This window comes from Desulfotomaculum sp. 1211_IL3151, assembly GCF_036763075.1.
Classification (GTDB): domain Bacteria; phylum Bacillota; class Desulfotomaculia; order Desulfotomaculales; family Desulfotomaculaceae; genus Desulfotomaculum.
The window spans coordinates 1-57671 of the sequence record NZ_JBAIYV010000051.1; the positions used below are offsets into that span (position 1 = coordinate 1).

At 45.2% G+C, this 57671-nt stretch carries 55 protein-coding genes, 4 tRNA genes and 1 rRNA gene (1 of these 60 running past the window's edge); 9 read left to right on the forward strand and 51 right to left on the reverse strand.

What is annotated here, in order from left to right:
- Together V6C11_RS14240 and V6C11_RS14245 are read right to left on the reverse strand one after the other, a co-directional pair.
- Positions 1–123, reverse strand: a 16S ribosomal RNA gene (locus V6C11_RS14240); the annotation flags it as partial.
- A gap of 479 nt (positions 124–602) precedes the next feature.
- Positions 603–2426, reverse strand: coding sequence for a methyl-accepting chemotaxis protein (locus V6C11_RS14245; RefSeq protein WP_333531865.1), 1824 nt, complete (start codon positions 2424–2426; stop codon positions 603–605).
- A 117-nt stretch (positions 2427–2543) separates the two neighbouring features.
- Here V6C11_RS14245 and V6C11_RS14250 point away from each other — a divergent pair, with 117 nt between their 5' ends.
- On the forward strand, positions 2544–3434 hold the full coding sequence (locus V6C11_RS14250; protein WP_333531866.1) for a radical SAM protein: 891 nt from the start codon (positions 2544–2546) through the stop codon (positions 3432–3434).
- Between the two features lie 49 nt (positions 3435–3483).
- Here the strand turns inward: V6C11_RS14250 and V6C11_RS14255 are convergent, their stop codons facing one another.
- The 26 genes from V6C11_RS14255 to V6C11_RS14380 all read right to left on the reverse strand — a co-directional run bounded on the left by V6C11_RS14255 (position 3484) and on the right by V6C11_RS14380 (position 28741).
- On the reverse strand, positions 3484–3993 hold the full coding sequence (locus tag V6C11_RS14255; RefSeq protein ID WP_333531867.1) for a flavin reductase family protein: 510 nt from the start codon (positions 3991–3993) through the stop codon (positions 3484–3486).
- Positions 3994–4017: 24 nt separating this feature from the next.
- Positions 4018–4737, reverse strand: coding sequence for a DNA/RNA nuclease SfsA (gene sfsA / locus V6C11_RS14260; protein ID WP_333531868.1), 720 nt, complete (start codon positions 4735–4737; stop codon positions 4018–4020).
- Positions 4721–5992 (reverse strand): GTPase ObgE, encoded by a 1272-nt coding sequence (gene obgE, locus V6C11_RS14265; protein WP_333531869.1) that lies wholly within the window; start codon positions 5990–5992, stop codon positions 4721–4723. The genes sfsA and obgE overlap by 17 nt, the downstream gene beginning before the upstream one ends.
- 43 nt (positions 5993–6035) lie before the next feature.
- A complete protein-coding gene (locus V6C11_RS14270; RefSeq protein ID WP_333531870.1) occupies positions 6036–6599 on the reverse strand; it encodes a Spo0B domain-containing protein in 564 nt (187 codons plus the stop codon).
- A 295-nt stretch (positions 6600–6894) separates the two neighbouring features.
- Positions 6895–7164: a 50S ribosomal protein L27 gene (rpmA, locus tag V6C11_RS14275; protein WP_333531871.1), complete on the reverse strand. Its 270-nt coding sequence runs from the start codon at positions 7162–7164 to the stop codon at positions 6895–6897.
- Between the two features lie 38 nt (positions 7165–7202).
- Positions 7203–7514: a 50S ribosomal protein L21 gene (gene rplU / locus V6C11_RS14280; RefSeq protein WP_333531872.1), complete on the reverse strand. Its 312-nt coding sequence runs from the start codon at positions 7512–7514 to the stop codon at positions 7203–7205.
- 181 nt (positions 7515–7695) lie between these two features.
- On the reverse strand, positions 7696–9375 hold the full coding sequence (locus V6C11_RS14285) for an Rne/Rng family ribonuclease (RefSeq protein WP_333531873.1): 1680 nt from the start codon (positions 9373–9375) through the stop codon (positions 7696–7698).
- A 28-nt stretch (positions 9376–9403) separates the two neighbouring features.
- The gene (locus V6C11_RS14290; protein ID WP_442886077.1) at positions 9404–10096 is read right to left on the reverse strand and encodes a TIGR03936 family radical SAM-associated protein; all 693 of its coding nucleotides are present in this window, start codon (positions 10094–10096) and stop codon (positions 9404–9406) included.
- On the reverse strand, positions 10071–11945 hold the full coding sequence (locus V6C11_RS14295; protein ID WP_333531875.1) for a TIGR03960 family B12-binding radical SAM protein: 1875 nt from the start codon (positions 11943–11945) through the stop codon (positions 10071–10073). Before V6C11_RS14295 ends, V6C11_RS14290 begins: the two co-directional genes overlap by 26 nt.
- 166 nt (positions 11946–12111) lie before the next feature.
- On the reverse strand, positions 12112–12996 hold the full coding sequence (locus tag V6C11_RS14300; protein WP_333531876.1) for a M50 family metallopeptidase: 885 nt from the start codon (positions 12994–12996) through the stop codon (positions 12112–12114).
- A complete protein-coding gene (locus tag V6C11_RS14305; protein WP_333531877.1) occupies positions 12993–14099 on the reverse strand; it encodes a murein hydrolase activator EnvC family protein in 1107 nt (368 codons plus the stop codon). The genes V6C11_RS14300 and V6C11_RS14305 overlap by 4 nt, the downstream gene beginning before the upstream one ends.
- A gap of 35 nt (positions 14100–14134) precedes the next feature.
- Entirely contained in the window at positions 14135–15373 is a 1239-nt protein-coding gene (rodA, locus tag V6C11_RS14310; protein WP_333531878.1) for a rod shape-determining protein RodA, read from the reverse strand.
- 143 nt (positions 15374–15516) lie between these two features.
- Positions 15517–15789: a cell division topological specificity factor MinE gene (minE, locus tag V6C11_RS14315; protein WP_333531879.1), complete on the reverse strand. Its 273-nt coding sequence runs from the start codon at positions 15787–15789 to the stop codon at positions 15517–15519.
- A 16-nt stretch (positions 15790–15805) separates the two neighbouring features.
- Positions 15806–16600, reverse strand: coding sequence for a septum site-determining protein MinD (gene minD, locus V6C11_RS14320; protein ID WP_333531880.1), 795 nt, complete (start codon positions 16598–16600; stop codon positions 15806–15808).
- A gap of 61 nt (positions 16601–16661) precedes the next feature.
- Positions 16662–17075: a septum site-determining protein MinC gene (gene minC, locus V6C11_RS14325; RefSeq protein WP_333531881.1), complete on the reverse strand. Its 414-nt coding sequence runs from the start codon at positions 17073–17075 to the stop codon at positions 16662–16664.
- A gap of 122 nt (positions 17076–17197) precedes the next feature.
- Entirely contained in the window at positions 17198–19177 is a 1980-nt protein-coding gene (mrdA, locus tag V6C11_RS14330) for a penicillin-binding protein 2 (protein ID WP_333531882.1), read from the reverse strand.
- Positions 19178–19278: 101 nt separating this feature from the next.
- Positions 19279–19779, reverse strand: coding sequence for a rod shape-determining protein MreD (mreD, locus tag V6C11_RS14335; RefSeq protein WP_333531883.1), 501 nt, complete (start codon positions 19777–19779; stop codon positions 19279–19281).
- Positions 19780–20640, reverse strand: a complete 861-nt coding sequence (gene mreC / locus V6C11_RS14340) for a rod shape-determining protein MreC (RefSeq protein ID WP_333531884.1) — start codon at positions 20638–20640, stop codon at positions 19780–19782. It lies immediately after the preceding gene.
- A gap of 16 nt (positions 20641–20656) precedes the next feature.
- Positions 20657–21688, reverse strand: coding sequence for a rod shape-determining protein (locus V6C11_RS14345; RefSeq protein WP_333531885.1), 1032 nt, complete (start codon positions 21686–21688; stop codon positions 20657–20659).
- Positions 21689–21721: 33 nt separating this feature from the next.
- The gene (radC, locus tag V6C11_RS14350; RefSeq protein ID WP_333531886.1) at positions 21722–22405 is read right to left on the reverse strand and encodes a RadC family protein; all 684 of its coding nucleotides are present in this window, start codon (positions 22403–22405) and stop codon (positions 21722–21724) included.
- The gene (locus V6C11_RS14355; RefSeq protein ID WP_333531887.1) at positions 22402–22977 is read right to left on the reverse strand and encodes a Maf family protein; all 576 of its coding nucleotides are present in this window, start codon (positions 22975–22977) and stop codon (positions 22402–22404) included. Before V6C11_RS14355 ends, radC begins: the two co-directional genes overlap by 4 nt.
- Before the next feature lie 21 nt (positions 22978–22998).
- A complete protein-coding gene (locus V6C11_RS14360) occupies positions 22999–23244 on the reverse strand; it encodes a DUF4321 domain-containing protein (protein ID WP_333531888.1) in 246 nt (81 codons plus the stop codon).
- A 158-nt stretch (positions 23245–23402) separates the two neighbouring features.
- On the reverse strand, positions 23403–24035 hold the full coding sequence (locus V6C11_RS14365) for a redox-sensing transcriptional repressor Rex (protein WP_333531889.1): 633 nt from the start codon (positions 24033–24035) through the stop codon (positions 23403–23405).
- Between the two features lie 280 nt (positions 24036–24315).
- Positions 24316–25623, reverse strand: a complete 1308-nt coding sequence (locus tag V6C11_RS14370) for a bifunctional folylpolyglutamate synthase/dihydrofolate synthase (protein WP_333531890.1) — start codon at positions 25621–25623, stop codon at positions 24316–24318.
- A 112-nt stretch (positions 25624–25735) separates the two neighbouring features.
- Positions 25736–25963 carry a type II toxin-antitoxin system HicB family antitoxin gene (locus V6C11_RS14375; RefSeq protein WP_333531891.1) on the reverse strand — a complete coding sequence of 76 codons (228 nt, stop codon included), beginning with the start codon at positions 25961–25963 and terminating at the stop codon, positions 25736–25738.
- 138 nt (positions 25964–26101) lie between these two features.
- Positions 26102–28741: a valine--tRNA ligase gene (locus V6C11_RS14380; RefSeq protein WP_333531892.1), complete on the reverse strand. Its 2640-nt coding sequence runs from the start codon at positions 28739–28741 to the stop codon at positions 26102–26104.
- A 521-nt stretch (positions 28742–29262) separates the two neighbouring features.
- On the opposite strand from V6C11_RS14380, the gene V6C11_RS14385 reads away from it, so the two are divergent.
- Positions 29263–29427 carry a hypothetical protein gene (locus V6C11_RS14385; protein WP_333531893.1) on the forward strand — a complete coding sequence of 55 codons (165 nt, stop codon included), beginning with the start codon at positions 29263–29265 and terminating at the stop codon, positions 29425–29427.
- A gap of 139 nt (positions 29428–29566) precedes the next feature.
- Here V6C11_RS14385 and V6C11_RS14390 read toward each other — a convergent pair whose 3' ends face one another.
- On the reverse strand, positions 29567–30025 hold the full coding sequence (locus tag V6C11_RS14390; RefSeq protein WP_333531894.1) for a TIGR04086 family membrane protein: 459 nt from the start codon (positions 30023–30025) through the stop codon (positions 29567–29569).
- A gap of 156 nt (positions 30026–30181) precedes the next feature.
- On the opposite strand from V6C11_RS14390, the gene V6C11_RS14395 reads away from it, so the two are divergent.
- Positions 30182–31276, forward strand: a complete 1095-nt coding sequence (locus V6C11_RS14395; RefSeq protein WP_333531895.1) for an ABC transporter substrate-binding protein — start codon at positions 30182–30184, stop codon at positions 31274–31276.
- A 195-nt stretch (positions 31277–31471) separates the two neighbouring features.
- Positions 31472–32575 carry an NAD(P)/FAD-dependent oxidoreductase gene (locus V6C11_RS14400; RefSeq protein ID WP_333531896.1) on the forward strand — a complete coding sequence of 368 codons (1104 nt, stop codon included), beginning with the start codon at positions 31472–31474 and terminating at the stop codon, positions 32573–32575.
- Positions 32576–32592: 17 nt separating this feature from the next.
- Here the strand turns inward: V6C11_RS14400 and V6C11_RS14405 are convergent, their stop codons facing one another.
- The 11 genes from V6C11_RS14405 to tig all read right to left on the reverse strand — a co-directional run bounded on the left by V6C11_RS14405 (position 32593) and on the right by tig (position 47197).
- Complete coding sequence (locus tag V6C11_RS14405; protein WP_333531897.1) at positions 32593–33684, reverse strand: GerAB/ArcD/ProY family transporter; 1092 nt, start codon at positions 33682–33684, stop codon at positions 32593–32595.
- Positions 33677–34861: a Ger(x)C family spore germination protein gene (locus tag V6C11_RS14410; protein ID WP_333531898.1), complete on the reverse strand. Its 1185-nt coding sequence runs from the start codon at positions 34859–34861 to the stop codon at positions 33677–33679. Before V6C11_RS14410 ends, V6C11_RS14405 begins: the two co-directional genes overlap by 8 nt.
- A complete protein-coding gene (locus V6C11_RS14415) occupies positions 34858–36417 on the reverse strand; it encodes a spore germination protein (protein WP_333531899.1) in 1560 nt (519 codons plus the stop codon). Before V6C11_RS14415 ends, V6C11_RS14410 begins: the two co-directional genes overlap by 4 nt.
- A 125-nt stretch (positions 36418–36542) precedes the next feature.
- Positions 36543–37520, reverse strand: a complete 978-nt coding sequence (locus V6C11_RS14420; RefSeq protein ID WP_333531900.1) for an alpha-ketoacid dehydrogenase subunit beta — start codon at positions 37518–37520, stop codon at positions 36543–36545.
- Between the two features lie 24 nt (positions 37521–37544).
- Positions 37545–38501, reverse strand: coding sequence for a thiamine pyrophosphate-dependent dehydrogenase E1 component subunit alpha (locus V6C11_RS14425; RefSeq protein WP_333531901.1), 957 nt, complete (start codon positions 38499–38501; stop codon positions 37545–37547).
- Positions 38502–38695: 194 nt separating this feature from the next.
- Positions 38696–39295, reverse strand: coding sequence for a ribosome biogenesis GTP-binding protein YihA/YsxC (yihA, locus tag V6C11_RS14430; RefSeq protein ID WP_333531902.1), 600 nt, complete (start codon positions 39293–39295; stop codon positions 38696–38698).
- Complete coding sequence (gene lon, locus V6C11_RS14435; RefSeq protein ID WP_333531903.1) at positions 39292–41721, reverse strand: endopeptidase La; 2430 nt, start codon at positions 41719–41721, stop codon at positions 39292–39294. The genes yihA and lon overlap by 4 nt, the downstream gene beginning before the upstream one ends.
- Positions 41722–41936: 215 nt before the next feature.
- A complete protein-coding gene (lonB, locus tag V6C11_RS14440; RefSeq protein ID WP_333531904.1) occupies positions 41937–43652 on the reverse strand; it encodes an ATP-dependent protease LonB in 1716 nt (571 codons plus the stop codon).
- A 306-nt stretch (positions 43653–43958) separates the two neighbouring features.
- Positions 43959–45209: an ATP-dependent Clp protease ATP-binding subunit ClpX gene (gene clpX / locus V6C11_RS14445; RefSeq protein ID WP_333531905.1), complete on the reverse strand. Its 1251-nt coding sequence runs from the start codon at positions 45207–45209 to the stop codon at positions 43959–43961.
- Positions 45210–45228: 19 nt separating this feature from the next.
- Complete coding sequence (clpP, locus tag V6C11_RS14450; RefSeq protein ID WP_333531906.1) at positions 45229–45816, reverse strand: ATP-dependent Clp endopeptidase proteolytic subunit ClpP; 588 nt, start codon at positions 45814–45816, stop codon at positions 45229–45231.
- A gap of 73 nt (positions 45817–45889) precedes the next feature.
- Entirely contained in the window at positions 45890–47197 is a 1308-nt protein-coding gene (gene tig / locus V6C11_RS14455) for a trigger factor (RefSeq protein WP_333531907.1), read from the reverse strand.
- Positions 47198–47660: 463 nt separating this feature from the next.
- Here tig and V6C11_RS14460 point away from each other — a divergent pair, with 463 nt between their 5' ends.
- Positions 47661–47891, forward strand: coding sequence for a hypothetical protein (locus tag V6C11_RS14460; protein ID WP_333531908.1), 231 nt, complete (start codon positions 47661–47663; stop codon positions 47889–47891).
- Positions 47892–47956: 65 nt separating this feature from the next.
- Here the strand turns inward: V6C11_RS14460 and V6C11_RS14465 are convergent.
- The 4 genes from V6C11_RS14465 to V6C11_RS14480 form a co-directional block, all read right to left on the reverse strand.
- Positions 47957–48041, reverse strand: a tRNA-Leu gene (locus tag V6C11_RS14465).
- Positions 48042–48053: 12 nt separating this feature from the next.
- Positions 48054–48129, reverse strand: a tRNA-Lys gene (locus tag V6C11_RS14470).
- Between the two features lie 7 nt (positions 48130–48136).
- Positions 48137–48211, reverse strand: a tRNA-Gln gene (locus V6C11_RS14475).
- 13 nt (positions 48212–48224) lie between these two features.
- Positions 48225–48301: transfer RNA gene (locus V6C11_RS14480), tRNA-His, on the reverse strand.
- 287 nt (positions 48302–48588) lie between these two features.
- Between V6C11_RS14480 and V6C11_RS14485 the strand changes: the two genes are divergently transcribed.
- Positions 48589–49293 carry an AzlC family ABC transporter permease gene (locus V6C11_RS14485; protein WP_333531909.1) on the forward strand — a complete coding sequence of 235 codons (705 nt, stop codon included), beginning with the start codon at positions 48589–48591 and terminating at the stop codon, positions 49291–49293.
- A complete protein-coding gene (locus V6C11_RS14490; protein WP_333531910.1) occupies positions 49257–49577 on the forward strand; it encodes an AzlD domain-containing protein in 321 nt (106 codons plus the stop codon). Before V6C11_RS14485 ends, V6C11_RS14490 begins: the two co-directional genes overlap by 37 nt.
- A gap of 66 nt (positions 49578–49643) precedes the next feature.
- Here the strand turns inward: V6C11_RS14490 and V6C11_RS14495 are convergent, their stop codons facing one another.
- Together V6C11_RS14495 and V6C11_RS14500 are read right to left on the reverse strand one after the other, a co-directional pair.
- Complete coding sequence (locus V6C11_RS14495) at positions 49644–52601, reverse strand: SMC family ATPase (protein WP_333531911.1); 2958 nt, start codon at positions 52599–52601, stop codon at positions 49644–49646.
- Entirely contained in the window at positions 52602–53963 is a 1362-nt protein-coding gene (locus V6C11_RS14500) for a metallophosphoesterase family protein (protein WP_333531912.1), read from the reverse strand. It lies immediately after the preceding gene.
- A gap of 132 nt (positions 53964–54095) precedes the next feature.
- Here V6C11_RS14500 and V6C11_RS14505 point away from each other — a divergent pair, with 132 nt between their 5' ends.
- Entirely contained in the window at positions 54096–54377 is a 282-nt protein-coding gene (locus V6C11_RS14505; RefSeq protein ID WP_333531913.1) for a MarR family transcriptional regulator, read from the forward strand.
- A 48-nt stretch (positions 54378–54425) separates the two neighbouring features.
- Here the strand turns inward: V6C11_RS14505 and V6C11_RS14510 are convergent, their stop codons facing one another.
- The 3 genes from V6C11_RS14510 to V6C11_RS14520 form a co-directional block, all read right to left on the reverse strand.
- The gene (locus tag V6C11_RS14510) at positions 54426–54647 is read right to left on the reverse strand and encodes a DUF378 domain-containing protein (RefSeq protein WP_333531914.1); all 222 of its coding nucleotides are present in this window, start codon (positions 54645–54647) and stop codon (positions 54426–54428) included.
- A 77-nt stretch (positions 54648–54724) separates the two neighbouring features.
- Positions 54725–54910, reverse strand: coding sequence for a DUF3006 domain-containing protein (locus tag V6C11_RS14515; protein ID WP_333531915.1), 186 nt, complete (start codon positions 54908–54910; stop codon positions 54725–54727).
- Complete coding sequence (locus V6C11_RS14520; protein ID WP_333531916.1) at positions 54907–55989, reverse strand: ComEC/Rec2 family competence protein; 1083 nt, start codon at positions 55987–55989, stop codon at positions 54907–54909. The genes V6C11_RS14515 and V6C11_RS14520 overlap by 4 nt, the downstream gene beginning before the upstream one ends.
- Before the next feature lie 151 nt (positions 55990–56140).
- Here V6C11_RS14520 and V6C11_RS14525 point away from each other — a divergent pair, with 151 nt between their 5' ends.
- Positions 56141–56488, forward strand: a complete 348-nt coding sequence (locus V6C11_RS14525) for a DUF2680 domain-containing protein (RefSeq protein WP_333531917.1) — start codon at positions 56141–56143, stop codon at positions 56486–56488.
- A 47-nt stretch (positions 56489–56535) separates the two neighbouring features.
- Here V6C11_RS14525 and V6C11_RS14530 read toward each other — a convergent pair whose 3' ends face one another.
- Together V6C11_RS14530 and V6C11_RS14535 are read right to left on the reverse strand one after the other, a co-directional pair.
- Positions 56536–57255, reverse strand: coding sequence for an N-acetylmuramoyl-L-alanine amidase family protein (locus tag V6C11_RS14530; protein WP_333531918.1), 720 nt, complete (start codon positions 57253–57255; stop codon positions 56536–56538).
- A 370-nt stretch (positions 57256–57625) separates the two neighbouring features.
- Positions 57626–57671 carry the end of a histidinol-phosphatase gene (locus tag V6C11_RS14535; RefSeq protein WP_333531919.1) on the reverse strand. The gene runs 767 nt beyond the window's last position, so only the last 46 of its 813 coding nucleotides appear in the window; its start codon lies beyond the right edge, outside the window; it ends in the stop codon at positions 57626–57628.

Here is a 57671-nt window from a genome sequence, read left to right on the forward strand (position 1 = left end):
CGTTACTCACCCGTCCGCCACTAAGTATAAAATTCGCAAGCTTCCTTTTATACTCCGTTCGACTTGCATGTGTTAGGCACGCCGCCAGCGTTCGTCCTGAGCCAGGATCAAACTCTCCGTAAAATATCTTGCAATATCTTAAAGAGTTTTTGGCTCTTTTTATCCTAGATTTACTCGCTAGCGTCTTCTTGCCCCCTTTAGGGGGTTATAACGCTTGACGAGGATGTTTTTTGTGGTCGTCTTAGTTTCATCTTAACGATGACTTTTGACTTGACCTGTTTTTCATCCATCATCTGCTGTTTAGTTTTCAAAGACCGGTTTGTCGCCCTTGCGACGTTTTTAATATTACCACTTTTGTCTACTTTTATCAAGTGGTATTTTTTTTAATCACCTTGCGGCGACATTTGTTATGTTATCATATGTGTATACTGAATGCAAGTACCTTTTGTTGTTTTTTTATAAAATAAAACAAGAAATATTAGTAATTTTTATGACTTATTCAACAACAACTCCTGGCAACATTCTTGAATAAGTTGGGCTAAGCCCTTCGGGCAACCAAAAAAGAAAGTGTCGCTTGCTATACGACACTTTTCTAATCTCAATTATCTTCGCAAAATGTTATCGTTATACACAACAATCGGTTCGTTGTTGCCATATCGTTGATATACTTCACATTCTTTGCATCTTCGTACATCGTTACCTTTTTCGCCCTTACAATAGGTTCCTTTAATATTCCAACAGGGGTAGTTCGGGTATTTGCTTACATTACACTGATCTGGGTCCCTTCCTTCCTCCCGGCAATGCATAAGATCGGAACAGTGGTCTTTTTCTTCCCAGTAATTAATCTGTCTCTCCTTGTTAATCTTAAAGTGTGAAACAAGTTCGTTAAATTCTTGAGCCATTTTGGATAGGCTAATGGAAGATTGAGCAATTTGCTCCACCGCAGAATTGACTTGATCCGTTGATTGTGCCAATTCCTGGGTGGCATCGCTGGTTTGTTCAGTGGCCACAGATATTTCTGAAATGTACTGACTGCTGTTAACTACCTTTTCTACAATTTCTTGAAGGGAATGACCGGCCTTTTCCACCACTATAACACCCTCATTCACTTCCTTTGCTCCAATACCCATGGAACTCACTGCCTGTTCTATATCCCGACGAATTTCTCCAACAATATATGAAATCTCTTTGGCTGCTGTGGCAGATTTTTCAGCCAGCTTGCGTACTTCTTCGGCCACCACAGCAAAACCTCTGCCATGTTCACCTGCCCTGGCCGCTTCAATAGCTGCATTCAGGGCTAATAAATTGGTTTGATCTGCTATTCCTGTAATTGCCTCAATAATCTGCCCAATGCGTTTCGATTGTTCGGAAAGCTTACTCATCACAAGGGTACTTTCATTGACAGTAGAACTGATGCTTTGCATCTTATGAACAACCTCTTGTACCGAGCGTCCACCCTCCCGAGCTACCAGTTCCGCTTCTTTAGAGACAGCGGATGCTCCGGTAGCATTGGCTGCTTGATTCTCGGCAGTGGCCGCCAATTCTGTGGTAAGACCAGCTATGCCATTAACATTGGCACTGACCTCTTGGCTGGCTGCTGACATTTCCTGACTATGGGCCGCCAGTGTCATACTGTCAGTGATAATTTGCCCAAGAACTTGCTGCAGTTTTTGTTCCATTTTAGCAAAGGCCCTGGCTAAATTACCTATTTCGTCTGCACGATTCAGGTTGTCTATCTCTTGGGTTAAATCCCCATCAGCCAATCCATTAGCACTTGTTATCAATTTTTGCAAGGTTATCGTAATATTACGACTAACCAACCAACTGATTAAGAGTCCTAAAACAACGGCTAGAATGGTAAAAATGATCCCATATTGGGTGGCTTTTTTTCCAGCCAAAAGTACCACTGCTTGTTGTTCGCTGACTTCCCTCTGTCTATCCTCTACAAATTTACTTATGTCTGCTTCAATTTTTTCACTTAGGGGGACTATTTTTTCAAGAAAAATCTGTTTTGCTAACTCGCTATTTCCTTCTTCAACAGAAGAAAATATCTCCTTTTTGACAGTGTCTGTCAAGGCTATTTGGTTATTTTGTACGGTTAATAAAAAATCTTTGATCTCTTGCCTCTTTGTATTTTCAATAAATGCCTCTAATCTTGCCGTGGTCTCACTATTCATCTCATTAAAATGATTAGCCTGCTCTGGTTGACCGAACAATAGGTACTCTTTCAATGCTGAATTCTGACGTTCAGCCGATTCCTTAAGCTGCAATCCTTGAATGGCCCGAGTTGTCCACCACTGCTCTTGTTCCACACTTTTATTTAACTCCGCCAATTTTTGATATACCAAGACCTGTGAAACAAAACCTAAAAAGACCACCGCCAAAACTGCTGCTAAAATCTTTTGGCCTATTTTTATGGTAACCACACCCTTCTTATATGAAACATTTTACATAACAAGTATACAATAGTCCTATAAAAAGTAAAACTATGGTACTATTAAAATAGTATTAAATTTTAATTTCGTTTTTTGGAGGTGCTATCCATGTCTTCGGAAGATCGAGATGTAATCTACCGCCCTCCCAGTGAGGCAAAGAGTTTTATACTCCGTATTACAAGGGGTTGTTCCCATAATAAATGTACCTTTTGTGCCATGTACCGCAATGTTCCTTTTCAAATCCGGTCAATGGAGAAGATTGAAAGGGAAATTACACAAATGGCTAAATTCTACCCCGAGTTACGGCGAGTTTTTTTAGCAGATGGTAATGCCCTGGTTTTAGGCACAGATAAGTTACTTGCGATTATGGAAAGGCTGCATGCTGCATTTCCAATGCTCACACGCATTACCTGTTATGGTGCACCAAAGGATATATTACGTAAAACCCCGGCTGAATTGGCAGCACTTCAAAGTGCTGGCTTAAAAATAGTCTACCTTGGTATAGAAAGCGGTGATGACGGGGTACTGACTGAAATTAACAAGGGTGTTACTGCCAATGAGATGATTACAGCGGGGCAAAAGGTGCTGGCTGCTGGCATCAAGCTCTCCGCCATGGTAATCCTGGGATTAGGCGGGATGCAGTATACCCATAGCCATGCGGTAAATACGGCCCGGGTGATTAATGCCATCAGCCCGACCATGCTGGGAGTACTGTCATTAGCCATTTTTGATGGAACCCCTCTTAAAGAAGCAGTGGATCAGGGAAAATTTGTGCCCCTTAGCACCAGGGAAGGCATGCTGGAACTTAAGGAAATGCTGGAACATATTGATGTGCAACAGCCTTGCATTTTTCGCTGCAACCATGTTTCAAACTTCTTGCCCTTAAAGGGAATTCTAAATCGAGATAAGCCCCAGCTTTTAGCCGATGTTCAGGAGGTATTGGAATATCTCAAAGATTCAAGATATAATCAGCAAATCTTTAATCCCAAGAGTTTTTAAAGAAACAAAAACACCTGACAACCACTTTGCGTTGCCAGGTGTTTTTAGCTTATTCTTTTACATAGCAAGCGACAATTTCACCATAATACATAACATGATAATCGTTTTTAAGATAGGCTAGTTTTTTTATGCCGGGGTCCACCAGGGCTGGTTCCATTACCTGGCGATAAACAAGCTTGCACTCATAATGCAGGTCACAGTCCCCGATGATCGGTGTACGCACAATTTTTCCAGGTTCCAGGGTCAGGTTGCTCTCTTTAATTTTATCCATATCCCGGCCAGATTTCGTACCGCAAAGGGCTAAAGCCTTTTTCAGGTCTTTATTTATAGGTATGCTTACGGTAAACTCTTTGGCATGTTCAATCAATTGATAGGTATATCGTGAGGGACGAACCATGACAATAAAGACCGGCTTCTGCCACATAAATCCGATCGAACCCCAACCGATGGTCATGGTATTAACCCTATCTTGGTCGTCTTTTACCGTCAAAAAAGCACCCTTTGGCAGCTGCTCCAGCAGCTCTTTTAAATAGTCGTTATACTTTACATCCTCTTTCATTAAAAGACCTCCCTTTTGCATTTCTTAAATCTGAACGGGTATGTACCCCTTTAACCTAACGGAGTTTAGGGTTGCCTCACAGTCTAAAGCGTACACCTCAACTCCTTTTGCCGCTGCTTGACAAAGGGATTGGCTAAAAACCGGGTCTGTGACTTCATTCGGTTTAAATATAGTAGCATCATTTCTTTGTATGACAAAAATAACAGCAGCTCTGTATCCATCCGCCACTGCTTTAATCAATTCAAGAAGGTGTTTTGAACCTCTCTCTGAAGGAGCATCTGGGAATTTTGCCACCCCATGATCCACCAGTGTTACTGATTTAATTTCGATAAAGCAACGATTAACTCCTCTTTTTAAATAAAGATCAAAGCGACTTTCTCCGTAGCCTACTTCTTTTTTTATTTCCTCATACTGAAAAAGTTCTTGCAACGCCCCTTCAGACAGTGCTTTGTACATGAGTCTATTGGGCAGCAAAGAATCCACCGAAACCAATGTCTTATTGTACCTTGCCAGGTGAATCCTATATTGTGTTTTTCTGCCTGCCGGCATGGGGGCTACATAAACAGAATTGCCCGGAAAAAGAAGCTCCCTCATTCTGCCGGAACTAGGTACATGGGCCGGGCTGATTTGCCCCGCCACTTGTACCATCCCTACGAAACGATTCTTTCTCTCCACGAAGACTGACTCTACCAGCTCGGGTAAGTCAATAAACGGTGCCTCAGCATGGTTACTCAGACCATTCAAATTCCCAATCCCCAATACGAACGATATCGCCTTCCTTGACCCCGGCATCTACAAGTCCTTGCTCCAAACCCATTACTTTCATGATTCTTTGCAGGCGCTCTAAGGACTGATCCTCTTCCAGATAGGTCATCGACACGTGGCGTTCGATTTCTTTACCGGTAACACGCCAATTGCCATCCATGTCCCGCTTGATCTGAAAGCGATCCTCCGGCTCAAACAGGGCCGGGTCTTCATCTGGTTGCTCCGGCTCAATTTTGGGTAGTTCAGCTAATAGCTGGGCCACTCGCTGGACAACTTTATCCAGACCCTGATTGGTGGCAGCAGAAATTGGGTAAATTTCATATTGCTGGCCATAGGCTTCCTGTAAACGAACGAGGTTTTCCTCTGCCTCAGGAGTTATATCCATTTTATTGGCTGCAATAATCTGTGGTCTAGTAATTAAACGAGAATCATAGTGCTCTAATTCACTGTTAATTATCCGAATATCTTCAACGGGGTCCCTGCCTTCGGTCCCGGCAGTATCCACCACATGGATCAATAGGCGGGTCCTCTCTGTGTGACGTAAAAATTCATGACCTAAACCGACTCCCTGAGAAGCCCCCTCAATTAAACCCGGTATATCTGCCACCACAAAACTTCCTGCTTCCCCAGCAGAAACAACACCAAGGTTAGGGACCAGGGTTGTAAAGGGATAATCAGCAATTTTAGGTTTAGCCGCTGATACCATCGAAATAAAAGTAGATTTGCCGGCATTGGGAAAACCAATGAGTCCAACGTCAGCAATTAATTTAAGTTCGAGTTCCAACCACAATTCTGTTCCTGGTTCACCTTTTTCAGCAATACGTGGTGCCTTGTTGGTGCCAGAGGAAAAATGAACATTGCCGCGACCTCCACGTCCACCTTTGGCTATCACAACTTGCTCACCGTTTTCCACCAGGTCTGCCAGTAACCTGCCCGTATCTGCATCACGGACCACCGTGCCAGTAGGTACCCTAACAAGTAAAGTCTCCCCACTGGAGCCATTCATATTTTTCCCCATACCATGGCTGCCACGTTCAGCCTTAAAGTGCCTCTTGTAGCGGAAATCCTGTAATGTATTAAGCCCCTCATCGGCTATAAAAATTATATCTCCACCACGGCCGCCATCGCCGCCCCAGGGACCGCCAAAGGGCACATATTTTTCACGACGCATGGCTATACAGCCATTACCGCCGTCCCCACCTTTGACATAAATTTTCGCTCTGTCAAAAAACATTATTGTTCATCACCCAATACTATTATTTACCGCTGTGGCCTTCCTAAGCCAATTTTTTGGGAAATATCATATATATTTCTACTTCTTTCTCTGTTACAGCCAATTTGGAACTGCTTTTGTAAGCCGCTAAGGCTTCAGCAAGAGCCATTTGTTCCTGGGCATCCTTCACAACCTCAGCGGGAACACCTGAAAAACCAAGTTTTATGGTAATCTTTTTTTCTCCCTCACTGATGGTTAGCTTCATTTTTCGATCATTAACTTCTGGTGGTGCCAGAAACTTTAAAGCCTGCTTTATACAACGATTCAGGGCAGATGCTACCACTTCTCCTGGAACATTTAGAGTTGCAAGATTTGTTTGTATATCATACTGAATATCGATTTGGCTTTTGTTGGCTTCATTGCTGCCGACCAATAAAACCGCTAGTATTTCAGGGGATTTAATTCGGGTAATTTTGCTATAGTTTTCATACTGTTGGCAAACCTGGTTGATATAATCCCGGACCCTGTCCCCCTTATTTAATTGAAGCAGGCCTGATATAACCTGTAAATGATTTAAAAAATCATGCCTTTGTACTTGAATAATTTCCAACAGGTTTTTTATTTCCACTCTCATACTTCCTTTCGGACTTATATCCGAGAAGCACTTCGACAAAATGGATTTATTTTCCTGCCAAACATTATATTAAAAAACTTGGCTTGCTTGCCTGTGCCCTTTAGGTTATGCCCTTAAGGGTGCGCCATAACCCTAAAGGACATAACCTAAAGGGCACGAGAGTCTTTAGACGCGGCGAAAACCTTCGTTTTTCTTGTACGATCATCATTATAAATTTTAATAAATTTTATACTTTATGATAGTGAAAAAAACCAGCCTGCTGATCAGGCTGGTTTTAGCGCAGTTAAACCTATTGAGCTACTTCTTCTGGAACAACAATGCTTACTTGTTTCTTGTCCCGACCTTTACGCTCAAATCTAACAATACCATCAACTTTAGCGAAAAGGGTATCGTCGCCACCACGTCCTACGTTATCACCGGGATAAATCTTGGTACCACGCTGTCTTACCAGAATGCTACCAGCAGGGACAAACTTACCGTCGCCTTCCTTTACCCCAAGCCGTTTAGATTCGGAGTCACGACCGTTCCGTGAACTACCCACACCTTTCTTATGAGCCATGCAGTCCCACCTCCTATCGGGGTTCAAATAAAAAATAATTAAGCTTCAATTTTTTCAACAACCACCTGAGTGAAAGGTTGACGATGACCTTTCTTACGGCGGTAATTTTTCTTGGGCTTATACTTAAAGATAATAATCTTTTGGCCTTTGCCATGACGAACAACGTTAAGAACTACCTTTGCACCTTCCACCTTGGGAGCACCAACAGTCAATTGACCATCTTTCTCCACCAGCAGAACATCGGTTAATTCAACCTTTTCGCCAGCCTCAGCATTTAGTTTCTCAATGTACAGGGTGTCACCTTCCTGAACCTTGTACTGCTTGCCGCCAGTAACCACTACTGCGTACATACCTACACCTCCCCATCCTTAGGACTCGCCATGAAGGTACCAGATGCTCTGGTTTGAAAACCTCTGCTGTGCGGTATTGTGCAGGCAATCTAGCCTACATTTAGTTATTTTATCAGATTCGTGGAAAATGTCAATGCGAATTAGCCTTCAGCCGTCAGCTTAATGGCCTTGGGCCATGTCTTTACACCAATATCGCCTTAGCATAGGTTCGATAGACTTTTACTACTTCCACCGATACTAGCTCCCCTACCATCGCCCCGCCACCTTCTACATCAATGATAAAGCCATCTAAACGTGCGATCCCATCAGCGGGGTTGGAAATGTGGAGTTCTTCCACCTTGACCTCAATAATTTCACCATTCTTCACGGGAACTGTTCGGGAGAAAATTTCATCTTGATCGGAAATTGCCTTAACCGTAACCTGTTCCAGGTGGTGAGTTGCAGAGCCTCTAATATAAAGATTTTTACCGATTTTCTGTTCCAGTTCCCGGAGAGTTGCTCCACCTGCCCCAATGAGTCGAGCAGCCACCACAGGATTTGCTTCAACCAAGATGGTATCTGCTATTGTTTGCCTTGCCAATTGATAAATTTGAGCTTTTAGTTTAATGCTAACGGTCTCTTCAGAAAGCACCTTCCCCCGACCTTCACAGTAGGGACAAAGTTTTTGAACTACCTCTGCCAGGGATGGACGTACCTTTTTTCGGGTCATTTCCACCAACCCCAGTTGGGTAATCCCTAAGATATTGGTCTTGGTTTTGTCCTTTTTGATTTGCTCTTCCAGTACGGCTAGCACTTGATTACGATGATCCTCTGCGATCATGTCAATAAAATCAACGATTATTATACCGCCAATATTTCTTAACCGAAGTTGACGGGCAATTTCCACCGCAGCATCTAAATTTGTTTTTAATACGGTATCCTCAAGGGTTGTACTGCCCACAAATTTCCCTGTGTTAACATCAATTGCTGTTAGGGCTTCGGCCTGATCGATAACCAAATAGGCACCACATTTCAACCAAACTTTCTTTTTTAGGGCTTTTTCCAGTTCAACCGTAATGCCATAATCCTCGAATATATTTTCACGTTCGTCCAAACATACCTTTAATTTTAATTTAGGATCAATCATATCTAAAATTTCTAAGGTCTTTTCATATTCACTGCGGGAATCCACCGTTAGCCGATCTACATCCTCACTAAAGATATCCCGCAGCATCCGTTGGACCAGTTCCACATCACGATGCAGTGAATTAGGAGCAGCACAATTTGTTGCCCGACTCTGAATTTTTCGCCAAAGTTTTGACAGAAGAACAATATCCTGCCGGAATTCCTCCTCTTCCACTCCTTCGGCCACAGTACGCACAATAACTCCCATTCCATCGGGTTTTACCCGACTGGCCAACTCCTTTAAACGCTCCCGCTCCTTTTCCGATTCAATACGTCGAGATATACCGACATAGTCAACGGTAGGCATAAGAACCAAATAGCGACCCGGTAATGTGATATGGGTCGTTACTCTCGGTCCCTTGGTGCCAATTGGCTCTTTAACAATTTGCACAATAATTTCTTGTCCCTGCTTTAAAACGTCACCTATATTTACGTGATAGCCAGTCTGATGGTTGACTTCCGGATTTCTGGTCGGCTGAGCATCCTCCACATAAAGAAAGGCATTTTTCTCTAAGCCTATATCTACAAAGGCCGCCTGCATACCAGGCAATACGTTTTCTACCTTACCCTTGAATATATTACCAACCAGGCGTTGGTTATGGGAACGCTCGATGTATACTTCCATGAGGACTCGGTCTTCCAACACCGCAACCCTCGTCTCTTCTTCCTGAACATTAATGATAATTTCTTTTAACATATTGAACTTCCTCTCCTACTGCTGGCCATTAGACCTCCCAGAGAGAAATCGGGCCAGTGACGCCTTCGGCGTACAGGGCCGTGCGACGAACCTGGAAATCTTCCGGGTCTACTGGAACCCCGTATTGATGCAACTTTTGCAATATTTCTTCGGGGCGAACATTTCCCGTACTGCCAATCAGCAGTTCCATATTTATTTCTAAGGTTTGCCCCTTTACATCGCCGGACAACCTGTATATTCCAGGCCTTATATCCACTTCTTTTACTTTCCCCTTAGCGGTACGGGTTACGAATATTTCCTGCTGTTTAAGTAATTCATTCATAGCAGTTCCTAATTCCACGATGGAATAACCAGCAGGAAGATGTGTTGTGGCCCGGTAGTCGGCCCGGGATACCCGTGACATCAGGGATTGTGCTCGATCTTCAATTTGTTTTATATCAAGTATTCTATACCCTTCCGGCAGGTTAGGTGCCAATTTTAGGGCAATTTCACCAGGCTCCATGTATTCTTTTAGATCCATATCCAGATATTCTTCCAAACCGGCAACCCCCACTGGCAGCGGCGAAGCAAAACTAAATTTAGGATGGGGGTTGAAACCCTCCGAAAAGGCCACAGGAAGTTTGGCCCTTCGAGTCGAACGGTCAAAAAACCTTACCATATCCAGGTGGGAGCTATAACGAGCTGGGCCTTCTTTACTATATTTCACCCTGAATCGGGGCAATATCCACACCTCCCAGAATTGTTGGCGTAATTTCAAGGGTTGGACAGAGGCCACAGCCGGTACACATACCAGCACGGCAATCCACGGTAGGTTCACTACCCAGTGCCTTTTTATGTTCACGCAATAAAAAACGCTTACTTACACCAGCTTCTATATGATCCCAGGGTAATACCTCTTCCTTGGCAATTTCCCTATAGGCATACCATTTCGGGACAATATTTTCATATTCAAAGGCCTCAAGCCAAAGATTATAATTAAAATGTTCTGACCAGCCATCAAAGCGAGCCCCTTTGGACCAGGCCGTCTCCAGCACAGCAGCTAACCGGCGATCCCCTTTGGCAAAGACAGCTTCCAGAAAACTGGTCTCTGGATCGTGCCAATTATAGGTGATTCGCTTATCCCTCAGTTTTTCTTTGAGGTATTTTTGTTTGTCGCGCAATTCCTGTAAGGTATTCTGGGGCTCCCACTGAAAGGCTGTGTGTGACTTGGGTACAAAGGATGAAGTACTAACCGTTACCTTTAAACGACCTCTCGGTACGCCACACGCATAACCAATTTGCACTACTTTTTTAGCCATTTGCGCAATGCCATCAAGGTCTTCATAGGTTTCGGTGGGTAAACCGATCATAAAATAGAGTTTAACCGAAGACCAGCCATTTTTAAAAGCGGATGTTACTGCGTCCACCAAGTTCTGCTCTGTGACGTTTTTGTTTATTACATCACGCAGACGCTGGGTACCAGCTTCTGGAGCAAAGGTTAAGCCACTCTTGCGGACCTTTTGAACTTCTTTGGCCAAGTCAATGGAAAAGGCATCCAACCGTAAAGAAGGCAGTGATACGTTGACGCCCCTCTCCCCAAAAATATCCAACAGATTTTTTACCAGAGGTGCCACCCCTGTGTAATCTGCTGTACTTAATGAAGTAAGAGAAATTTCATCATGACCCGTATTGTCTATCATTTCTTCCACTTGACGAATCAAGGTTTCTGGCTTCTTCTCTCGCACGGGCCGATACAGCACCCCTGCCTGACAAAAGCGGCACCCCCTGGTGCAACCCCTCAGTACTTCCACCATCACCCGATCATGAACAACACTCATTGACGGCACAATGGGGTTGCTAGGGAAATCTACATTGTCAAAATCCCGCACAATTCTCTTGCCAATCTTACTGGGGATTCCCTCCTTGGTGGGAAGAACACTCTTAACGGTTTGGTCATCGTTGTAGCTAACTTCATAGAAAGATGGTACATAGACACCGGAAATGTGTTTGGCAAAGTGCAGCAGCATTTCCTGACGGTTTACCCCTTTTTCTTTAAGTTCCTTATAGGTATCAATCAGCTCATGCATGACCTCTTCACCTTCACCAATGACGAATAGGTCAATAAAATCTGCGATTGGTTCCGGGTTAAACGCGCAGGGGCCACCGGCAATTACCAGCGGCATACTGGCATCCCGATGAGCCGATCGTACTGGTAGGCCGGCCAAATCCAGCATATTTAAGATGTTGCTAAAGCTCATTTCATACTGTAAAGTAAATCCCAGCAGGTCAAAATCTGCCAGTGGCCGTTGGGATTCCAAACTAAACAACAGTACCTTTTCTTGGCGCAGCTGCTCCTCCATATCGGTCCAAGGAGCAAAAACCCTTTCCATGAGAGCATCCTCTCGCTTATTCACCACATGGTAAAGAATTTGTAAACCCAGGTGGGACATACCTACTTCATAGACATCGGGAAAGGCAAAGGCCATTTTTACATCCGCCTGGTCCCAGTCTTTTTTTACTGCATTCCATTCGCCGCCAACATAGCGGGAAGGTTTTTGGACCCGAGCAAGTATCTTATCTAATCTACTCATTATTGATTGCCTCCATTAATAGCACGTACAGTTGCAGTAGAAATACTCTTATCTATATATTGCCCAATTTGGCTTTGAAAAATATTCCTTTTTGATCTTTCTACATCTTGCTTTCTAATTCCTTGTGCATCCAATAAAAAATAGCCATCAGCATATGGGCTGACGGCTATTGGTTTTTCGGCTTAATCAGCGAACCAACCGGAACATCCATACCCTGCTGAAACAGAGCATCCACCACCTGGGCTTCGCTAACTTGACCTTGTAGCTCCATTTGTCTATTTAATAAAAGAATAAGATGAAATTTTTGAGGTACAAACAACTTAACGATTTCCTTTAGGGGAACATCCTCCAGAGCAACCAACTTCTCCACTGGTAAAATCCCTGTCTGGATTAGTTCTTCCTTTTTATGTGCCAAATGACGGACAAAGAGGTAGGGTGCCAGGTTCTTTTCTTTGCTGGCAGCATAAAGAACGAATAAAGCAATGATGATCACATCCAGACCGACTATACGCTGGAAAAAACCAATAACCCCCAGGCTAATAACAGCCACTGCTGTTATTTGACCGATTCTGGCAGCAGTAAGAGTGGCCTGGGAAATACCGATGTGGGTAGCCAGCAAGGAACGTAATACTCTGCCGCCGTCTAATGGTAATGCTGGGAGAAGATTAAAAAGGGCTAGCATCATATTTACCTGAATAAAGTATGGACTAAGCTCCTCCGACCAGATACCATAATTTTTCAATCCCAGAGCTAAGCCGATTAATAAGATATTGGAAGCTGGTCCTGTTAGGGCCACGGCAATTTCTTTGCTCGGCTGCACACTCATTTCTCCGCCCATCCTGGCCACACCACCAAAGGGCAGGATCTCAATATTAATGACCGGCACACCCAGCATTCTGGCTACCAGAGTATGAGCTAGCTCGTGAAATAAGACTAAACCAAAAATAATCAGTCCCTTTTCTAAAACCCCGGCCACAAAATATAGACTAAGTAGGACAAGGAATAACGGGTTTAGCCGAATCTCAATACCCTGGAGGCATCCTACTCTCATTGTTTGCTACTCTCCTGGCTAGTCTTACTGCTGCTTTCGATGGATTCAACCGAACGACTGCTTTCTTGCTTATTCATATTAATCTTCTTTAAAGGGTCAACTAGTTTGTCATTTTCCCTTACTTCAAAGTGGAGTACCGGGTCCCCTTGGTTCTGTTCAGCTACCTTACCCAATTCCTGACCGGCCTGCACCTGGTGACCTTCTAAAACAGCAATATCACTTAAGCCGGCATAAAGGGTATACTCCCCCTTACGATGTTCAATTAAGACAAACTCGCCATAGGTTCGATCGTGACCAATGCGACTGACCTTGCCAGGTTGTACAGCCTGCACCGGGGAACCTACGCTGGCACTGATATCAATGCCTGGGTTAAAACGCTCTAAATTATCTTCGGGGCTTTTAACCCAACCAAATTCCTGTACCACCTGACCGGATACTGGGATGGCCCAGTTTATACTTGGTTCAGGATCAGTCATAGCAGGCAAAACAGGATGGGCTAATTCATGTACAAAGGGCCAGTCCATATTCACGGTTTGCAACCCAAAGGCGACGGCTTTATCCAGTGCAGGTGTTACATCCCATTCGGTGGTTAAGGCTACCTTTAACCCTTCCCGGGCCTGTTGACTCCAAGGGTGGTTTGATTCCTTAAGTACCAGTAACACCGCAAAAATACCCAAGGCTACAACAATCCGATAAAAGGTTTTAAAACTCCGGCTACCTTTTTTCTTACGCCGCCACTTACTTCCTGAGTAATACATACTCATCCAATCGTCATTATGACTGTTGTTATAATGCGTGTTGTAATTGTTTAATGGGTCCTTACTTTTCTTTTTATACCGATCAAAACTAAATCTACCAATCTTCACCTTAATCCCTCCCAGGAATCGATTGCTCTTATTAACTAGTACAATATATTCCTTAGGGGGACAAATATGACAAGCTGTTTTTAGACTTACAGGTATTTCTTTGGGGTCAGCCATCAGCGGTGGGCCTTGGGCTTTTAACTGTTGGGTTGAGAAGGATGTCTCGGTCGTGACAGGGGGAGTGGCCCATGGCGAATGGCTCAAAAAAGCCCGGCCATGTTTAGCCGGACTTTTATTCATATTCTTTAACCCATGACTCACGGCGGAACCTAGAGTTAAAACAGTATCTTCTGCCTTCGACTATACACATTGAGCAAGATACCGATGGCAATCATATTGGTCAACATGCTGCTGCCACCGTAGCTGAAAAGGGGTAAGGGTACACCAGTAACTGGCATGATGCCAGAAACCATGCCCACGTTGGTTAAAATATGAAAGGCTAACATGGTTACTACACCGCTGGCCAACAGGGTACCGTTTAAATCCCTTGCCTCAGAGGCAATTCTTATGCCGCGGTATAAAAGGATCAGGAAAAGGACAAGCAGTGCAGTCACACCAATAAAGCCCATCTCTTCACCGACAACCGAAAAGATGAAGTCTGTGTGCTGTTCGGGTAAAAAGTTTAACTGATTTTGACTACCGTTAAAGATCCCTTTCCCTTCCAAGCCACCTGAACCGATGGCAATCTGAGACTGTACTACGTGGTAGCCGTTACCATGCCACTGTTCCCAAGGGTCAATAAACACGAGCAGCCGGTCTAACTGATAGTCCTTTAAGGGAATCCAAAGACCAATCTTAAAATGCAACCAAACCCAACTAACGGCCGAGGTCAGTCCACCAAAGAACAAACCAGCGATCAATTTTCCATTGGAGCTTGCAACAAAAAGCATGCCAAACATAATGGCGATAAAGACCAAAGAGGTTCCCAGATCAGGTTGTTTTAATATAAGCAGCATCGGAACACCGATGTGAACAAAGCAAGGTAATAAATCTTTAAAGTTCTTTAATTTACCCTCACGGCGACTTAAAAAATCGGCAAAGGTAATGATGATAAAAATTTTCGCAAATTCCGAGGGCTGTAGTTTAAAGGCCCCTAAATCAATCCAGCGGGTCGCTCCCTTGGCATTATGGCCCAGGGGTGACAACACAGCTGCAAGCAACAATAGGTTAATAATATAAATGGTTTTCCTATGACGTCGTAAATCTTCGTAGGATATCGATATAACAAACAGTATAGCAATTACGCCGGCCACAAACCAAATAATTTGTTTTTGCACATAACCACTAAATAATATATTGGCATACTGTAAAAAGGAAAGACTAGTTGGTTCACTTTCTGTTAAATTACTTATACCTTGGGTTTCCTTATTCCACAATTCTTGGTGTTCCCGGAAATCCATTGGACTGCTAACCACCGTAGCACTGCTAATAATGACTAAACTAAAGCAAACAATCAGTAATACGGAGATTATTAATATATAGTCCAGGTTTCTGACAAACCGCTTGTCCACCATTAAAAATCCCTCCCCCTCAACCTATAAATTATATACTACATAAAAATAAAACAAAAGGGGGTTCTATATGCGTAAAAAGGGAGTGTCGGAGCACAAGGGGACGGTTCTTTTGTGCTATTACTAAATGGTTTAACTTTGTAAAACTAGACCGGGGTTACTCTTTTCATACGTTTTACAGGTATATTCGCCACCAGGGCTACCTGATTATCGTCGCCATCGAGACTTACTTCAAGAGCTTTATCATCAATTTCCATATAATTTGAGATAACCTTAATCAAGTCATTTTTTAAGGACGTTAGTAACTCCGGTGAAACATTGGCCCGGTCGTGCACCAAAACCAATCTCAACCTCTCTTTTGCCACGTTCTTACTGTTTGACGATTCACGCCCAAATACCCTGTTTAAAAACTCTAACACTCCGGTACCCCCTTCCTTACTTAAGTCCGATCATTTTCTTTAAGGCACTAAAGAAACCACCTGGTTCCTCAAGGTTCATTAAGGGAATATTTTCCCCCAGGATACGACGGGTGATATTGCGGTAAGCTTGTCCACTCTGGGACTGGTCATCCCTTACCACCGTTTCACCTTTGTTGGTGGTGACAACAACCTGTTCATCCTCAGGTACTACCCCCAGGAGATCAATGGCTAGTATTTCATTCATGTCGTCAATACTCATCATGTCCCCACGGTTAACCATTTTGGTCCGGTAACGGTTAATAATTAGTTTGGGTTCCCGCAATTCCGCTGCTTCTAACAAACCAATGATGCGATCTGCATCCCTCACCGCGGACACTTCGGGTGTTGTCACAACGATGGCCTTATTTGCCCCGGCAACGGCATTTCTAAAGCCTTGCTCAATACCTGCCGGGCAATCGATAATGATAAAATCAAATTCCTTTTTCAATTCTTCCGTTAGTTCAACCATTTGCTCGGGACTAACAGCGGTTTTATCTTTCGTTTGAGCAGCAGGTAACAGATACAGTGATTCATAACGCTTATCCTTAATTAAGGCCTGCCTCATACGGCATACCCCAGAGGTAACATCGACAATGTCAAAGACAATTCTATTTTCCAGACCAAGTACAACATCAAGGTTACGCAGTCCGATATCGGCATCTACCAGACACACCTTTTTGTTATGCGAAGCAAGGCCAGTGCCTAGGTTGGCAGTGGTTGTGGTTTTACCAACCCCTCCTTTACCAGAAGTGACTACGATAACTTCACCCATATTTTAAGTCCTCCTTATCATGCCAAGCTTTTCAAACATAACCCTTAATCCCATTGCATGATTATTTAAAAGTAGAATTAAAGGTTTCTATGGTAACGACACCATTCTTAATTCGGGCCAATTCCGGGTAATTCGGATCTGATAACTCGTCTTCAGGGGGCCTGGTAATATGGTTACCAATTCTTAGTTGCGTAGGCCTAAGTCTAAAACCAATAATAACAGCATTGGCATCTCCCTTGGCACCGGCATGAACAACCCCACGCAGGGAGCCCATAACAATAATATTGCCAGTGGCAACTACTTCGGCCCCAGGGTTTACATCTCCCAATACCACTACATTCCCGTCATGACAAATGCTTTGACCAGACCGCAAGGTTCTTTGGACTAGAATGGTATTCTCATCCACCAGATTCTCTAATTCCATAGGAAATCTGCGAGATACAGAATCAGTATTGGATAATTCTTCTTTCGTCAAGTTTACTCCCCCCCGCTTACCCTATATCAAATTCTACAACTAAAAACCAATTCCTTCAAAAGATGGATAAAAAAAAGGGGCCATAAGCCCCGATATTCTGTGATAATTAGACAAATTGGCAATTAATCCACACTGTAAACCACTGACGGTGTAGGAGTAGTATCGACCCCGAAATAGGCAGCAAAAATATCCCTAGCTACTGGAGCGGAAGCGGTACCACCGTGGCCGCCATAATCGATTACCGTTGCCACGGCTATTTCCGGTTTATCAAAGGGGGCATAGCCAACAAAAAGTCCGTGATCATCCCGGCCTGTAACCTGTGCCGTCCCGGTTTTGGCGGCCACAGGAACCGGAAAGTTTTTAAATGTGCCAGCCGCCGTACCGCTTGCGGCAACTAACCTCATTCCTTCTTGAATTACCTTAAAGACCTCTGGCTTTATGGACACCTCATCAACCTTTGTGGGCTGGAATTCTTCCAGCACCTCGCCTTCGGGGGATATAATCTTCTCTACCAAATAGGGCTTCCATCTAACGCCACCATTTGCCAGCATTGCCGTATAATTTGCCAATTGCAAAGGTGTATAAGAATTATAACCCTGACCAATGGACATATTTAATGTATCGTAAACTTGCCAATTAAGATCCCAGGTATATTGATCATAATCATTTTTTATTTTCTGTATTTCTTTTTTCTTTGCTTCTTCTAAACTCTTCTTTTCTTCGGCTATCTTGGCATTCTCCAGCAAAGGTTTATATTTATCCTCCACTGCCTTAAATTTAGGCTCATAGATCGCATCCAAATAAGCCTTATTTCTCTTATACTTATAATCCGGTGTTGGTACTGTACCCTTTAATTCACCCGGTATCTCAATCCCGGTTAGCTCTCCAAAGCCAAACATGTGTGCATACTTGGCAATTAAATCGACTCCTAAAAAACGATGCCCCAGGGTAATAAAGAATGTATTGCAAGACATTTGAATCGCTTCTAAAATTTCCACTTGGCCATGTCCGCCTGGGCTGGAATCCTTAATGATGGTATTGGCAAAGGCATAATAACCCGGGTCCGAGATGGTAAAGCTGGGAGTAATTTTTCCCGTGTCCAGTGCTGCTGCAGCCACAACCATTTTAAATGTTGAACCAGGCGCATAAACCTGCAGTGTTCGGTTGGGCAAGGCACCGCTTTTTTGGAGATCCTGCCATTGGGTTTGGCTTAAGCCTTTTATCCAAATCGATGGTTCATAGGTGGGATAACTTGCCATCGCTCGAATCGCTCCGGTCCTTACATCGATGGCCACCGTGGCTCCTCCTGTGGCCTCATGGCCAAGTTTACGCATGGCTAAAACCTGTCTTTCCAAAGCCTCTTCAGCGGCCTGCTGTACCTCGGCATCAATGGTCAGGCGCAGATTGTTACCGGGTATCGGTTCCTTGACACCCAAATCCCGCACAGGTCTAGCCTGGGCATCCACTTCTACCTGTCTGGCACCATCAATCCCTTTTAGGTAGGCTTCAAAGGAGTTTTCCAGTCCCTCCTGGCCATACATATCACCAAGCCGATAGCCTTTGTCAGGGTTTTTTTCTAGTTGTTCCTGCTTAATCTCCTGCACATAGCCCAGTACATGAGAAAGCATTGCTTGGAAAGGGTAACTTCTAACAGGCTCCACATCAATAACAACCCCTGGTAAATCCAGTCGCTGTTCCTCCAAGGTGGAAACTGTTTCCAGTGGAATATCTGTGGCTAAACGAACGGGTTGATACAATTTAAATTTTTGATCGTTCAGTTTTTTCATTATTTCCTTTGGATCTATCTCCAAAATACCGGCAATTCGGTTAACCACCTGATCGGTATCCTTGAGACCCAGATAGACCAATGAAACCGTATAAACTGGCTTATTGCCTACAAGCTTAATCCCCTTACGATCATAGATCTCTCCTCTAGGAGCTACGATGGGATTTAATTTCATATGGTTTTGTTTCGAATAAGTCTCATAGCGTTCCGTGTCAATAAGCTGCATATAGGCTAAACGGCTGATCAGGATCAAGAAAACCCCTATTACAAGATAGAGGAGTATCCGGGTCTTTTTTTCAATAATCTTTCTTTCCATCGACAACTCCTCCTTTTTAGCGTCAGCCATCAGCCGTCAGCTTCTGGCTTTTAGCTTAATTAAGATTGTTTTTGGATATGGCTTTTGGCCATGCGCCGGGGTTAGTAATCTCTTTGCCTGAGCCAGCCCTCTTCGTTGGAACTATAAAATTTCCAGTAACTCAGTGGTACCAGCAAGCCTGTATAGATAGCCGAAGGAATGATAACTTGAATCACGGCGTAGTAGGGAGAAACCTCCACATGGAGGTAATATAACAGCAGGTAATAAAGCACCTGATTTGCCACACCCACGAACATGGTAAATAATGATACCAGAATCGCGCTTTCTTTAAAAAATCGGGCCTCTGCCAGACCAACCAAATAACCGGCAGCCATCTTGGTGAGAGCATTTAGCCCAATGTAATTTCCGGTAAATATATCCTGGGCCAAGCCAGCTAAAAAACCCAAAAAAGCCCCCTCCCGGGAACCCCGAAGGAAGCCATTAAAAACAACCAACATCAACAACAAGTCCGGTTTAACCCCTGCAACTTGGAGATAAGTAAAAACCGTTGACTGTAAAAGTAAGGCCGTAATTATTAATAAAAATAAAACTAACGCACGCAATTAATCACCTTCCGTTGCAGGAAGAATTTCCGGATTATATATGGTGGTAATAATTAGTACTTCCTCCAAACGATGTAGATCGGCGAAGGGCACCACCGTTGCTGTTCTAAATAACCCCGTGGGCTCATTAGAGACACCCACTATTCTTCCCACAGGCAATCCCTTAGGAAAAGTTCCTCCAATACCAGATGTGACAATGGCTTGCCCTTCGGTTAAGTCCGTATCCTTTGGTACATGAATTAACCTGGCTTCACCACCACCTGAGGTGATTCCTTCCAAAACCCCCGGTATCCTAGAATCTTGGACCATGGCACCTACACCACTGTGGGGATCGGTAATTAACATTAACTGAGAAGTATTGGGGGAAACCGCCACCACCCTACCAACCAGACCTAAGGATGTTACCACTGGCATATTTTTAGCTATCCCATTTTTACTCCCTTGGTTTAAGGTAACCATCCCAAACCAGTTACCCGGGTCACGGCCAATCACCGCAGCTACTTTAAAGTTAAAATTACTTTTAAATTGATCCTGATACTGTAATAAATCTTTCAGACGGGCATTTTCTTGTTTTAATTCTTCCTGCAAATACAATTGCCCTTGCAGGTTAGCTACCTCATCCTTTAATGCCTTGTTCTCCTCAGATAATTTACCCAGTGAAGAAATGGAATCAAAGCCGTTCCGCAAATTCTTAGAGACCCCCATCAAAAGACCCTGCACCGGGGCCAGACCATCTTTTATGGCTGATTCCATTGGTGATACTTGAACACGCCCTACGTTAGTAAAACGCATAACTATTAGGATTATGCCAATTAATAGGGCTAGAAATATGAAATTTTTATATGATACATTCCGGGGCAAAACAACTCACACCCCTCTAAGCCAACTTCTTGGGTTGAATTAATACTCGTCTTAAAACATCTATGTTTTCCAATACCCGGCCAGACCCATAGGCCACGGCCAAAAGAGGTTCTTCGGCCATATGCACCGGCATACCTGTCTGATCGCTAATCAATCGATCCAGCCCCCGCAACAGGGAACCACCACCAGCCATGACAATACCACGATCCATAATGTCAGCAGCCAATTCCGGGGGGGTTTTTTCCAAGGTAACCTTAACAGCCTCCAGGATGGAAGCCACTGGTTCAGATAGAGCCTTGTAAATTTCGCTGGAAGTAATTTGCAAGGTTTTGGGTAATCCAGTTACCAGATCACGTCCCCTAATCTCTTCTGTTTCTTCCTCTTCCAGCGGATAAGCAGTACCAATGTTTATTTTAATCTGCTCAGATGTACGCTCACCAATCATTAAATTATAGGTTCTTTTTACGTGCTGAATAATGGCATCATCCATTTCATCCCCGGCCACCCGAATGGAGCGGCTGGTAACAATGCCGCCAAGGGATATCACCGCAACCTCTGTGGTACCACCGCCAATGTCAACAATCATATTGCCGGTGGGCTCATGGACAGGCAATCCAGAGCCGATGGCCGCAGCCATCGGTTCTTCAATAAGATAAGCTTCCCTGGCACCTGCTTGTAAAGCAGCTTCACGAACAGCCCTTTCTTCAACAGCAGTTACCCCAGAGGGAACACTTATTACTACCCTGGGTTTAACGATAAAGGAACGGCTCCTGAGCGCTTTGTTAATGAAATATTTGATCATGCTTTGGGTTACGTCAAAGTCCGCAATAACACCATCTTTCATGGGGCGGATGGCAACAATGTTGCCAGGGGTTCGACCAATCATTCTCTTTGCTTCTTCTCCCACAGCCAGTACTTGTCCAGTTTCTCTCGTAATGGCAACAACCGAGGGTTCTCGAAGGACAATTCCTTTCCCCTTTAAATAAACCAATGAATTTGCGGTTCCCAAATCTATTCCCATATCCTTGGAAAACATACCAAGTCTCATGAATTTTCCTCCTTAAATAGCTAAGTAGGCTTATTAAACTAAACCCTTAGACTTTAAACTAGTAAATTTATTATCTCCAATAACAATGTGGTCTAGGACATCAATTCCGATAATTTCTCCCGCTTCTATCAATCTTTTGGTTAAAGCAATATCCTCCCTGCTAGGAGTCGGATCCCCACTGGGGTGATTATGCACTAAAATCATACAGGCAGCACTGCGACGGATGGCCATCTTGAATAGTTCCCGAGGATGCACCACCGAGGAATTCAAGGTTCCAATGGAGATAGTTTCTCTAGCTAGAACCTGATTTTTAGTGTTTAGCAGCAGGGCAAGAAAATGTTCCCGATCTAAGTTTCTAAGATCTTCCATTAACAAGGCACAAACATCTTCCGGGCACCTAATAACGGTACGTTCTTCCCCAGGCATGGCTGCCAAACGGCGGCCCAGTTCTAAAGCAGCCTTTACTTGAACAGCCTTAACAGGCCCCACACCCTTTATTTGACTAAGTTCCTCAATGGTGGCCTGTGAAAGTGCTCGCAAATCTTTAAAGCGACTGAATATTTCGGCTGCCAGCTCCACCACGGAAACCTTTGTTGTTCCGGTGCGCAACAGGATAGCCAACAAATCAATATCCGAGAGACTTCCGGCACCCTCCTTTAACATACGCTCCCTAGGGCGCAATTCCGGGGGTAACTCCCGCATAATTGGATATGTCATATAATTTCGACTCCAAACATTCGTAATGAGTCTGCCAGTTTTGACACAGGCAAACCTACAACACTAAAGTAGCAACCACGAATGCTGTCAATAAAAATAGATGCCAAACCCTGGACAGCGTAACCACCCGCCTTGTCCATGGGTTCTCGAGTTTCTACATAACGCTTAATTTGTTCCATTGTGAGGGGTTTAAAACGAACTGCCGTAACTTGATGTGTTACAACACTTTGACCGGTAGCAGCATCGATGACGGCTAAACCAGTAAAGACTTCGTGACTTCTTCCCTGTAGGCTATTTAACATTTGTACGGCTTCTTCAGCGTTTGCTGGTTTGCCCAGAGGTTTGTTTTCCAAAACAACAAGGGTATCTGCACCAATAATCAGACCCTGGTTGCGTTCTACGGCTACGGCTGCTGCTTTGCGCTCAGCCAGTTTCTCAACCATTTGGGCTGGTAGAACACTTTCTTCCAAGGTTTCATCTACGTCACTAACTTGTACCTCAAATGCTAATCCCAGATTTTTGAGTAGTTCCTGTCTCCTGGGTGATGCAGATGCAAGAATAATTTGCCGCACAAAGGACACCCCTATGATTTTTTATAATCTTCGATAGGCTAGAAAGCCAAAAAGCAAACCAAGAGCCGTTATTGGCCCCAAAGACATCGTTAAACCAAAGGATAGTTCAAGAAAATAAAGGTTAATGCTTGTATGTTTAAGGCCGATGGACGTAAAGTTGCCCAACACCGGTATATATGAGGCTATTACATGGCCCAATGCACTACCGGCAATGGCCCCAGCCAGCAATAGTACAATAAGGGTTCCTGTTCTCTTGCCCGTTCTCATTTTTCCCACCTTTTCACCTATATAGAAGTTGATATTACTTCTATTAAGTTTATCATTGACCCTAATATATGACAAGCAAATTACATTTAGATTAGTTGTCCCCCAGTTGATGATAAGTATGTAAAAGAGGTGGGTTTGTTTCCCCACCTCTTACCATCTTACTTTTCTTTTAGAGCCAAGTTAAAGGTTAAAATTTCCAGTTTAACTGAAAGGTCTACGTTGCGGACTTCTATCTCATCCGGTACGTTCAAAGAAATGGGTGCAAAGTTTAACAGTGCCTCTAAACCTGATTTTACCATAAAATCAGCAATATCCTGGGCTGCCTTAGAAGGTACGGCAATAATACCAATCCTGACATTACTTTCCTTAACCACTTTGGGTAATTCCTCAAGGGGAAGTACCTCCATATCAGCAATCCTTTTGCCAATTTTGGTAAGGTCATTATCAAAAACCCCGACGATCGAAAAACCTCTGTCTTTAAACTCCTTGTAGGTAACCAGAGCGGAGCCCAAATTACCAGCCCCGACCATCACTAGGCTCCAAGGATCGGATAAGCCGAGAATCTTTACTGTGTAGCGAATTAAGTCTTTAACGTTATAGCCAACTCCCCTGGTGCCAAACTCCCCGAAATAGGCCAAATCCTTACGAACTTGGGCAGGACTAACACCAACGCCTTCGGCTATATCCCCAGAGGATACAGTTGTGATACCCTTTTTATCTAATCTCTTTAAAAATCTCGAATATATTGACAATCTAGTAATTGTTGCTTCTGGGATCTTGAGTGCTTTCACCAGGGCCCCTCCCTTTTATATAAAAGATAATCCTTTTATTTTATTTTACTACAACTTATTTATTCCCATAATAATATTATAGTAGTAAAATGGGTCCGTTGCAAAGAGTATTTGTGAATACTGTGACAAGTTTTCCGCAAAAATAGTATATTTAAATCGCCTTTATGACTTATAATATTCTATCTTGTGACACAACTTGACAACATTATTTATATTTATCTTTTTTGTGACAATTTTCTAGTTTTTTTGCACATTATTATTGTTATTGTTTGCACTAGAATCACTTTAATGATCGTAAATTCTTTAGCAAGGACCTTGCCTCTGCCACCATATATAATGAACCTGTTATACACAGTACATCATTCTCTTTTATCTGAGCCAATGCCTTTTGAATGGCCTCCTCAACAGCTTCAACCACCGCTACCTCATCTAAATAGGTGCGGGCATCATCCGCTAACTTCGTCCAGTCCCCTGCTCTTGGATTATTGGAGCGTGTTACCACCACTGCCTTAGCCAGTGGTGCCAGTTCTGCTACCACCTTGGAACGCTCTTTATCTGCCAACATACCTAAAACAAATACAATTTTTCGGTTAGGAAAATAGTCTCGTAAAGCCCTTTTCAAAGCGAGGGCCCCGGCATGGTTATGGGCACCATCCAGTAAAACAGTGGGGTTATTCTGAACAATCTCCAGGCGGCCCGGCCATTTTACGGTTCTTAAGCCATTTATTATGGCAGTGTCAGGTATGCTATGATCCTTTTCTGTGCCAAGCATTTCCACTGCTGCCACTGCGGTGGCTGCATTAATTTGTTGGTGAGCCCCCAGTAAAGGAAGCTTTACTTGATATGTATTTTGTTGTCCGTTAATGATAAAGGTTTGAAAATCCTGTTTTAGCTCCCGCTGAACCTGTGACCATGTCACGTCTCTACCAATTTGTATTAACTGACAATGATTACTCCATGCCACCTGACGGATAATCTCCAGCGGTTCAGCCTCAGCGGCAGTAACAATCGGCACATCCGGTTTGATAATACCAGCCTTAACTCTGGCGATTTCCGCCAAGGTGTCACCCAGGTAATCCATATGGTCCATTGCCACATTGGTAATTACAGCAACCCTCGGCTTGACTATGTTGGTGGAGTCAATGGCACCGCCTAATCCCACTTCCAGTACCACAAAATCCGTTTCTTCATTGGCAAAATAGAGCAAAGCCAATGCCGTACTCACTTCAAACTCAGTGGGATGTTCAAATCCTTCCTGCACCATCCTAGTTAACTCAGGTTTAACAACTTCGATTAACGCCACCAATTTTTCTGATGTTATAGGCTGTCCATTGATCATAAACCTTTCACTGTAGTGGTGCAAGTGGGGAGAACTAAACATGCCGGTTTTGTAGCCAGCGCTTGTAAGAATATTGGCGATCATAGCCGTGGTAGACCCTTTGCCATTGGTCCCCCCAACATGAATAATATTTAATCTGTTCTGAGGATTTCCCAAACGCCTAAGTAATTCTTCAATACGGGCCAAGCCCAGGTTCATGCCGAACTTTGTCAGGTTTTTTAAGTACTCGATTGCATCGTCGTAAGTCACTGAATTAGCTCCTCAATCCTACATTTTTAAGGCACCCGCTGTTAGGCCATGGGCCTTGGCCCTTTTTTAACCTTTGGTCCATGGCCAACCCGATTAGAAATCCCCCATGGATTCAATGTGCATTTTCAATGAGGAAAAATCGGATGGCTTCCTTAAAATTCTCCACTGCTTCTTCCATTGTGGTTCCCCGGGAGGCACAGCCAGGCACATCTGGAGTTACCGCATAATAGCCGCCATCATCTGGATCTTCATGTACCTGGATACGAATTCCTACTTTTATTTCACCCTCTAAGCCACCTTTGGGCAACGGGCTTAAAAGTTCCTCAAACCGTAAAGCCATTATATTCTCCTCCATTTGCATAAGACCGTGAATTTGCTTCCTTCAGGAACCTGTCACATTAGCCCTCTGGCCATGAGCCATGTTCTTAACCCATGGCTCACAGCACCTGGCCCAGGGCAGACCCAATAGGAATACCGATTAGCTTAGCATAGCTAATCGATCTTTGAGAGCTTCTGCCTTGATGGTTAGCTCCTGTTCTTTGGCCTTTTCTTTCTCGATAACTTCCGCCGGGGCTTTGGCTAAGAAACCCTGGTTATTTAGTTTGCCTTGTACTCTGGCTAAATCACCTTGTACGCTCTTTAATTCCTTATTTAAACGGGCTATTTCTTTATCCAGGTCAATCAGCCCTTTGAGAGGCACAAAGATTTCCACCCCACGGGTTACAGCACTTGCCGACTGATCGGGTTTGACAGGCAATTGGCTCACGACCTTGGCCATGGTATTGGCGGACCCTTGAATGTAAGCAGTATTCCTCTCCAAAATACTACGGTAGCTTTCCTCTGCCGCCACTAAAAATGCCTCTGCTTTTTTACCCGGTGGTACATTCATCTCCCCACGGATACGTCGGATGGCGGTAATAACTTCAATTAGCACAGCCATTTCCGCCTCGGCCGTTTGGTCTTGCAGGGCTCCCTGGGCCTCGGGCCAGGGGGCTAGCATAATGGTTTCACCCTGATGGGGTAGTTTTTGCCAGATTTCCTCGGTAATAAAGGGCATAAAGGGATGCAACAGTTCCAGGGTTTGTCTTAACACCTGAACCAGTACTTGTTGGGCTGTTACCCGGTCTTCTGGTGTGGTTTTGCCAAACAAACGGGGTTTTACCAGTTCAATGTACCAGTCACAGAAGCTGCTCCAGATGAATTCGTAAAGCACCCTGGCTGCCTCACCCAGTTCGTAGCGTTCCAGGAAATCGGTAACTTCTTGGGTGGTTCCCTGTAGACGACTGAGTATCCAACGATCGGCCAGGGTGTACGGACTCCCTTTAGCCTTAGCATCATAATCTGCCAAATTCATCATCACAAAGCGGGAGGCATTCCAAAGTTTATTGGCAAAATTACGTGCGCCGTCCAATCTTTCGAAGTGGAAACGCAGGTCGTTGCCGGGGGTGTTACCAGTAATCAGCATAAACCTCAAGGAGTCGGCGCCGTGACTATCAATGACATCCAGTGGGTCAACGCCATTGCCCAAGGATTTACTCATTTTGCGGCCCAGGGAATCCAATACCAGACCGTGGATAAATACCTCTTTAAAGGGCTCCTGATCCATGTTTCTTAAGCCTGAAAAAATCATCCGAGCCACCCAGAAGAAAATAATGTCTCGCCCGGTTACTAACACAGATGTGGGGTAAAAATGCTCCAACTCCGGCGTTTTGTCCGGCCAACCCAAGGTAGAGAAGGGCCACAGGGCTGAGGAAAACCAGGTATCCAGAACATCGGTATCCTGCTCAACCTTACCGCCGCACTTACCACAGGAGGTTACCTGGGTAATGGAAGCTACCATTTCATCACAGTCTTGGCAGTAGTAGACTGGGATGCGGTGACCCCACCACAACTGACGGGAGATACACCAGTCACGGATGTTTTCCATCCAATTTAAGTAAATCTTAGTAAAACGCTCCGGTATAAATTTAATGCGACCATCGATTACTGCTTCAATGGCTGGCTCAGCCAAAGGTTTCATCTTGACAAACCACTGTTTCGAAAGGGCCGGTTCAATGGCAGTGTTACAGCGGTAGCAGTGGCCAACAGCATGGCTGATATCCTCTACCTTTACCAAGGCACCCATGGCCTCCAAATCACGCACAATTTGCTTACGGCATTCAAAGCGATCTAGCCCCTGGTATTTGCCGGCCTGTTCATTCATTTTGCCATGTTTGTCAATGACGATAATTTCAGGCAACCCGTGCCGGCGACCTATTTCAAAGTCATTGGGATCATGGGCCGGTGTCATCTTAACCGCACCCGTACCAAAGGTGGGGTCACAATAGGCATCAGCGATAACTGGCAATTCACGACCCATGATGGGTAGTACCAGTGTTTTGCCCACCAAATGCAGATAACGATCATCCTCCGGGTTTACCGCCACAGCTACGTCACCCAACATGGTTTCCGGCCTGGTAGTGGCCACAAGAATATACTCAGCGGCGTTCTCCTTGGACGGATACTTAATGTAATAAAGCTGACCGTGCTTGTCCTGGTGTTCCACTTCGATATCCGAAATGGTGGTCTGGCAATGGGAACACCAGTTAGTAATGTAATAATCCCTATAAATTAGGCCTTGTTCGAAGAGGCGGACAAAAACCTCCAGCACCGCTTTGGAACAGCCCTCATCCATGGTAAAGCGTTCACGATCCCAATCACAGGATGCCCCTAAATGGCGCAGTTGAGAGGTAATGCGATTGCCATACTGCTCCTTCCAATCCCATACCCGCTTGAGGAATTTCTCCCGGCCTAAATCATATTTGGATTGTCCTTCCTTAGCTAGTTGTTCTTCCACTTTAGCCTGGGTAGCAATGCCTGCATGGTCCGTGCCGGGAACCCACAGAGCGTTATAGCCCTGCATTCTGCGCCAGCGGGTTAATATATCTTGTAAAGTATTATCCAGGGCGTGCCCCATATGAAGTTGACCCGTGACATTTGGGGGTGGCATAACAATGCAAAAGGGGGTTTTATCCTTTTCCACTTCAGCATGAAAATATTTACTTGCTTCCCAGTGACGGTACCATTTTGTTTCTACCTCTTTGGGATTATAAACCGTTGGGATATTGTTTTCTGTCAACTTTTATCGCTCCTTTTTTATTCCTCAGGCTAACGGTCTTCTTCCTATTCATTTCTTACTTTGCCCTTTTAAGGCCATGGGCTGACCCTAAGGGAATATCCTAAAAGTTAATAAAAAAACTCCCGTCCAATCAAGGACGGAAGTAAGCTTCCGCGATACCACCTTGTTTCCACCACAAAAAATCTGTGCTGACAACTCTTGGGCTATAACGGGCCACCCGGCCAAACCTACTATTGCTTCAGATTGGCGTCTCTGGGGCGACATCCTTGGTTTTTGGGCAGAAGATCTTGCAGCCATGAATCTTCCTCTCTAGGCTCAAAATAATCCAGGAACTCCCCTTCTTCGACTTTGCCTATGCTATAGTTTAATGATTTTTGTACCCCATGTCAACAAAACCTGGTTTCCTAAGAAAATAAAACCTTCAGTATTTATTTTATATTTCGACTATATGCCAGGGTAGTGCAAAACTTCACAAAATGGTGTATAGTAAAGATATTCTTAAAAAAGGGGGGAGCCAAACATTGTTTACGCAAAGAACCCAAAGTACCGAACCAATGACCAAGGATGTTATGGCAAAAATGATGGAAAACCCTTACTACATGGCTGAGAGAATTCAAGAAATTAAAAATTCTCCTAAGCAAAAGCAAGTCATGGAAATTATTTTGGAAAAATACCCACAAAGATAGGTGTATCTAGTGAACGATTTCACATTTTATTTGCCAAGTAAAGGTGTCTGAATTTCAGTTTAGTGAACTGAAATTCAGACACCTTTTTCCTTTATTAACCGTTCGCTTTTGACTGTTAGCCTTTAGCTAATAGCTAAAATTACCGATTAAAATTTCCCAAGTATCTCCGTTTGAGCACTGCTTTCCTGGCAGAAGGAAGGTTTACACCAATGATTCCCCCGATGCTGCCTAAGATAGTCATGGCGGTGGTGATGAGGACTGGATCAAAAATTGGTATACCCGTAAAAAATCCTACCACCACAAAAAACAAACCGTAAATCAAGCCTGTTGCACCCCCATGCTGCCAGCCCCGAATGCCAGCAGCAGCGCCCGCACTGCCTCCGCCAATGGTTGCCGCGGCAAATACCGTGAGCAGCGTGAGCCAGGAGAAATTGTAGACTGTTTGACGGGTCACAGCCACTACAAAACCCATCATAACCACCACTGCAAAGGTAACCCCAAAGGCTCTCACCAGGCCTGTCCCCACAGCACCTCTTTTAAAGGGCTTGTCTCCCTTTAGTCCGTGCTTATGCCACTGCACAAAGGTAAATTTACCCATGCTGCTAAAGCCTCCTTTTAGTTTTATTCTTTATTTTTATTCTTATAGAATATTTATGTTGCTTCTTCAAAAATATGCTTAGAAAGGTATAATCTGGTCTTTTTTTTCATTCACCAAATAAAATATTAGTGGATTTGCTTTGGGAGGTGCTTTTTAATGAGAAAACGTTGGAAAGGGTTATTATTACTCCTATTGCTGCTGGCGGTGGCCGGGTTGGGCACCTTTGGTATGAAAGAATTTCTGTTATACCAACTGGAATCAAAGGGACCCGATCAGATCAAAATAGTGGAAAACGAACGCACCCTGCTGGCCTTGCCCCACTATATCGCCCTGGCTCAGGGCTTTTATCAGGAACAAGATTTAGAGATAACCACCTCTAAGCTGGCGACTTCTTCTGAAAATTCCTTTGTTGAACAGAGTAACGGTGCTGTTCTTTTAAGCGACCTGTGCCAAGGTGTCTTTACCCGTCCCCTGGGTACCGGGGCAGACCGGATAGCCTTTGCCACAGTGGCTCAAAGGGAAGGGACCTACCTGATATCTCGCCAGGATGCAACGAATTTTTCCTGGCAGAATGTCAAACGAAAAAGCATTCTGGGGGATGCCCCGGATAGCCAATCCAATATCGTTTTGGAGGAAGCACTAAGACAAAATAAATTGACCCTACAGCATCAAGTAATCATTATCCAAAACCTACCCTCTGATCTAAAGGAAGGTGCCTTTGCCGCAGGGGTAGGACATTTTGTGCAAATGCCCCAGCCCCTAGCCCAGCAAACTTTACAAAGGCAAACTGGAAATTTGGCCACCTTTTTAGGTGATGCTGTTGCACCCATCCCATCGCTGGTTTTTCTGGCCTCCGGGAACTATTTAAAAAACAACGCTCAAGCTTGCCAGAAACTAGTAAACGGTCTCTGCAAGGGCATGCTCTGGCTGGACTATCATAAGCCGGAAGAAGCAGCCCAAATCGTCTCCCCCTACTTCCCAGAGTTGGATAAAGAAGTTATTACCATAATTATTCAAGAATATAAAAAGCAAGGCATGTGGGCAAAAAACCCCTTAACCTTAGAAAAAGACTATGAAAATTTAAAAACCTATGTCAGCCACTCCGGAGAAATGACGAATCCTGTGGAGTTTAAGGATGGCGTCAATAATACGTTGGCTAAGCATGCTGCTAAAACCGTAGAATATATTCCACCGGAACTAAAAAAGGAAAAAACCTGGTGGGAAAAGGTGAAGAGTCTGGATTTTAAGTAAGTTTCCTTCATAATCGGATCACCGCGGGGAAGAATAATAGCCATCAGGCGGCAGCTACAGAAGGATGAAAATCCCTTATCATCCTAAGCGATAGCGGGGGATCTTGGATCTTACCTTTCAATGATGCAAAAGAGCCTTGGCTATCGCTTAGGATGGCATAGCTGATGGCTGATGGCTAATAAGGAGGTGTCCCTGATGAAAGTTGCCATCATTGGTGCCGGCGTTTCTGGGCTGGCTTGTGCCCATGAATTGGAACACCATGGCATTTACCCGGATATTTTTGAAGAGCGCCCCCGCGTCGGTGAACCTTTTCCTCATGTGGCGGGGCTTCTTCAACTGATGAATCGCCCAGTACCTAACCAATTGTACTGGCTAAAAAAGGATTATCATATCGATATCCATCCCCTGAACACATGGAAGAAGTTAACCATGAACTCCCCAAATGCAAAAAAAGTCGTAAAGTCTAGAAATTTTGGCTATTTTTTAGAACGGGGCCAGGGTGAACGTTCCCTAGAAACACAGCTGGCCAACAAATTAAAAAGCCCGATCAATTTCAATTGCCGGGCTGATCATTCGGAACTGGCTAAGGAATATGACTACGTGGTGGTAGCAACCGGCCATCGGCAGGTTCCTGCTACCCTGGGCATTTGGACAGAAAACTTTATTTCTTTAGTTCGGGGGGCCATTATAACGGGTGACTTTAATCCCCAAGAATTGATCATGTGGGTGAATACGGATTATGCCCTGGGGGCCTATGCCTATTTAACAGCCTTTAGCCGCACTAGAGCGAGCTTAGTGCTTATTCATGCCAATGCCACAGCCCAGGAAATGGAACGCCATTGGAGGACCTTTCTCAAAAAAGAAAAACTAAATTACCAAATAGAAGAGAACTTTATGCTGGAACACGCGTCTGGAACCGTTTATCCTCATCAAGTGCGAAATATTATTTTGATTGGTGTTGCCGGGGGCTTTATGGAGTCCTTCCTGGGCTTTGGCACAGTATCAGCCTTACGGAGTGGTGTGCTGGCCGGCAGGGCCATTGCCAAAAAAGCTTCTTTTCCAAAAACTGCAGCTGAGTTGGACAAGGAAATGAGACGCTCTGTGCGCATTCGGGAAATTTTAAATACCATGCATAACAACGACTATGATCATTTGATTGCCACGATAACCTTTCCAGTTATTAGACATATTAACTATCACAGCAATATTCCTGTGCTGCGGATTGCCGGGGATGTCTTAGAATTGATCCGTGATTCAACAACCCTGCGTCAGAAAAGCATCCTTCCTCCAAAATCCTGAAAAAATAAGAAGAGGAGCTAGGATTCACCAACTTCTTTAGGGTAACCACGCAGCTTGGCAACGATTAAGAGCAATAAAGGTATCACCAGTGCCAAGATGTAGACCATGCTGGATAACGGGTTTAAAAACATGGTCCTTATTAATGGGACATTGATAATCCTGAAATTTGCTATTACGAGAATAACTAGGCCATAAAACCAAAGGACGAGCCGATAGCCTTTTAAATTAAATAAATCCCTCGTTAGAACCGCAGCCCCATAGCTAAAAGCTGCAATAAAAATTAAAAAACCCATATACCAAACCATCATCATCAGGGCATCCAGCCGGGTGATAAATCCTATATCAATGTTACGAATCATTTCTAGGGCGGGGAATATCATCATACCTGTTAATGCTGGCCCAAAAATTGCTATAGCCAGTGTTCCTGCCCATAGGGCCAGTATTAACAAAGGAGTAAGTTTATTACCCAGCGCAATTAACTTATCCTTATGCTCAATTAGGGGGAAGATGACAAAATACAAAAGCGAATGGCCTAATTTCCCCCCCATGGTATAGGCCCCAACCAAGGGAGGCAGATAGCCGTTTGCCAGCACTGGCAGATATTCTTTGAGATTAATATAAGGTATATTAAAAACCACCACGATCAATAGAATTAGCAACCCCAGAGGCAAAAGCAGCTCATTCATGCGGGCCGGTATGGAAATACCCAGGGAAGCCACATACAGAGCTGGTAAAAGCAGTGTAAAATCCCATAAATAAATGGAACTACCTGGCTTAAAGGCTGTGGGAATAATAATCGCAAATTCCACCAAGGCAATAGTAGAAATAACTAGAAAGGCTAAAATATAGATCATGGTAACTACACCACCCAGATATTTTCCCAGCAGCAAGCGATTGAATCCCGCCAATGTATGGTTGGGAAACAGGGAACAAAGCATTAGGGTCAGGCGAAACATACTATAGCCAATAACCACGGCAATGAGCACCGACAACCAAGCATCCCTGCCAGCCCTTTGGGCTACCTCGGAGGGAATAAATACATCCACCGTTGCTAAAATACAGGTGACCACCAAGAATCCTGCCTGCTTCGCACTGATTTTGTTATTCACCTTCAGCCCTGCCACCCTTCAGATTGGTCTCAATGAGTAAGCCCGTTCGCAGCAACTGGGATTGTACCATTACCTCTATGGACAGATCAGGGAATATCTCTTCGGCCCATTGATTCCGTATCTGCTGCCAAAGTTTGTTATCAGCCAATTGTACCTCCCGGGCTAAATTAAAATAATCCGCTTTCAGTTGTTGGGCCTGCTCGATGCTTTTCCTAATCTCCTGCTCCACTGCCCCATTAAAAGCATTTTCCGCGGCTTTATCAAAGGCTTGATTTTCTAAATTTAGCGGCTGATCATTTTCTCCAAAGTTAAATTGAGGCTTTACTTCTATGCGAAAGGCAACATTGCCGTCCTCAATGTGCGGTATAATTTTTGCTTTGGAGCCGATCAATTCTACAGCGATTTTTTTCCCGTGGACTTGCAGGGGAAATACAGCATTTTTTATTTGACCAGAGACAAATAGGTACCCTCTGGTTTCCTGGGGCGAGAGTCTGCCCACCATTTTATCCTCCCGAAATACCGCTGCACCCGCCATTTCAAATTTCGTTTTTTCTTCCACGGCCCGGGTTTCCGGTTGCTTCATGCTTAACATGGGAACTAAGTAGACAGGATTTTCCATGGACTGGTCCTTCCAAACCTCAATGACCCGCTTGGGAATAGTCTCACCATGTCTTTTGGGCCCTAACAGCACCAACCTTTTTAGTGCCATTAGGGGCACCTTTTCCTGCCCATCCTTTATGGAAAGGAGTTTTTCCCGCGGTATATCACTGACAAAGATATAAGCCGTTGATCTCAGTTCATGATCCCTATGGGCAAAATCAAGAAAGGGCAAGATACCCTTTTGGGCTAAATCCTTTCCCATGACATAAACATCACAATGGGACCAAAACAGTCGTCTAGCGGAATTTCTAGCAGCATCCCGCACTGCACCATAGACGGTATCTGCTTCACCTCTATATATGAGATAGGTTTCCTGCAGCTGGCCTCCCGACTGCATTTTACTAAAAGCCTCACTTACCGCTACTTGGGTATACATTTCATATTTATCTTTTTCTGCATCGTAGTCAAACAAGGCACCCAAAACAAAATTTGTTTCATTCATTTCCCGTCGCTCGGTACAACCACCCAGCAATAGACTGACAATCAGCAGCAAAGTTAAAAACCGTGGCCGGCTCACCTTTCATCTTCCTCCTGATGGCTTTGGACCTTCCCTAAGCGGTCCGGATCCAGGGAAGGTATCGTTTGAGGCCGGGTCACCATGGCCCAGGTCGGGACACGGAATAAGGTATCCTTTAAATCCTTAACCTGCACTGGGGTAAAGGGGGCCAGGTAAGGGACGCCAAAGGAGGTGAGAGAGGCCATATGGGCCCAGATGACAATTAACCCCGCCACCAACCCAAGGATTCCTATGGCAAAAGAAAGGATGATTAAGGGAAACCGCAGCAGCCGGAAAGCCAGCGTGGCATCATAACTGGGTATGGCAAAGGAAGCGATACCAGTGAAGGCCACCAGGACGACCACCACAGGTGAAATTAACCCTGCCTGCACGGCGGCCTGACCAATCACCAATGCCCCGGCAATACTGACGGCCGGACCCACTGCCTTAGGCAGACGTACCCCCGCTTCGCGCAGCAATTCAAAGGTTAATTCCATGGCCAATACTTCCACCAGGAGTGGAAAAGGAACGCCCTCCCGGCTGCCGGCGATGCTCAGGGCCAAAGGGGTAGGCATCATTTCCCAATGGTGCGTGGTGATGGCAGTATATAAAGAAGGTAAAACCAACGTAGCGGTAAAGGCAAAGAGTGTTAACCAACGCAAAAAGGAACCAAAGTAAAAACTAAAATAATAGTCGTCCCCTTCTTGTAACATCATGGCAAAGGTAACCGGTGCCACGATAACAAAGGGAGTACCATCCACAAAAATTGCCACCCTGCCTTCTAATAGACAGGCCACCACTTTGGCTGGTCTTTCGGTTTTCAGCAGGGTGGAAAAAGGTGTTAAACGCTGATCTTTGATAAACTCCATCACACTTTGGGCTGACTGAATGCCATCGATTCGAATGGCCTGTACTCTCTTTTTCACCTCTGCCACAATGCCAGGATCAGCCAACCCTTCGATATAGGCCACCGATAGAGCCGTATTGGTTCTCGTTCCCAAATGTAAGTTATCAAAACGCAACTGACTATCCCGGATCCTTCTTCTTATCTGGGTTATGTTGACTGAAATGGCTTCCACAAAGCCTTCTTGGGGTCCTTGTATATTTGTCTCCGTCTCTGGCGGTTGGATACTTCTTTTTTCCCAACCGCTGGTCTCAGCCACGATGGCCCGATCGGACCCAGACAAAAAGATCGCGGTTTTCCCATAGAGAATACCGTCAACGGCCTTTACCAAATCACCTGTAAGGACAACCTTTGATACCGGCAACACTGCATGGGCCAAAATTTTGCTGTTAGCCAAAAGTGCAACCGGCGCCTCTTGAAGTTTGGCAATAATCGATTCATTAATAGTTTTTGGGTCGGCCATATTCTCCAGATAAACCACTAAGACCGGTATAGTACCATTCCCAGCCAGGATTTTACGCAGCACCAAATCCCCCGTACTGCCAAAGCGCTGCCGCAGGGCATCCATAACCCTATTTAAATCGGGTGCCACAGGAGCCTTTGGCCGCTGAGGCTGGTTGCCTGATTCCATGATTTTTTCAACCACAAAGTTTTTCAAATACCTCTTCAGCATCGTCATACCTCATCGCCATAGCTTATGTTTTATTGTGCGACATTTTGGCAATTTTATGTATATTTGCCAAAAATAAAAGGGGTGTCGCTTCCGACACTCCCCCTTATTATTATAAAAAGGCTTTGCTATAAAAGGGCTTTGATACCCTCTATGACCATTTTTTCATTAGGCAAGTAAAACTCCTCCAAGGGCTTACTGTAGGGTACGGGTATATCCGGGGCGGCAATTCTTTTAATGGGTGCTTTTAACTGTACAAAGGCCTTTTCTGCCACCAGGGCAGCAATTTCCCCACCAAACCCACCTGTACGGGTGGCTTCATGCAACACTACCAGGCGACCGGTTTTGGCCACGGACTTTAAAATGGCCTCTTCATCTAAGGGAACCAGCGTTCTCAGGTCTACAATCTCCACACTGATACCCTCTTGCTCCAACTGAGCCGCAGCCTTAAAAGCGGTCCCTAACATCTTGGACCAGGTTACCAGGGTAACATCCCGCCCAGGCTTTTTAACATCCGCTACCCCGATGGGGATTTGGTAATCCTCCTCTGGTACAGGACCAGGTACAAAATAGAGGATCATGTCTTCAATAAAAATAACCGGATTATCATCCCGAATGGCAGACTTTAACAGTCCCTTGGCATCTGCCGGGGTGCTGGGCATTACCACCTTAAGCCCAGGGCAGTGGGCCAACCAAGCTTCTAGGTTATGGGAATGCTGGCAGCCGGCACCAATACCGGAGCCACTCTTCATACGCACTACCAAAGGAAATTTACTCTTACCACCGGATAAATAACGCAGCTTGGCTGCGTGGTTGACGATTTGATCCGCTGCAATGGTAAAAAAGGGATTAAACATAATCTCCACCACCGGGCGCAGTCCCATCACCGAGGCTCCCACCGCAAGACCGGCAATAGCTGCCTCGGACACGGGAGTATCCTTTACCCGGCGGGCTCCAAATTCCTCTAATAACCCAAAGGTGGGAAACTTCGGATTGCTATGAATTCCCACACCCACACCTTCTCCGGCAATAAAAACCTGCTCATCCCGACGCATCTCTTCCCGTAAGGCCTGATTGACAGCTTCACCCATTGTTATCTGTTGCATTTTACAATCCCCCTTTCTATTACCCTAGGCAAATACGTCTTCCAAAGCCTCGGTAACATCCGGCCAGGGACTTTCCTCGGCAAACTGTACAGCCTGTTCTACCTGTTTGGTCGCTTCCTCATTGATCTGCTGCCAAACTGCCTCTGTTAACTGGCCTGTTCCCAGCAGTGTATTTTTTAACAGTTCGATGGGACAACGTTGTTTCCATTGTTCAATTTCTTCCTTTGGCTGGTATGACTGAAAATCGGTGGTGCTATGGCCCCCCCAGCGATAGGTTTTACATTCAATGAGGATGGGACCCTGCCCAGACAAACACTTTTGTCGTGCCTCTGCTGTGGCTTGATGCACCTTTAATACGTCATTACCATCCACCACCTGGGATGGCATACCGTAGGCTATGGCACGGTCAGCCAGATCTTTTAGTCTGGTGTGTTCTTCCAGCCGCTGGGCGCCGGAATATATATTATTTTCACAAACAAAAATCACAGGCAGATTCCATAAGGCAGCTAAATTGAGGGCCTCATGAAAACTACCTTCATCCGATGCTCCGTTGCCAAAATAACACACCGTGACAAAGTCCTTCTTTTCATATTGGGCCGCAAAGGCTGTCCCCACGGCAATGGGGATACCTCCTCCTACCACGGTGGTGGTGCAGAGGGCATTGACCTCCGGAGCTGCAATGTGCAAGGTGCCGCTTTTACCTTTGTTATACCCAGTACGTTTGCCATAGATCTCAGCCATGATAAGATTTGGTAAGGCCCCTTTCGCTATTAGATGCCCATGACTGCGGTGATTGCTAATAATTACATCCTGCGGCTCCAATGCTGCACTGACACCCGCTGCCACTGCTTCCTGACCCGTACAAACGATCATCATACCGTGCAGCTTGCCATACTCTTTGCTTAAATCCTCCAGCTTTTCTTCAAACTTACGAATTAGCAGCATGGTTTCCAGCAATTTAACCTGATTCAAATTCTCCACGAGCTAGATCACCTCCTAGGTTTTACCTAAATATTCCATGCTCATTGGAGAAGTCCTTTGTTAAAAAAAGAAATATAGCCATCCGCCGTCCGCTTTTTTTGCATGCATTACAGAGAGCACAAGGGGACGGTTCTTTTGTGCTCCCGGCTAATGGCTAAAAGCAAAAAAAGACCGCCGGAATCATCCAGCAGCCTTTACTCTTCTTCACTATGTACCCAATCATCCAGCACGGCTAACAAATCATCTTTGCCCCTGCCTGTTTCCGCAGAAAAGGCCACCAATCGATGTCCCGGTGCCAGGGGTAGGGCTTTCTGTATCACTGCCTGTTGTTTGGCCCACTGATTATTGGATAATTTGTCCACCTTGGTGGCCACCACCACCGTGGGTACCTGATAATATTGCAACCATTCATACATTTGCTTATCCTGGGCCGTGGGTGTATGACGGCTATCCAGTAAAAGCACAACTCCCCTTAGGTTTTCCCGTTCCTTAAGGTAGCCTTCAATCATCTTGCCCCATTTAGCCCGCACATCTAATGGTACTTTGGCATAACCATAACCGGGCAAATCCACCATGAGGAATTGGTCATTGTTAATATTAAAAAAATTTATGAGCTGGGTTCTGCCGGGGGTGCTGCTGGTTTTGGCCAATCCCTTGCGGTTTACCACTTTGTTAATGAGGGAAGATTTCCCCACATTGGAACGGCCCACAAAGGCTACTTCGGGTAAATTCCCCGGGGGGTAACCCCCGGGGTTAACTGCACTGGTTACAAATGAAGCGGTTGTTATTTTCACGACGGTAGCTGGGTTCCTCCTTGCTGAACTTCCTGGGTTTCCACCGCTGTAAGATGCGGATTATCCATCAGGGCTGCTTCTGGTTCCATTATGGTGGTGGTATGGTCAATCTCCTTTTCCAACAAGGCGATTTCCAACACCTGATCAATATGCTCCACCAGGATGAATTCCAGGTGCTTCTTAATGTTAACTGGAATGTCTTCCAGATCCTTTTTGTTATCCTTGGGCATAATGATTAATTTAATACCTGCCCGGTGAGCCGCCATAACCTTTTCCTTGATACCACCCACGGGCAACACACGGCCCCGCAGGGTGATCTCACCGGTCATCGCAATGTCGTGGCGCACCTTCCGACCGGTAAGCACCGAAGCCATCGCTGTGGCCATGGTAATACCGGCTGAAGGGCCATCCTTGGGAACAGCCCCCTCGGGAATATGAATGTGCATATCCCATTTTTCAAACAGCTCTTGATCAATTTCTAACTCGTGGGCACGGCTGCGGATGAAGCTGTAGCCGGCCTGGGCAGATTCCCTCATCACTTCACCCAATTTACCCGTTAGGGTCATACGACCGGTTCCCTTATAGGTGGTAATCTCAATAACCAGGGTATCACCGCCCACTTCGGTCCAAGCCATACCAGTAACGGTACCAATTTCATCATTTTGTTCCGCTACCCCATAACGGTAACGGGGAATGCCCAGGAATTGCTCTAAATTTTGAGTGGTAACCTTCACCTTTTCCGCCTGACCTGCTACGATTTTCCTAGCTGTCTTACGGCAGATGGAGGCAAGCTTGCGCTCCAGATTTCTAACTCCAGATTCCCTGGTGTACTCACGTACTACCTTTAACAGGGTATTATCCGAAATCTGCATCATTTGATCGGTTAAACCATGATCTTTGATCTGTTTGGGCAGTAAATGACGTTTGGCGATTTGCAGTTTCTCTTCTTCAGTATAACCAGAAATCTGAATAACTTCCATCCGGTCCAATAAAGGCCTTGGAATGGAATACATGCTGTTCGCTGTGGTGATAAACATAACATTGGACAAATCAAAGGGTGTCTCAATGTAATGATCACTAAAGGTACTATTTTGCTCAGGATCTAGTACTTCCAATAGGGCAGAGGCAGGGTCACCTCGGAAATCGCTAGCCATTTTATCAATTTCATCCAGCAAGAAGACTGGGTTTTTTGACCCGGCGGTTTTCATACCCTGGATAACCCGACCTGGCATGGCACCGACATAGGTTCTCCGGTGGCCACGAATCTCCGCCTCGTCCCTGACACCCCCGAGGGAAATTCTTACGAATTTACGCTCCAGAGCTCTGGCAATGGAGCGACCCAGGGAGGTTTTACCAACACCCGGGGGGCCCACCAGGCAAAGTATGGGTCCTTTCATTTTCTTAGCCAACTTACGGATAGCCAAATATTCGATGATTCTTTCCTTCGGATCCTTTAGGCCGTAGTGATCGGCCTCCAACACAGCCTCTGCGGCGTTAATATCGATGCGATCTTTGGTGCCCTTGCTCCAGGGCAAACTTAACATCCAGTCCAGGTAATTGCGTACCACAGCGGACTCGGCTGCCATGGGCGGCATTTTTTCCAGACGCTCTACTTCCTTGAGAGCCTTCTCTTCGGCTTCTTTAGGAAGTTTTGCTTTGGCGATTTTTTCCCTGAGTTCTTCACACTCAGCCACCCGATCTTCCTTATCACCTAATTCCTTTTGAATGGCCTTCATCTGTTCTCTCAGGTAGTATTCCTTTTGGGTTTTTTCCATCTGTTTGCGAACCCGAATGTTGATCTTGCGTTCCAACTCGACGATTTCCAATTCCCTGGCCACAATGCCACAGAGTTTTTCCAGTCGGTCCACAATCTCGATGGATTCTAATATTTTTTGTTTATCTTCGATTTTTAGGGCTAAGTGAGAAGCAATTATATCCACCAGACGTCCAGGTTCTTCCAAATTAACCACAGAAACCACTGTTTCTGGAGGAATTCTTTTGGAGAGTTTTACATACTGCTCAAACTGATAAACCAGGTTCCGCATCAGAGCTTCAATTTCGGCACTCTTTTCGAATTCTTCGGTATATTGCTCCACTTTCACTCTAAAATAGGGTTCTTGATATTCATAGTTGTTAATCTTGGCCCGGGCGATGCCTTCCACCAGCACTCGAATGGTTCCCCCAGGAAGTTTTAGCAGTTGCTTTACTTCTGCCACTGTCCCGATCTGATAAATATCATCCACTGTGGGCTCATCGGTCTGAGCCTCCTTTTGGGTTGCCAGAAAAATCATTTTGTCTTGGACCATTGCCTCTTCAATGGCTTGGATTGATTTTTCTCTTCCTACGTCAAGGTGTATAACCATATAGGGAAATACTAAAATACCCCTCAGTGGAAGCAAGGGTAACGATTTAATTTCAAAATTCACTGCCGCACCTCCTTGTATATTCTAAACATATGTTGGCTGATTAGTTACTAAGAATAAGGTTATAATAACATAAAAGTTTTATCCACTGCCACAACAATAATTTACCATTAACAGAGAAAACCCAGCATACGCTGGGTTTTTGAAGCTTGATCAAGCAAATTTAAAATTATTCTATTAACAGGAAAACCTATATTTCTCAAATGTTTTTTAAATTATCAGGAATTGGCAGATTCCCCAGCCAAAAAGGCTGCCGCTGGTAGATCCAAACTGGAATTTAGCGATTCCCACTGGATTTTTTTCTCAGGCTGTTCCACCAGTGCCCCTTGAACGACCTCCTCTAGTGTGTCTATGGGTACAACCTCAATGCCTTCCATATTTTTAAATATTTCCTGATAGTTTTCCCGGGGGATTAAAACCTTCTTAACCCCTGCCTGCTTGGCTGCCTCTACCTTGGCCACCACACCACCGATGGGTTTTACCAAGCCACGAATGGAAATTTCGCCGGTCATGGCTACGGTATTGCTGACGGCTACACCCTTGATGGCTGAGTAAATGGCTGTGGCAATGGTGACACCGGCTGAGGGACCATCCACCAAGCCGCTGCCAAGGAAATTTACATGGATATCGTAGTTTTGGGGATTCACATCCATGACCCGCCTAAGTACTGTCACCACGTTTTCCACCGAACTGCGGGCCATACTCTTGCGCCGTACTTTTTTGCTTCCGCCACTGATTTCCTCTTCTTCCACTACCCCGGTCACAATAATTTTACCCATACCAGCCGCAGCGGGGATAACCGTTGCCTCCACTTCGGAGACGATACCCATATTGGGTCCATAGACGGCCAGGCCATTGACTACACCAACCTGAGACTGTGAATTGATCTTGCGCTCCGGTCGCGGTGTATACTGCCCACTATGCAGGACCCATTCAATATCCCTGACTAAAATCTCTTTTCTATCCTCTGTCAGGGCTATACCGCCGGCAATTTGAATGATATTGACAGATTCCCGCCCATTGGTGGCATAGCGTTTGATAACGTCCAGTGCCCCCTCCTCTAAGGGAAAGCCAATCTTCTTTGCTGCATTGTCAGCAATTTTTTTGATTTCCTCCTGCTGTAGTGGTCGAAAGAAAATTTCTAAGCAGCGGGAACGAATGGCCGGGGGTATCTCCTCTGGCGTCCGGGTGGTTGCCCCTACCATGCGAAAGTCCGCCGGTAAGCCATTCTGAAAGATATCATGGATATGGGTTGGTATGTTATTGTCCTCAGAGCTATAGTAGGCACTCTCTAAAAAGACCTTGCGATCTTCCAATACCTTTAGCAGCTTATTCATTTGGATGGGGTGCAGTTCCCCGATTTCATCAATAAACAGCATACCCCCATGGGCCTTTGTCACAGCCCCAGCCTTAGGCTGAGGAATACCTGCCATGCCCATGGCCCCAGCACCCTGATAGATCGGGTCATGCACCGAACCGATCAGGGGGTCCGCAATACCTCTTTCGTCAAAGCGAGCAGTGGTTGCATCCAGCTCAAAGAATTTTGCATTTTCCTTAAAGGGAGAGCTGGGTGTTTTTTTAGCCTCTTCCAGCACCAATCTGGCCGCAGCTGTTTTACCAACCCCCGGGGGTCCATAGACGATAACGTGCTGTGGATTGGGCCCGCAGAGGGCAGCCCGCAGGGATTTTAAGCCCTCTTCCTGGCCGATGATTTCACTAAAATTTTTGGGCCTGGTTTTCTCCGCCAGCGGTTCAGTCAAGGAAATAGCCCGCAGACGCTGCAGTTTTTCCATCTCTTTACGGGATTCTCTTTCTACGGCGGTTTTATTGCCCTGTTGTTGCTTCAGCAAGTTCCAGAAATAAAGACCAATAACCACCGCGAAAAATACCTGTATAAAGGTGAGAAAACTCCCAAGGCCGGTAAGTTCCCCCATAATACGATGCCTCCTTTTAGCGAACTCTTTCTTTTGTATTATTGCTAAAAGGACCAAATTTTACACGTGGATTTTTGATTTAGGGTATTTCTTTTGGGTATTAGCCGTCAGCTTTTTTCCTTGAGGCATTCCTATGGGGTAAGCGATGGCCATAGTCCATTAATTGACAGCTATTACCTTTATTAATCATGAATGACATTGGTGGCTTACTCCCCCTGTCACTCCGTGACGTCATCCTCAGAGAGAGCTAATTAAAAAAGCGAAAAGCTAAAGCACGGGGGATTTCCCCGTGCTTTGACCCTTAATCTATGCGCTTTCTTCTTTTTTCTTCTTTTTATCCATGGTGATGAGCAGTGGTTCGCCTTTCTTTAAGATGGCGTCCCTGGTGATGATAACCTTGGAGATGTCATCACGGGAAGGAATGTCATACATAATGCCCAGCATCGCTTCTTCCATGATGGCCCTGAGGCCCCTGGCACCGGTTTTGCGTTTTAGCGCTTCCTTAGCCACCTCACGCAAGGAATCAGGCTGCAATTCCAAATCCACGCCATCCAGTTCAAATAACTTCTGATACTGTTTGGACAGAGCATTCTTGGGTTCTGTCAAAATACGAACCAGAGCATCTTCATCAAGGGCGTCAAGGGTAACCACAACCGGCAGACGACCTACAAATTCGGGGATTAAGCCAAATTTCAAAAGGTCTTCCGGCAAGATGTTGGCTAAGATTTCACCAATTTTCCGATCCTTTTGGCTTTGAATTTCTGCACCAAAACCAAGCTGTTTTTTACCGGTACGGTTTTGGATAATCTTATCAATGCCGTCAAAGGCACCACCACAGATAAACAAGATGTTGGTGGTATCCAGCTGGATAAATTCCTGATGGGGATGCTTGCGCCCACCCTGGGGTGGTACGCTGGCAACTGTGCCTTCGAGGATTTTTAGTAAAGCTTGCTGTACACCTTCGCCGGAAACATCCCTGGTAATGGAGGGATTTTCCGATTTGCGTGCAATTTTATCAATCTCGTCGATATAGACAATGCCTTTTTCAGCCTTTTCAACATCATAATCCGCTGCTTGGATAAGTTTTAGCAGGATGTTCTCCACATCCTCACCAACATATCCTGCCTCGGTTAAAGAGGTGGCATCGGCGATGGCAAAGGGCACGTTTAACAAGCGAGCCAGTGTCTGGGCCAGTAATGTTTTACCACAACCGGTGGGCCCCAGCATAACGATATTGCTCTTGGAGAGCTCCACGTCTTCAACTTTGCCCCCAAGGTTAATCCGCTTGTAGTGGTTGTATACTGCCACAGCCAATTGTCTTTTTGCACTTTCTTGTCCAATTACATACTGATCCAAAATGGCTTTGATTTCTTTGGGTTTGGGTAAATCACCCATATCCAGGCCCAAGTCATCGCTTAATTCTTCTTCGATGATTTCATTGCATAACTCGATGCATTCATCGCAGATATAGACACCGGGGCCGGCTACAAGCTTTTTTACCTGATCCTGCATCTTGCCACAGAAGGAGCATTTGAGCTGGCCTTTCTCGTTAAACATATTTCCACCTCTTTTATCTTTACTTCCTATACGGCATCACCTCATCAATGATTCCGTACTGTTTAGCTTCCTCAGCGGACATAAAGAAGTCCCGCTCAGTGTCCCTGGTAATCTTATCCAGAGGCTGCCCGGTGTGGTGGGCCAACCGTTCATTTAACAGGTCTTTCATGCGTAAAATCTCTTTGGCATGAATATCAATATCCGTTGCCTGACCCTGCACGCCACCTAGGGGTTGGTGAATCATAATTCTAGCCATGGGAAGAGTATAACGCTTGCCAGTTGCTCCGGCGGCCAGCAAGAAGGAACCCATGCTTGCAGCTTGACCCAAACAAATGGTGGATACAGGGGGTTTAATATACTGCATGGTATCGTAAATCGCCAATCCAGCAGTAACAACCCCACCCGGAGAATTGATATATAAATGAATATCCTTCTCAGGATCCTCAGCCTCTAGGAATAAGAACTGTGCGATTACCAGATTGGCAATATGGTCGTCAATGGGTCCACCAATAAAGATAATACGATCTTTCAATAATCTTGAATAAATATCGTATGCTCGCTCGCCCCGGTTAGTTTGTTCTACTACTATTGGTACTAAGCCCGACAAGTCTATCGCCTCCTTGAAATATCTATCTAGCCCTATCTACGGCTTTAGGGCTTACATTGCCAATATATTCAATCTAGGCCTCTTTGGTGCCTTCCACCACTTTAGCATTTTCAGCCAAGAAATTAACAACTTTACGGCGGGCTATATCTAGATTAATATGTCTCAGCTCACCCTGTAATTCCAGTGTCTTACGTACAATTTCCGCATCCTGTTTAACATATTCAGCAATTTTTTGAATTTCCTCATTTAATTCTTCTTCACTGGCAGTAATATTTTCAGACTTGGCAATGGCGTCTAAAACCAGTTCACTTTTAACTGTTCTTTCAGCATCTGGTCTCATACGGTCACGCATGTCATTAATGCTGGTGTTCGTATATTGGAAATACTGATCCAGGTTAATGCCTTGCTGAGCCAGACGTTGGCTCATGCTGTTAATCATTTCTTCAACCTTTTGGTCTACCATAACTGCTGGGATCTCAACCTCTGCTTTAGCAACCGCAGCTTCCACTGCACCGTTTTCCATGGAAGACTTGGCCACTTTTGCGGCATTTTCTTTTAATCTATTCAGAATGTCTGACTTTAATTCATCCAATGTATCGAATTCGCTTACGTCTTTGGCAAACTCATCATCCAGTGGTGCCAGTTCCTTGCGTTTAATTTCATTAATTTTTACTTTAAAGGTTGCTGGTTTGCCGGCCAGATTTTCTGCATGGTATTCTTCCGGGAAAGTAACGTTGATATCTTTTTCTTCACCAAGCTTAACTCCCACAAGCTGCTCTTCGAAACCAGGGATAAAGGAATTGGAACCGATGGTTAGGGAGTAGTTTTCGGCATGACCGCCTTCAAAGGCCTCACCGTCTACATAGCCGGTAAAGTCAATGAGGGTGACATCTTCATTTTGCACTTCTCCTTCTTCCACTGTGATAAGTTTCGCATGGCGATTCTGCAGACGTTCCAGTTCCTTCTCTATGTCCTGATCCGTTACTTCTGCGGCAGGTTGGGTTACTTCTAAACCTTTGTATTCGCCCAGGGTTACCTCCGGCTTTACTTCTACAGTGGCTTTAAAAATTAAGATTTTACCAGCTTCACCCTGTACAATATCAATTTGGGGTTGGTCAATGGGCTCGGTGGCAGTTTCTTCTAAAGCTTCCATATAAGCTTCGGGAATAATCATTTCAGCGGCTTCACCAAATAAAGTTTCGGAACCTACATAACGTTCTACCATTGCCCGGGGAGCTTTTCCTTTACGAAACCCAGGAATGTTAACTTGCTTAACAACTTTCCGGTAGGCTTTATCCAAAGCCTGCTCAACTTTTTCCTGTTCTACCTCAACCTCTAAAAGGACGGTGTTTTTATCAATTCTTTCTGCAGTGGCCTTCATTATAAAGTGTTCCTCCTTAAATATCCTTTGGATTATTATTGTTTACTGAAATTACACCCTCCCACAGGACTGCAACCCTCGTTGTTTGTAGTGTAACCAAATATAGGCATAACACTATATTTATTTCTACGAAAGGTTATCCAACTCCTGCTGAAGTCGAATCATTTACAGTCAAAAAGGGTAATTTTTTCCAGTTACCTCAGTAATTAAAATACCAGGGCATAACCCTGGCAATCCTATATCATTCCAATTATACCATAATGTCTTTTCTTTGCAAAACATTTGCTTAGGGCTTCCTTTTCCTCCATTTTTTAAAGGTTTTATTTTCTAATTTCTTGAATATATATCATCTTTTTAATTAGATTTCAAGTCTTGTGAAATAAATAATTTTGTTGTATAAATTAGTTAGATAATTAAAAATTGACTGAATTTTAAAACATTATATTATAAAGAGGGTGTTGCTATGTCAAATGGTTGTTCAATTTGCCAAAAGGAAACCGATCGATTACTAGAGTGTTCTGTATGCGGCGATGAAGTATGTTCACACTGTCATGAGCAATGTAGTATCTGTGGTCAATGGGCCTGTCATAAACATGTTATCTGTATTTACAAGCAGGTTCATGTCTGCTCAACTTGCTATGCTAGCCAAATAGTAGAATCCCTAGACTACCCGAACGAAAAATTTAAGGTTTAACCACTATCCCGAACGAAAAATCAAAAAAATAAAAAACACCTGATTAATCAGGTGTTTTTTATTTGTGGTGCGGATGAAGGGACTTGAACCCCCACACCTCGCGGTACCAGATCCTAAGTCTGGCGCGTCTGCCAATTCCGCCACATCCGCATATAAAACTGATGGTGATCCATCCGCGACTCGAACGCGGGACACCCTGATTAAAAGTCAGGTGCTCTACCAACTGAGCTAATGGATCCTATTAATGGCTGGGGCGGCTGGATTCGAACCAACGAATGCCGGAGTCAAAGTCCGGTGCCTTACCGCTTGGCGACGCCCCAATATAGTATAAAATGGGGTGGATAATGGGACTCGAACCCACGGCCTCCAGAGCCACAATCTGGCGCTCTAACCAGCTGAGCTATACCCACCACAAAGCGTTGCTGACTTTGGTGACTCGCAGAAATTATATTATCAAAGTCATTCATCATTGTCAAGCAATATTTCAACAAATTATTTTCTCATAACCTTTATTACTATTGCCTAAACGATCATGCTTTTTGCTGCGAACAATTACTGATTATATATAGTTTGACATGTATTGTCAAGACCTTTGGGTGCTTCTCAGGTGTTTATTTTTCGCAAACTAAACTAACCTTAACTAACTAAATTCTGTTATCATAGGGAATGTACATTTGTTTTTAGGAGGGTCTTAGTCATGGCTCAATCCCAGTTTAAAGAGGGTTTTAAAGCAGCTTTGCCCGTTGTCTTTGGCTATTTTCCCATTGGCATGGCCTTTGGTGTTTTGGCGGTTCAATCTGGTATGACTACCCTTGAGGTCTTTATGATGTCATTGCTGGTCTACGCCGGTTCCTCCCAGTTCATCGGAGCAGGCATGCTAGCAGCCCAGGCTTCCTTTGGTACCATTGTCTTAACCACTTTTTTAATTAATTCCCGGCACCTATTAATGACTGCCTCCTTGGCACCCTATATGAAACATTTGAGTGCCAAGCTTTTATCCTTATTGGGCTTTTGGATTACGGATGAAACCTTCGCAATTTCCGTTGCCACTGTGGCCCGTGAAAAGAAGGATAAAGGATATTTCTTTGGTCTTTTGGTTACCGCTCACCTGGCTTGGCTTTCCAGCACCGTGCTGGGGTCTGTGATGGGTAATTTTATCCCTGACCCACAAAAATATGGTTTGGATTTCGCCCTACCGGCTATGTTTATCGCTCTATTGGTTTTACAAGTAAAACACAAGAAAATGTTGGCCGTAATTATTATTTCCGCCGCCTTATCCATTGGTATCAAGCTAAATGCCGCGGGTAGCTGGAATATTATTTTGGCCACTATAATATCTGCAACGATTGGGGTGTTAATCGATCAATGGATGGAAAAGTCCTCGCAGTCATTATCGGCATGATGGTGGTTACCTACATTCCCCGGATGCTGCCGCTGGCCGTATTATCCCGTATGAATATTTCCCAGGGCGTAATGAATTGGCTTAGCTATGTGCCAGTGGCTGTCTTGTCTGCCCTGTTGGCACCTGAGTTACTTTTAAAAAATGGTCAGCTTAGCCTGAACCTGTCCAACACCTATCTCCTAGCAGCCATTCCCAGTTTTCTAGCCGGGTATTTTTCCAAAAGTATCTTCCTGACGGTGGTAACTGGTATGTTGACTGTCGTATTGTTAAATCAGGCCTTTTAGTTGTTAACAATTAGCCGTTAGCTAAAAACGATCCGCTAACAGCTAAAGGCTAATCATGACTCATGGCTATAGTTTCGTCCCCTCCATGGGTGAATATTCCAGTTTTAAAGCATGCTCTACTTTGTCATCAAAGGCTTGATCATGGGAAACCAGCAAAAGTTGCTCAAATTTGCATTCTTCCTGGGCCTTGCCGATGGCTTCGGCCAACATATTGCGGCTTTCTGCATCCAAGCCATAGGTGGGTTCATCAAAGGCGCAGAAACCTGCTTGGGAAAATTCCTTGACCATGGCCAGTTGCATGGCCATGGCAGCCTTCATTTGCTGGCCACCGGACAGGCTGGTAAAGCGCTTCTCCCCGGACACAGTGGTGACCGTAAGGCTGTAATCTCCCGAGCGCCAGTGAAACTGTGCCGCCTCATTGCTCATCGTATTGTAGATAACCTGGGCCTGGGCTGCCACCCGAGCAGTTAGGCTGCGGGCCACCGGTTCCTGGGCATTTTTCAAAATATACCTTGCCCGCTCAAGAATACTTTCCTGGGCCTGTAAACGGAGCAACTCTCTGTACTGCTCCTCCCGTTGCTGCAGCAACCCCTGCATAACCTTGACCCGCTGCTGCTGTTCTTTCACCAACCGCACAGCTTCGGCCAATTTGCTGGTGGCTTCCCCAAGAGCAAGGTTTGCCTTGGCATAGGTGTCCTTTAGCTCCTTATGCCTGGCTGGATTATAGGCCGCCTCTGCTTGCTGAAACCTTTGCTCCCACTCTATCAATTCTGCCTGTAACCCCTTTAACTTGTCTTGACTTTCCTGCAGCATCGTGAGATATGCCTGCTGTTTTGCCGCCACAGGCTGATTTTGCAAATATAAGGTGTAGCCCGGCAGATGGTTGGCTTTGTTTGCCGTGGCTAAGGCCAGTTTGTTGTCCAGCTCCTGAAAGGGTGCCAATTGCTGTTGCAAATTCTTTATCTCCCGGCGAATTTTGTTTAGTTGGGCTTCAATCCGTTCGGCCCTTTGCTCTGACTCGGCTGCCCTTTGATTAAGTTTCTTAATTTCCTCTGTCAGGTTCTTTAGGGCTGTTTCCTCCGCCGCCAACTCCTTTTTCTGTCCCACCCGCTGGGCCAATGTATCCTGGGCTGCTTTATACCGTTTCTCCACGCTGGGCTGCCATCCCTGATAACGCTCATAAAGGGCCATCTGCAAAGCCTTCATTTCTTCCACCGCAGCCCGGTAGCCGGCCACTTTCATTTTTGAAGTTACAGCCACGCCGCCACTTAACTTGGGTAATTCACCGCCGGATTGCAAAACTTTGGCCAGTACCTCTGCCGCCGCCCGACCCCGGACATCCACCAGCTGCCCATATAGCCCCACGATGCCTTTGGCCAACTGACTGGCCCTAGCCTGTTTCTCCAGCTGACTTTTTTCCTCTGCCAGCAAGTATTCTACTCGCTTTCTTGCCTCGGCAACCAGTTTTAAAGCTTCCTTCTGCGCGATAGCTGTCTGTTGAAACTTCTGAGTCAAGCTATCTAGGTCTGCCTTGGACTTAGCCGGGTTGAACTGGTTGCAAGCTGTCCCCAGCAAGGGACATTGTCCGCCAGATAATCTGGCCAACTGTTGTTCTAGAACAGCCTTCGCTTGGCGGGTTCTTTCTAACTCCAAGCGACATTGCTGCTCCTGTTCTTCAAGCCTCGTAAGTTCTTCTTTTGCCTGGGCTAACTGGCCGGCTATTTTTCCATTTAGCTGCTGTAATATTTGCTCCAAATCTGCCAGCTGTTCAATGGCCGGTTTATTTACCGCACTCATACCCCTTAGCCATTCCACAATGCTGGCCAGATGCTTGCGTAATTCTTCGGCCTGTTTATAAGCCAATTGGCAGTCTGACTCCCCGGCTTGGAACTGCTCCAAGCGAAGGCTAAGCTGCTGCCATCTGGTTTGATAATCCTGCTGCTTCTGGGCAGCATTTTCCCGATCCCGCTGCCCTTCCTGCCCTTTAGCCAGCAAATCCCTGGCCAGACCCATTTCTTCCCTTTGTCCGTTGGCTAGGGTTTTTTGGATTTGATCCCGGGTCAGACGTTCCTTTTCTAAAACACTAATTTGTTGTTCTAGCTCTAGGTAGGCTTGGTAGGCTGCCTGATTTTGTTGAAGCATCCGATTGGCCTGCTTGGCTTCCTCCACCCTGGTAGAACAAGTGGCAGCATCATTGTTAGCCTGGGCAACCAAGTTTTTAGCCTCACTGACCTTTAACCGTGCTGCTTGATAGTTATTCATGAGAATTTCGTACTGTGCCAATTGGCCTGCCGCATGATGCTGCTGCTGTTGGCTTTTTTCTACTAACGCCTCCAGAGTAACCCTTTGTTTGACGGCCTCCTCATATTTTTCCGGGGCATCTTGAAGCTGGGATATTTGCCCTTCTAAGCCGCTAATAACTGCCCGTTGGTTAGCTATCTCCTGCCGAACCTCATCACAGGGACCCTTGAGGTACTCAAAACACTGGCGAAAAATATCTACATCTAATAGTGGGTCAAAGTGGTTCTTGGCCTCGCTGGGCTTCAGATCAAAGGGAATGGTAAAACGTCCTTGCTTGACACCCAACAGACTGTGGTAAACCTCAGCCAAGCGTTCGGAATTTTCCACCCCGGCCAGGTTAGCAATAAAGTCCTTAACTTCTTTTTCCCCTTCTGCTTCGATAAAGTCATCATCCTGCCGAACCACCTTCCAGCGACGTCCGCCATTGCCTACATCCCGCTCTACCCGGTACAAGCAATCCTCGTGCCAGACCCAAACATCCACCTCACCGGCTTTACTGCCATTTCTTAAGAGATAGGTATTCTTAGCCATTCTGGCATTGCCACGCACAGGTTCCGCATCGAAAAGGGCATAGCCAATGGCTTCGATAAGGGTACTTTTGCCTGTTCCATTTTTCCCCGCAATCTGATTAATACCTGGTTCTAGCTGAATGGTAATGCCCTCACCATTCGCCCCTTCACCATAGCTTTTGATATTTTTTAGTCGGATCCTCTGCACCCACATCTAGTCCTCACCTTCCTTTGCCGTTGCCACCGCACGTCGTGGTTGCTCAGCCAATGCCTCTTGTACCAAACGCTCCACCAGTCCACTGCTGTTAAGCCTTTCACGAATTTCCTGGTAACCAACTTGGCTGCGCACATCCTCTTTAAACTGATGAAATAACCCTGCCAAGATATTCGCTTGTTCCTCTAACCCCACCAGGGGATTATGCAATACTAAATCATAAATGGCCGCCCTTTCCAGGGCTTCCCGGGTGGGTACGGCAGCCGCCCCTTGGGCCTCTAACCCTTCGCTGTTAGCCAACTGTAAAGCACCGGAATTTATTTCAACCGCCAATACGGGCAGATCTTCTTCCAGGTAGGAGGCCAAGGCATCGGTATCCAATCTTATCCGCCCCAAATTTACAGCACCGGTCAATTCCAGGCGCACCGCATCCTCTGGCCCGGCCCCCGCCTCTTTTAATAAACTGCTGAGATCCCTCTGAATACCATCCATTGCCCGTTTCGTTTTGTTGCCGTGGGGGGAACAATCATAACGCAGGCTGATGACTCTTCTTTTGGGTACATTGAGAATTTCCGCCCTTTGCAGAGGGTTGATTGCCGTGGGATCAATTTCTACCAGAGCCATACCCCTGGGCTGCCCGTCGTAGCGGCTCTCTTCCAATCTTACATGCTCCGGGGAACCTGGGTTAAGGGCCCACCCGCCGTGGTTTAAGGGCTTATGTATGTGTCCCAGGGCCAAGTAATCAACCTGCTGATGAAGAAATTCCAATGTCTCCTTGGCAAAGCCGCCCCCTTCCTGCACCATATAGTCCGGTCCAGCATGGAGCAGCATCACAGTGGCCCTGACAGAGTCCTTGGGCCACTGTGTCATGGCCTCCCAAATAAGACGTGCCCTCTTAATGGTGCCAGCCCCCAAGTAACCGGCACCAACGATCCTGACACCTTTATAGTCGATATAAGAACCTCTTCTGGTTTTTTCATCCCAGGGGGTAAGCACAGGTCCCTCGGCCTGAAAGGGTATGGTCAGTAGGTGAAGCAGTCCTATATCATTTAAATAACGCACCCAGGTATGGGTTTCCCCGGTCACCGTGGCCCGGTCATGGTTGCCTTCAATGGCAAAGACCGGTATATTCGCTTCTTGCAAAGGCAGCAAACAGGTGGTGGCCTGCCGCAAAATAGGTGGCTGAATATTTGGGGAGTCATATAAATCCCCCGCCAGCAGCAGACCATCCACCCTTTGCTCCAGGGCATACTGTACAATATAGTCTAGGGCCTTAGCAAAGTCATCATCGGGCAGTTTACCGCCCAGACGCTGGCGGCCCAAATGAATATCGGAACAATGTATAAATTTTAGTGCTGACATGGTTTGCACTTCCTTTTTTCACAAGATTCCTGCTTGTCCTGATCAATTATACCGGAATCTCGAACGGCCTGTCACTTCTATAAAGAATGCATAAATGTGGTTTGAAAAGAAATAATAAGAAAAAACAAGGAGGTGCCCCATTTGTTGAAGGCTCTCAGTCTTGCTAACCTAAACGAAATTCAGCGCAATGTTTTAATCTTTGTGCGAGAGCATACATCACCGGACGGAATGTTGATTTACCCCCTAAAAGATATGGGTAAATCACTGGGCTATTCAGAATTAGAAGTCCAGCGGGCCCTACGAAATTTGGAAGAACTAAATCTGGTGGATTATCGCGAAGGTGAAAATCCAGAGGACCCCAACATGATCCTTTATAAAGACGAATGGTTAGATTCTTACAGCCAAAACCATTAAATGGGAAAGGCCCCTCACCAAATGGCGAAGGGCCTTTGTCTTTTTGTCTTACTTATCTACGGGTGCTTTCTCACGGAAAAGGGAAGGAATCAACAGAATACCGGATAAACCGACTAAGCTGTAGATTACTTTGCTCAGGATAGAAGATTCACGCACAGCATCTCCACCCAAAAGGGCTGCAACCAAATCGTAGCTGAATAGGCCAACTAACAACCAGTTTAATGCCCCGATGATCACCAGTACTAAAGCAACTCTTGATAATGTTTCCACCAAATAGAACCTCCTCGAAAAAATAATTTCGAGTGGTATTATTGCCGTTTTTTTCTAAAAGCAAACATTTTTATTTATTATTTAAAGACTTCTTCAAACAACTCATCCTCCGGCCCTTCATCAAGGATGGTAAAATTAACTTCCAGTTTGCTGCCTTCCTTGGCCTCTGGAGGTAAAAAACTGCGCGGCACCTGCCACATGATTTTTCCTGACACCTCTAAAACAGCCCAATCTGCTTCAAAGCGATCGATCACTGCCCTCATCGGCTCGCCCTCCTAAAACCTGCCTGCACTGCCTCATCCTCTGTTTTAAACCAAGCCTCTGGTTTGGTTTGTTCATAATTCCGCTGCCCGGGCAGGTGGTAAATTTTATCACCGTTTTTATTAATGTTGCCCTTAATTAGGCCTTTAGCATTTTTATCTACATAGACCGAGGTATCCTTGGCTATCGGTACCTCCCCTTTTGTTGTTATAGTTTGGTTTTCTACTGTAATTTTTTTGCCATCCGATACCAAAACCAGGGTGCCCTGTTGGGCCGTCTGATAAACCTCAACCTTACTGGTCTTTAACCTTTCCAGGATTTCACGGTGGGGATGGCCATAATCATTCTTGGCCGCCACTGAGATCACCGCTACCTGTGGATTCACTGCCTTGAGGAATTTTTCCCCGGTGGCAGTGTAACTGCCGTGATGACCCACCTTTAGCACGTTAGCCCTTAGGTCATAACCTTTGGTTATCATCTCCTGCTCCGAAAGGATGCCGGCATCCCCGGTCAGTAAAAAAGCAGTTTCGCCAAAAGAAATCTTACTAACGATACTATAATCATTCAGTTCCTCATAACTGCTACTGTTGGGTGCCAGAATCTCCACTCGGGCATCACCCAAGGTAAAACTTTGTCCTCCACTGGCTGCGGTGGCCTTTATATTTTTCGCCTTCATAGCACGTAAAACATCCTGATAGGTTTCCGTAGCATGATTAACTTTGGGTAAATATATTTGCTCCACCGAAAAATGTTTAATTACATCATCCATGCCACCGATATGATCTTCGTGAGGGTGGGTCCCGATGACCACTTGCAGCTTTTTTATACCCTGTTGATTAAGGTAGCGAACCATCAGCTCTCCATCAGCATTATTGCCGGCATCCACCAGCATAGCCTGATCACTATTTTGTACCAAAATTGCATCCGCCTGGCCCACATCAATAAAATGAACCTTCAGAGTACCGGCTGGTGCCGTGATGATTTTTGGTATATCTGCCTTAGGACCCTCGGTTTCAGGTTGACTGCAACCAGTAACCAACATTAAAATACAGAGTAATAGTGGTAGGATAAATTTTTTCATGTTTTCTCTCCCTTGTTGATAGGATGGTACAGTAGAATATTATACCATACGCACCAGTACCTGACTGGGGCTATTATTTTAATTTTTTGCGAATTATTTTGTACACGCTATTGGATATGATAAGATAAAGCAAAGGAAGGAGTTGTTTTGGATGAACAAAAAGCTTCTTATCGTGGGTGCATTGATTCTGGCCCTTGTAGCCTTAACCATTCCCGCCGCCTTTGCCGCCGATACTGACACTCCGGCTAAGGCATGGTTTGAGCAACGAATGGCTTCTAAGAGAGTTCAAGTTGATCAGGCTGTGCAAAATGGCACCCTAACTCCGGAGCAGGGGCAGGCCTGGCAACAACATTTTGATAAAATGAGTGAATTTCGGGCTCAGAACGGCTACACCTGCCCCGGTGCTGGTCCCGGCAAATGTGGCTTAGGCCCAGGTGCTGGCATGGGACGTAACGGTGGCGGTCCCTGGCAGAATAATCCTTCTGCCCAAATTCAATAATGGTAAAATCAAAAGCGGCCCCTGGGGGTCGCTTTCGATTTTTTTGCTTACTGTAAAAAATTTGTTATACCCCGGGCAATGGCATTGGCAACCTGCTCTTGATAGGCTGGATCCTGTAGCCGCTTCCTTTCCTCTGAGTTACAAAGCCAGCCTGCTTCCACGATGACTACGGGTATGGTCATGTTTTGGAATAAGTAAAAATCATCTGGCCGAGGTTCCTTTTCCCTGACCTTGGGCAGCCTGTTGGTCTCCCGTTGAATGGCCTGGGCTAACCTTTTACTTTTCTCATCACTGGGATTGTAGTAAACAAGAACACCATTGTCCTGGCCTTCACCGGTATTGATGTGGATGCTAACAAAAACCTCACCCTGAAACCTCTGGGCCACGGCAATACGATGGTCTAGGTCAAGCCGCTCGGCCTGCTTGGTGTAAACACCATTTTGTGTGAAATCCTGATCCTTTTCCCGGGTCAATTGAACCTGATGCTGTTTCATAGACCGAGCTATCTTTTGGGCAATGGCCAAATTTATATCCTTTTCCATTACCCCTTCTCGACAGGCACCAGGATCTGAACCCCCATGTCCTGGATCAATAATAACCACATGTTTGGGTAAAGGCTTTTTTTGAGGTTTTTGGGGTGAACTTTCTGCCTCCGTTTTATAAAGACATCCCTTTAGAAAAAAGCCCACGGGTAGCATCACAATAACAACTAAAATTGGCCAAAACCACGGATGTCTTTGTTTTCTGTAGGGTCCTTTGATATACATATTCATTACCTTCACTTATTTATTTTGGTTTGCCCTTATGCATATCGGAAGGTTTATACTTTCCGATATGCCAAATCTAGTTTTACTTTTTTAAAGGAAACCCATTCATAAAAAGAAAAAAGCACTGCCCCAAAAGCAGTGCCTTTCTTATGATCATAGCCTATAGGAAAATAACCAGCAGCACAATGGCGATGATTAATAGGAATATAAAAAAGCAAACGCAAACCGGCAATAGAAAACTAGGAAAACAAGAGTTAGCTTGTGTCATAATCTCAACCCCTTTTTCCTACAATCTATGACACATTAACAAAAGATGTGAATTCATTCGGTCTTTTCTTTTTAACTAAATAATAGAATCACATCCCAAGCATTATCCCAGGGTGTGACTTTCAGCCTTCCTGGCAGTAAAGGTTTGT

What these genes read in the sequence shown, in the direction of transcription:
- clpX (WP_333531905.1), bottom strand. Translation starts at nt 45,209, where the DNA reads ATGTTTAACGAGAAAGGCCAGCTCAAATGCTCCTTCTGTGGCAAGATG.
- V6C11_RS14395 (WP_333531895.1), top strand. Translation starts at nt 30,182, where the DNA reads ATGAGAAAACGTTGGAAAGGGTTATTATTACTCCTATTGCTGCTGGCG.
- V6C11_RS14500 (WP_333531912.1), bottom strand. Translation starts at nt 53,963, where the DNA reads ATGTCAGCACTAAAATTTATACATTGTTCCGATATTCATTTGGGCCGC.
- V6C11_RS14390 (WP_333531894.1), bottom strand. Translation starts at nt 30,025, where the DNA reads ATGGGTAAATTTACCTTTGTGCAGTGGCATAAGCACGGACTAAAGGGA.
- tig (WP_333531907.1), bottom strand. Translation starts at nt 47,197, where the DNA reads ATGAAGGCCACTGCAGAAAGAATTGATAAAAACACCGTCCTTTTAGAG.
- V6C11_RS14255 (WP_333531867.1), bottom strand. Translation starts at nt 3,993, where the DNA reads ATGAAAGAGGATGTAAAGTATAACGACTATTTAAAAGAGCTGCTGGAG.
- radC (WP_333531886.1), bottom strand. Translation starts at nt 22,405, where the DNA reads ATGACATATCCAATTATGCGGGAGTTACCCCCGGAATTGCGCCCTAGG.
- V6C11_RS14490 (WP_333531910.1), top strand. Translation starts at nt 49,257, where the DNA reads ATGGATGGAAAAGTCCTCGCAGTCATTATCGGCATGATGGTGGTTACC.
- V6C11_RS14415 (WP_333531899.1), bottom strand. Translation starts at nt 36,417, where the DNA reads ATGCTGAAGAGGTATTTGAAAAACTTTGTGGTTGAAAAAATCATGGAA.
- V6C11_RS14485 (WP_333531909.1), top strand. Translation starts at nt 48,589, where the DNA reads ATGGCTCAATCCCAGTTTAAAGAGGGTTTTAAAGCAGCTTTGCCCGTT.
- obgE (WP_333531869.1), bottom strand. Translation starts at nt 5,992, where the DNA reads ATGTTTTTTGACAGAGCGAAAATTTATGTCAAAGGTGGGGACGGCGGT.
- V6C11_RS14375 (WP_333531891.1), bottom strand. Translation starts at nt 25,963, where the DNA reads ATGGCTTTACGGTTTGAGGAACTTTTAAGCCCGTTGCCCAAAGGTGGC.
- V6C11_RS14400 (WP_333531896.1), top strand. Translation starts at nt 31,472, where the DNA reads ATGAAAGTTGCCATCATTGGTGCCGGCGTTTCTGGGCTGGCTTGTGCC.
- V6C11_RS14345 (WP_333531885.1), bottom strand. Translation starts at nt 21,688, where the DNA reads ATGAGACTTGGTATGTTTTCCAAGGATATGGGAATAGATTTGGGAACC.
- mrdA (WP_333531882.1), bottom strand. Translation starts at nt 19,177, where the DNA reads ATGGAAAGAAAGATTATTGAAAAAAAGACCCGGATACTCCTCTATCTT.
- V6C11_RS14300 (WP_333531876.1), bottom strand. Translation starts at nt 12,996, where the DNA reads ATGAGAGTAGGATGCCTCCAGGGTATTGAGATTCGGCTAAACCCGTTA.
- minD (WP_333531880.1), bottom strand. Translation starts at nt 16,600, where the DNA reads ATGGGTGAAGTTATCGTAGTCACTTCTGGTAAAGGAGGGGTTGGTAAA.
- V6C11_RS14495 (WP_333531911.1), bottom strand. Translation starts at nt 52,601, where the DNA reads ATGTGGGTGCAGAGGATCCGACTAAAAAATATCAAAAGCTATGGTGAA.
- V6C11_RS14250 (WP_333531866.1), top strand. Translation starts at nt 2,544, where the DNA reads ATGTCTTCGGAAGATCGAGATGTAATCTACCGCCCTCCCAGTGAGGCA.
- V6C11_RS14295 (WP_333531875.1), bottom strand. Translation starts at nt 11,945, where the DNA reads ATGAGTAGATTAGATAAGATACTTGCTCGGGTCCAAAAACCTTCCCGC.
- rodA (WP_333531878.1), bottom strand. Translation starts at nt 15,373, where the DNA reads ATGGTGGACAAGCGGTTTGTCAGAAACCTGGACTATATATTAATAATC.
- V6C11_RS14525 (WP_333531917.1), top strand. Translation starts at nt 56,141, where the DNA reads ATGAACAAAAAGCTTCTTATCGTGGGTGCATTGATTCTGGCCCTTGTA.
- rpmA (WP_333531871.1), bottom strand. Translation starts at nt 7,164, where the DNA reads ATGGCTCATAAGAAAGGTGTGGGTAGTTCACGGAACGGTCGTGACTCC.
- V6C11_RS14420 (WP_333531900.1), bottom strand. Translation starts at nt 37,520, where the DNA reads ATGCAACAGATAACAATGGGTGAAGCTGTCAATCAGGCCTTACGGGAA.
- lonB (WP_333531904.1), bottom strand. Translation starts at nt 43,652, where the DNA reads ATGGGGGAACTTACCGGCCTTGGGAGTTTTCTCACCTTTATACAGGTA.
- V6C11_RS14515 (WP_333531915.1), bottom strand. Translation starts at nt 54,910, where the DNA reads ATGAGGGCAGTGATCGATCGCTTTGAAGCAGATTGGGCTGTTTTAGAG.
- V6C11_RS14520 (WP_333531916.1), bottom strand. Translation starts at nt 55,989, where the DNA reads ATGAAAAAATTTATCCTACCACTATTACTCTGTATTTTAATGTTGGTT.
- V6C11_RS14530 (WP_333531918.1), bottom strand. Translation starts at nt 57,255, where the DNA reads ATGTATATCAAAGGACCCTACAGAAAACAAAGACATCCGTGGTTTTGG.
- rplU (WP_333531872.1), bottom strand. Translation starts at nt 7,514, where the DNA reads ATGTACGCAGTAGTGGTTACTGGCGGCAAGCAGTACAAGGTTCAGGAA.
- V6C11_RS14460 (WP_333531908.1), top strand. Translation starts at nt 47,661, where the DNA reads ATGTCAAATGGTTGTTCAATTTGCCAAAAGGAAACCGATCGATTACTA.
- V6C11_RS14285 (WP_333531873.1), bottom strand. Translation starts at nt 9,375, where the DNA reads ATGTTAAAAGAAATTATCATTAATGTTCAGGAAGAAGAGACGAGGGTT.
- V6C11_RS14305 (WP_333531877.1), bottom strand. Translation starts at nt 14,099, where the DNA reads ATGAATAAAAGTCCGGCTAAACATGGCCGGGCTTTTTTGAGCCATTCG.
- V6C11_RS14360 (WP_333531888.1), bottom strand. Translation starts at nt 23,244, where the DNA reads ATGAGAACGGGCAAGAGAACAGGAACCCTTATTGTACTATTGCTGGCT.